The organism is Pseudomonas sp. 44 R 15 (genome assembly GCF_900004965.1).
Taxonomy (GTDB): domain Bacteria; phylum Pseudomonadota; class Gammaproteobacteria; order Pseudomonadales; family Pseudomonadaceae; genus Aquipseudomonas; species Aquipseudomonas orientalis_A.
In genome coordinates this window covers 1-49,771 of sequence record NZ_CVTU01000048.1, presented here as the reverse complement: position 1 = coordinate 49,771, position 49,771 = coordinate 1, and the positions used below count along the sequence as shown (strand labels likewise).

The 49,771-nt window shown below is 58.3% G+C and carries 52 protein-coding genes and 1 tRNA gene; 33 read left to right on the top strand and 20 right to left on the bottom strand.

Annotated elements, in window-relative coordinates:
• Positions 1–352 precede the first annotated feature (352 nt).
• Both BFP93_RS05820 and BFP93_RS05815 read right to left on the bottom strand, forming a co-directional pair.
• Positions 353–1,231 (bottom strand): queuosine precursor transporter, encoded by an 879-nt coding sequence (locus BFP93_RS05820; protein ID WP_065892402.1) that lies wholly within the window; start codon positions 1,229–1,231, stop codon positions 353–355.
• Positions 1,218–1,820, bottom strand: a complete 603-nt coding sequence (locus tag BFP93_RS05815) for a helix-turn-helix transcriptional regulator (RefSeq protein WP_065892401.1) — start codon at positions 1,818–1,820, stop codon at positions 1,218–1,220. The genes BFP93_RS05820 and BFP93_RS05815 overlap by 14 nt, the downstream gene beginning before the upstream one ends.
• Positions 1,821–2,034: 214 nt before the next feature.
• On the opposite strand from BFP93_RS05815, the gene BFP93_RS05810 reads away from it, so the two are divergent.
• A complete protein-coding gene (locus BFP93_RS05810; protein WP_065892400.1) occupies positions 2,035–3,129 on the top strand; it encodes a pyoverdine biosynthesis transaminase PtaA in 1,095 nt (364 codons plus the stop codon).
• A gap of 119 nt (positions 3,130–3,248) precedes the next feature.
• Here the strand turns inward: BFP93_RS05810 and BFP93_RS05805 are convergent, their stop codons facing one another.
• From BFP93_RS05805 to BFP93_RS05775, 7 genes are all read right to left on the bottom strand, one after another.
• The gene (locus tag BFP93_RS05805) at positions 3,249–3,965 is read right to left on the bottom strand and encodes a hypothetical protein (RefSeq protein ID WP_065892399.1); all 717 of its coding nucleotides are present in this window, start codon (positions 3,963–3,965) and stop codon (positions 3,249–3,251) included.
• A gap of 116 nt (positions 3,966–4,081) precedes the next feature.
• Positions 4,082–5,095: a sensor domain-containing diguanylate cyclase gene (locus BFP93_RS05800; protein ID WP_065892398.1), complete on the bottom strand. Its 1,014-nt coding sequence runs from the start codon at positions 5,093–5,095 to the stop codon at positions 4,082–4,084.
• 118 nt (positions 5,096–5,213) lie between these two features.
• Complete coding sequence (locus BFP93_RS05795) at positions 5,214–7,103, bottom strand: alkaline phosphatase D family protein (protein WP_065892397.1); 1,890 nt, start codon at positions 7,101–7,103, stop codon at positions 5,214–5,216.
• A gap of 111 nt (positions 7,104–7,214) precedes the next feature.
• On the bottom strand, positions 7,215–7,421 hold the full coding sequence (locus BFP93_RS05790) for a hypothetical protein (RefSeq protein WP_065892396.1): 207 nt from the start codon (positions 7,419–7,421) through the stop codon (positions 7,215–7,217).
• A gap of 161 nt (positions 7,422–7,582) precedes the next feature.
• Positions 7,583–9,826, bottom strand: coding sequence for an ATP-binding protein (locus tag BFP93_RS05785; RefSeq protein WP_065892395.1), 2,244 nt, complete (start codon positions 9,824–9,826; stop codon positions 7,583–7,585).
• Positions 9,823–10,437, bottom strand: coding sequence for a biliverdin-producing heme oxygenase (locus BFP93_RS05780; RefSeq protein WP_065892394.1), 615 nt, complete (start codon positions 10,435–10,437; stop codon positions 9,823–9,825). The genes BFP93_RS05785 and BFP93_RS05780 overlap by 4 nt, the downstream gene beginning before the upstream one ends.
• 196 nt (positions 10,438–10,633) lie before the next feature.
• The gene (locus BFP93_RS05775) at positions 10,634–11,014 is read right to left on the bottom strand and encodes a response regulator (protein WP_065885090.1); all 381 of its coding nucleotides are present in this window, start codon (positions 11,012–11,014) and stop codon (positions 10,634–10,636) included.
• A 174-nt stretch (positions 11,015–11,188) separates the two neighbouring features.
• On the opposite strand from BFP93_RS05775, the gene BFP93_RS05770 reads away from it, so the two are divergent.
• The gene (locus BFP93_RS05770) at positions 11,189–11,563 is read left to right on the top strand and encodes a c-type cytochrome (RefSeq protein ID WP_065885091.1); all 375 of its coding nucleotides are present in this window, start codon (positions 11,189–11,191) and stop codon (positions 11,561–11,563) included.
• A 26-nt stretch (positions 11,564–11,589) separates the two neighbouring features.
• Here the strand turns inward: BFP93_RS05770 and BFP93_RS05765 are convergent, their stop codons facing one another.
• The 3 genes from BFP93_RS05765 to BFP93_RS05755 all read right to left on the bottom strand — a co-directional run bounded on the left by BFP93_RS05765 (position 11,590) and on the right by BFP93_RS05755 (position 13,560).
• Positions 11,590–11,949 carry a hypothetical protein gene (locus BFP93_RS05765; protein WP_347400893.1) on the bottom strand — a complete coding sequence of 120 codons (360 nt, stop codon included), beginning with the start codon at positions 11,947–11,949 and terminating at the stop codon, positions 11,590–11,592.
• Between the two features lie 145 nt (positions 11,950–12,094).
• Positions 12,095–12,382, bottom strand: coding sequence for a colicin E3-like toxin immunity protein (locus BFP93_RS05760; RefSeq protein WP_065885092.1), 288 nt, complete (start codon positions 12,380–12,382; stop codon positions 12,095–12,097).
• Between the two features lie 14 nt (positions 12,383–12,396).
• Positions 12,397–13,560, bottom strand: coding sequence for an S-type pyocin domain-containing protein (locus tag BFP93_RS05755; protein ID WP_065892393.1), 1,164 nt, complete (start codon positions 13,558–13,560; stop codon positions 12,397–12,399).
• Between the two features lie 186 nt (positions 13,561–13,746).
• Between BFP93_RS05755 and BFP93_RS05750 the strand changes: the two genes are divergently transcribed.
• Both BFP93_RS05750 and BFP93_RS05745 read left to right on the top strand, forming a co-directional pair.
• Complete coding sequence (locus tag BFP93_RS05750) at positions 13,747–14,217, top strand: helix-turn-helix domain-containing protein (RefSeq protein WP_065892392.1); 471 nt, start codon at positions 13,747–13,749, stop codon at positions 14,215–14,217.
• Positions 14,214–14,789, top strand: coding sequence for a PIN domain-containing protein (locus BFP93_RS05745; protein WP_065892391.1), 576 nt, complete (start codon positions 14,214–14,216; stop codon positions 14,787–14,789). Before BFP93_RS05750 ends, BFP93_RS05745 begins: the two co-directional genes overlap by 4 nt.
• Before the next feature lie 124 nt (positions 14,790–14,913).
• Here the strand turns inward: BFP93_RS05745 and BFP93_RS05740 are convergent, their stop codons facing one another.
• A complete protein-coding gene (locus tag BFP93_RS05740) occupies positions 14,914–15,285 on the bottom strand; it encodes a PH domain-containing protein (RefSeq protein WP_065892390.1) in 372 nt (123 codons plus the stop codon).
• A gap of 125 nt (positions 15,286–15,410) precedes the next feature.
• Between BFP93_RS05740 and BFP93_RS05735 the strand changes: the two genes are divergently transcribed.
• The gene (locus BFP93_RS05735; protein ID WP_065892389.1) at positions 15,411–16,046 is read left to right on the top strand and encodes a LysE family translocator; all 636 of its coding nucleotides are present in this window, start codon (positions 15,411–15,413) and stop codon (positions 16,044–16,046) included.
• 1 nt (position 16,047) lies between these two features.
• Here the strand turns inward: BFP93_RS05735 and BFP93_RS05730 are convergent, their stop codons facing one another.
• On the bottom strand, positions 16,048–16,740 hold the full coding sequence (locus tag BFP93_RS05730; RefSeq protein WP_065892388.1) for an NBR1-Ig-like domain-containing protein: 693 nt from the start codon (positions 16,738–16,740) through the stop codon (positions 16,048–16,050).
• Positions 16,741–16,970: 230 nt separating this feature from the next.
• Between BFP93_RS05730 and BFP93_RS05725 the strand changes: the two genes are divergently transcribed.
• Together BFP93_RS05725 and BFP93_RS05720 are read left to right on the top strand one after the other, a co-directional pair.
• The gene (locus BFP93_RS05725) at positions 16,971–17,777 is read left to right on the top strand and encodes a 2OG-Fe(II) oxygenase family protein (RefSeq protein WP_065892387.1); all 807 of its coding nucleotides are present in this window, start codon (positions 16,971–16,973) and stop codon (positions 17,775–17,777) included.
• A 25-nt stretch (positions 17,778–17,802) separates the two neighbouring features.
• Positions 17,803–18,444, top strand: coding sequence for a LysE/ArgO family amino acid transporter (locus tag BFP93_RS05720; RefSeq protein ID WP_065892386.1), 642 nt, complete (start codon positions 17,803–17,805; stop codon positions 18,442–18,444).
• Here BFP93_RS05720 and BFP93_RS05715 read toward each other — a convergent pair.
• Positions 18,412–18,741 (bottom strand): hypothetical protein, encoded by a 330-nt coding sequence (locus tag BFP93_RS05715; protein WP_065892385.1) that lies wholly within the window; start codon positions 18,739–18,741, stop codon positions 18,412–18,414. The two genes, BFP93_RS05720 and BFP93_RS05715, sit on opposite strands and share 33 nt — an antisense overlap.
• Positions 18,742–19,051: 310 nt before the next feature.
• On the opposite strand from BFP93_RS05715, the gene BFP93_RS05710 reads away from it, so the two are divergent.
• The 4 genes from BFP93_RS05710 to BFP93_RS05695 are packed head-to-tail and all read left to right on the top strand — an operon-like array spanning position 19,052 to position 25,723.
• Entirely contained in the window at positions 19,052–20,506 is a 1,455-nt protein-coding gene (locus tag BFP93_RS05710; protein WP_065892384.1) for a DUF3375 domain-containing protein, read from the top strand.
• Entirely contained in the window at positions 20,503–21,168 is a 666-nt protein-coding gene (locus tag BFP93_RS05705) for a DUF4194 domain-containing protein (protein WP_065892383.1), read from the top strand. Before BFP93_RS05710 ends, BFP93_RS05705 begins: the two co-directional genes overlap by 4 nt.
• On the top strand, positions 21,165–24,524 hold the full coding sequence (locus BFP93_RS05700) for an ATP-binding protein (RefSeq protein ID WP_065892382.1): 3,360 nt from the start codon (positions 21,165–21,167) through the stop codon (positions 24,522–24,524). The genes BFP93_RS05705 and BFP93_RS05700 overlap by 4 nt, the downstream gene beginning before the upstream one ends.
• The gene (locus tag BFP93_RS05695) at positions 24,521–25,723 is read left to right on the top strand and encodes a Wadjet anti-phage system protein JetD domain-containing protein (RefSeq protein WP_240996956.1); all 1,203 of its coding nucleotides are present in this window, start codon (positions 24,521–24,523) and stop codon (positions 25,721–25,723) included. The genes BFP93_RS05700 and BFP93_RS05695 overlap by 4 nt, the downstream gene beginning before the upstream one ends.
• Positions 25,724–25,838: 115 nt before the next feature.
• On the opposite strand, the gene BFP93_RS05690 is transcribed toward BFP93_RS05695, so the two are convergent.
• The 3 genes from BFP93_RS05690 to BFP93_RS05680 all read right to left on the bottom strand — a co-directional run bounded on the left by BFP93_RS05690 (position 25,839) and on the right by BFP93_RS05680 (position 29,208).
• The gene (locus tag BFP93_RS05690) at positions 25,839–26,207 is read right to left on the bottom strand and encodes a cupin domain-containing protein (protein ID WP_065892381.1); all 369 of its coding nucleotides are present in this window, start codon (positions 26,205–26,207) and stop codon (positions 25,839–25,841) included.
• Between the two features lie 235 nt (positions 26,208–26,442).
• On the bottom strand, positions 26,443–26,775 hold the full coding sequence (locus tag BFP93_RS05685; protein WP_065892380.1) for a hypothetical protein: 333 nt from the start codon (positions 26,773–26,775) through the stop codon (positions 26,443–26,445).
• 51 nt (positions 26,776–26,826) lie between these two features.
• Positions 26,827–29,208, bottom strand: coding sequence for a PAS domain-containing protein (locus tag BFP93_RS05680; RefSeq protein ID WP_065892404.1), 2,382 nt, complete (start codon positions 29,206–29,208; stop codon positions 26,827–26,829).
• A gap of 419 nt (positions 29,209–29,627) precedes the next feature.
• Between BFP93_RS05680 and BFP93_RS05675 the strand changes: the two genes are divergently transcribed.
• Together BFP93_RS05675 and BFP93_RS05670 are read left to right on the top strand one after the other, a co-directional pair.
• The gene (locus BFP93_RS05675) at positions 29,628–30,587 is read left to right on the top strand and encodes a hypothetical protein (protein ID WP_065892379.1); all 960 of its coding nucleotides are present in this window, start codon (positions 29,628–29,630) and stop codon (positions 30,585–30,587) included.
• A gap of 660 nt (positions 30,588–31,247) precedes the next feature.
• A complete protein-coding gene (locus BFP93_RS05670) occupies positions 31,248–31,556 on the top strand; it encodes a DUF3077 domain-containing protein (RefSeq protein WP_065892378.1) in 309 nt (102 codons plus the stop codon).
• Positions 31,557–31,720: 164 nt separating this feature from the next.
• Here BFP93_RS05670 and BFP93_RS05665 read toward each other — a convergent pair.
• Positions 31,721–31,805: transfer RNA gene (locus tag BFP93_RS05665), tRNA-Leu, on the bottom strand.
• A 108-nt stretch (positions 31,806–31,913) separates the two neighbouring features.
• On the opposite strand from BFP93_RS05665, the gene queA reads away from it, so the two are divergent.
• The 6 genes from queA to BFP93_RS05635 all read left to right on the top strand — a co-directional run bounded on the left by queA (position 31,914) and on the right by BFP93_RS05635 (position 37,987).
• On the top strand, positions 31,914–32,963 hold the full coding sequence (queA, locus tag BFP93_RS05660) for a tRNA preQ1(34) S-adenosylmethionine ribosyltransferase-isomerase QueA (RefSeq protein ID WP_065892377.1): 1,050 nt from the start codon (positions 31,914–31,916) through the stop codon (positions 32,961–32,963).
• A 5-nt stretch (positions 32,964–32,968) separates the two neighbouring features.
• Positions 32,969–34,084 (top strand): tRNA guanosine(34) transglycosylase Tgt, encoded by a 1,116-nt coding sequence (gene tgt, locus BFP93_RS05655; protein WP_162303237.1) that lies wholly within the window; start codon positions 32,969–32,971, stop codon positions 34,082–34,084.
• A 43-nt stretch (positions 34,085–34,127) separates the two neighbouring features.
• On the top strand, positions 34,128–34,466 hold the full coding sequence (gene yajC / locus BFP93_RS05650) for a preprotein translocase subunit YajC (protein WP_003175975.1): 339 nt from the start codon (positions 34,128–34,130) through the stop codon (positions 34,464–34,466).
• A gap of 62 nt (positions 34,467–34,528) precedes the next feature.
• Positions 34,529–36,397, top strand: a complete 1,869-nt coding sequence (gene secD / locus BFP93_RS05645) for a protein translocase subunit SecD (RefSeq protein WP_065892376.1) — start codon at positions 34,529–34,531, stop codon at positions 36,395–36,397.
• 9 nt (positions 36,398–36,406) lie between these two features.
• The gene (gene secF / locus BFP93_RS05640; protein ID WP_065892375.1) at positions 36,407–37,321 is read left to right on the top strand and encodes a protein translocase subunit SecF; all 915 of its coding nucleotides are present in this window, start codon (positions 36,407–36,409) and stop codon (positions 37,319–37,321) included.
• Positions 37,322–37,444: 123 nt separating this feature from the next.
• On the top strand, positions 37,445–37,987 hold the full coding sequence (locus BFP93_RS05635; RefSeq protein ID WP_005791197.1) for a glycine zipper 2TM domain-containing protein: 543 nt from the start codon (positions 37,445–37,447) through the stop codon (positions 37,985–37,987).
• Between the two features lie 223 nt (positions 37,988–38,210).
• On the opposite strand, the gene suhB is transcribed toward BFP93_RS05635, so the two are convergent.
• Positions 38,211–39,026 carry a type III secretion system regulator SuhB gene (suhB, locus tag BFP93_RS05630; RefSeq protein WP_003175971.1) on the bottom strand — a complete coding sequence of 272 codons (816 nt, stop codon included), beginning with the start codon at positions 39,024–39,026 and terminating at the stop codon, positions 38,211–38,213.
• Between the two features lie 145 nt (positions 39,027–39,171).
• On the opposite strand from suhB, the gene trmJ reads away from it, so the two are divergent.
• The 14 genes from trmJ to BFP93_RS05560 all read left to right on the top strand — a co-directional run.
• On the top strand, positions 39,172–39,942 hold the full coding sequence (gene trmJ, locus BFP93_RS05625; protein WP_065892374.1) for a tRNA (cytosine(32)/uridine(32)-2'-O)-methyltransferase TrmJ: 771 nt from the start codon (positions 39,172–39,174) through the stop codon (positions 39,940–39,942).
• 2 nt (positions 39,943–39,944) lie between these two features.
• The gene (cysE, locus tag BFP93_RS05620) at positions 39,945–40,727 is read left to right on the top strand and encodes a serine O-acetyltransferase (RefSeq protein WP_065892373.1); all 783 of its coding nucleotides are present in this window, start codon (positions 39,945–39,947) and stop codon (positions 40,725–40,727) included.
• 300 nt (positions 40,728–41,027) lie between these two features.
• The gene (iscR, locus tag BFP93_RS05615) at positions 41,028–41,519 is read left to right on the top strand and encodes a Fe-S cluster assembly transcriptional regulator IscR (protein WP_003194020.1); all 492 of its coding nucleotides are present in this window, start codon (positions 41,028–41,030) and stop codon (positions 41,517–41,519) included.
• Positions 41,520–41,569: 50 nt separating this feature from the next.
• Positions 41,570–42,784 (top strand): IscS subfamily cysteine desulfurase, encoded by a 1,215-nt coding sequence (locus tag BFP93_RS05610; RefSeq protein WP_065887478.1) that lies wholly within the window; start codon positions 41,570–41,572, stop codon positions 42,782–42,784.
• 99 nt (positions 42,785–42,883) lie between these two features.
• Positions 42,884–43,270, top strand: coding sequence for a Fe-S cluster assembly scaffold IscU (gene iscU, locus BFP93_RS05605; protein WP_003175965.1), 387 nt, complete (start codon positions 42,884–42,886; stop codon positions 43,268–43,270).
• Between the two features lie 28 nt (positions 43,271–43,298).
• The gene (iscA, locus tag BFP93_RS05600; RefSeq protein ID WP_003175963.1) at positions 43,299–43,622 is read left to right on the top strand and encodes an iron-sulfur cluster assembly protein IscA; all 324 of its coding nucleotides are present in this window, start codon (positions 43,299–43,301) and stop codon (positions 43,620–43,622) included.
• 8 nt (positions 43,623–43,630) lie between these two features.
• Positions 43,631–44,152, top strand: a complete 522-nt coding sequence (gene hscB / locus BFP93_RS05595; protein ID WP_065892372.1) for a co-chaperone HscB — start codon at positions 43,631–43,633, stop codon at positions 44,150–44,152.
• A 53-nt stretch (positions 44,153–44,205) separates the two neighbouring features.
• Complete coding sequence (gene hscA / locus BFP93_RS05590) at positions 44,206–46,068, top strand: Fe-S protein assembly chaperone HscA (RefSeq protein WP_065892371.1); 1,863 nt, start codon at positions 44,206–44,208, stop codon at positions 46,066–46,068.
• A 3-nt stretch (positions 46,069–46,071) separates the two neighbouring features.
• On the top strand, positions 46,072–46,413 hold the full coding sequence (gene fdx, locus BFP93_RS05585; RefSeq protein WP_015885743.1) for an ISC system 2Fe-2S type ferredoxin: 342 nt from the start codon (positions 46,072–46,074) through the stop codon (positions 46,411–46,413).
• Positions 46,414–46,427: 14 nt separating this feature from the next.
• On the top strand, positions 46,428–46,628 hold the full coding sequence (iscX, locus tag BFP93_RS05580) for a Fe-S cluster assembly protein IscX (protein WP_003238461.1): 201 nt from the start codon (positions 46,428–46,430) through the stop codon (positions 46,626–46,628).
• A gap of 92 nt (positions 46,629–46,720) precedes the next feature.
• Positions 46,721–47,146 (top strand): nucleoside-diphosphate kinase, encoded by a 426-nt coding sequence (ndk, locus tag BFP93_RS05575; RefSeq protein WP_003175956.1) that lies wholly within the window; start codon positions 46,721–46,723, stop codon positions 47,144–47,146.
• Between the two features lie 29 nt (positions 47,147–47,175).
• Positions 47,176–48,324 carry a 23S rRNA (adenine(2503)-C(2))-methyltransferase RlmN gene (gene rlmN / locus BFP93_RS05570; protein ID WP_065887481.1) on the top strand — a complete coding sequence of 383 codons (1,149 nt, stop codon included), beginning with the start codon at positions 47,176–47,178 and terminating at the stop codon, positions 48,322–48,324.
• A gap of 12 nt (positions 48,325–48,336) precedes the next feature.
• Positions 48,337–49,095, top strand: a complete 759-nt coding sequence (pilW, locus tag BFP93_RS05565; protein ID WP_065892370.1) for a type IV pilus biogenesis/stability protein PilW — start codon at positions 48,337–48,339, stop codon at positions 49,093–49,095.
• A partial coding sequence (locus BFP93_RS05560) for a helix-turn-helix domain-containing protein (RefSeq protein WP_065892403.1) occupies positions 49,095–49,771 on the top strand: 677 nt, incomplete at its 3' end. The genes pilW and BFP93_RS05560, both read left to right, overlap by 1 nt.

Here is a 49,771-nt window from a genome sequence, read left to right as displayed (position 1 = left end):
TTGATCCTAGGCGCCCCGTTAAACCACGCTGGCCGAACGCAGGCTTGAATCCGTGGGCAACCCGGCAGGACGCCGGGTTAGCCGCACTGGGCCACGGATGGCCCATTGCGGCGGCCCACGGATTCAAGCCTTCGTTCGGGCACACCGAGCATTAGCGAGGTGCCGAGTGGTGGGGCAAGAGCGTTTTGCTTACTTTTGCGCTTTTCAAAAGTGAGCCGCCGTCAGGGCGGAACCCTAAGCAGCCGTTACCGCAGAAACGGATATGTACTCGATCTGATCCAACATCCTGGTCGGCCCAGAGGCCGCCATCGGGGGCAAGCCCCCTCCCACAAAGTTATCCATCAGCCAATGGTCAGGCGTTGGCACTGGTCAGATAGCGCTTGAACAACGACCGCGCCCCATACGCCGGCAGGATATTGAAGAACGCAAAGCCGACTTTGATCGCGATCTGCACATAGATCATGCTCAGGATGTCACCGGTCTGCATCACGCCATAGAAGGCGATAAAGCAGAACAGGAAGCTGTCGATAATGACCGCAAAGAACGTACTGAGGAAAATCCGCAGGTACAGGTACCTGGAGTTGGTCAGTTCCTTGATTTTGCACAGCAGATAAGAGTTGATGTTCTCCGACACCAGGAAGGACACCGACGAGGCGATCAGCACCGACGAGACTTGCAGGATCACGTCGGTGTACGGTCCATCCAGTTTCCAGCCCGGCAGCCCCGGCAGGAAGGTCGAGCCGTAGAGCAGGATGATGATCATCGCGTTACTGGCAAACGCAAACAGGATCGCTCGGCGTGCCAGGCGCAGCCCGAAGTTTTCGTTCAGCAGGTCCACGATCAGAAAGGTCAGGGGATACAGGAACGTGCCCGGCGTCACGATGATGCCCATCGACTCCAGGTAGATCGGTTTGGTCGCGGCGATACTGGTAAAGATATAAAACGTGAACAGCAGCAGATTCAGGATGATGTAGATCATCCATGAGTTTTCATTGCGGTCGTTCATGTCGTAGGCCGTGAGCGCACCGCCTTGTGAATAGAACTTCTTGTAGAGGTTCTTGATTTCCATCCTGTTGAAGTTGTCCATCATTTCGCTGTTGAGCACTTCACTGAGCTTGATCCTGATGACCTTGCCCGTGTCGATCACCATGATCACCGCCAGGCGCTTGTCATTTTCAAACCCCAGCAGCTTGTATTTGCTGTTTTCAACCGGTGCCTCAAGCCTGTTCATTGAAGCGCTCCTCGAAGATATCGCCGATGACACACAGGCGATCCGAGTTCGCACAGGGTTCAAGGGTAATGAAGAGCTTTTGGGTGGCGCGGTCGTACACCAGCTTTTCCTTGTCGTCGCTGCACGCGCCTTTTTGAACGATCAGCAGGTCCCCTGGCTCATTGAGACCGGTAATGGCGTGCTCCAGCAGTACGCCGATCAAGTTGCAGGACAGGCCGAAGTAGTAAGTCAGCGGGAACAGCGTGGACAGCTCACCGATGCGCTTGCCCAGGTGCTGCATGACCTGGCTTTCCTTGAGCACAGGCACCGCCGCCGGGTTCATGTTGCCCAGGGGTGAAGCATGGCTCTCGATGATTTCCTTGGCTTCAAAATTGATGGTTTCGATTTCTTCGTAGGAGACGCCGAAGAAGTCGGAGATTTTGCGCAGGGTCGACTGTTGTACGTTGGCGACCTTGCCTTCGAGGATGTTGTAGATGGTGGTCCTGGTCAGGCCGGCGGCGCTGCTTAACGAAAGCTGGGTTTCGCCGCGACTTTTGATCAAGTACCTGATGTTGCTCTTCAGGTGCTCGGTTTTTTCCCGTCTGTGCATCACGTGCTCACCAGTTCCCTTTAGTCATGATCGTCCATTTTTTCTTCGCGAAACCGTGGATCTAGAGCCTGCCACGGGGCTTTTCAACGTCGCGATCGCGAGTGTTACATGTGTGTTGCTCAACAATAAAGCGCTAAATCAGGCTGCGTTTTCCTCGTCATACTTCTCTGTACGACCCGTAGGAATCATCGTTCGTCTACAAGGAGTAGTTGCCATGGTCAGCGTCAGCCGTCGATCTCTTCTCGCCCTGGGCGCGGCCTTGCCGGTGCTGGGGCGCCTGGATTGGGCTGTCGCCAACCCCACGCCGGTGACCTCTGACACCGTATTGCTCAACTACAACGAAAGCCCCTACGGGCCGTCAACGGCGGCGCTTGAGGCGATGGGGCGGGGCAGTGCGGCAGCAGGACGTTATCCTTACCCGCACATGTACGCGTTGGCTGCGCTGTTCGCCCGGCAGCAAGGTATTACCGAAGAGCGCGTGGCCGTGTTTACCGGCTCCATGGCCGCCCTGCGCTATGCCGTGTTGGCGTTCACCCGTCCAACCCGTGGCCTGGTGATGGCCACGCCGTCCTACGAAGTGCCGCGCCAGGCGGCCGCGTCGAACCAGGCACCGGTGCGCGAAGTGAACCTCGATGCCGCGCATGCCCATGATGTACTGGCCATGCTCGCGGCTGATCCCCAGGCCGGCATGCTGTACCTGTGTAACCCCAACAACCCGACCGGTACCTTGACGCCAACCGAGGCCATCCGTCAGGCGCTGGCCAACAAACCCAAAGGCAGCGTGCTGGTGGTGGACGAAGCCTATATCGATTTCTGCGATGCCCCCAGTTGCGTGAGCTGGACCAGCGACCACGACGACCTGCTGGTACTGCGCACGTTCTCGAAAATCTACGGCATGGCCGGTGCGCGCCTGGGCCTGGCAATCGGCCACCCGGCATTGCTGGAGCAACTGGCGGTGTTCGGCGGTGACAATGTGCCGGCGGGTGCCAGTCTGCTGGGTGCCCATGCCAGCCTGGAGGACGTCAAGCTGCTGGGCCAGCGCAAGGCGCTCAATGCCACCGTGCGTGATGAGACTATCGCGTGGCTCAAGGACCGAGGGTTCAGGTGCACGGCCTCGCAGAGCAACTGCTTCATGATCGACGTCAAGCAACCCGCAGAGCAGGTAATCGAGCGGCTGGCTGCACAGAACGTGCTGGTGGGGCGGGTATGGAGCAACTGGCCGCAGTGGGTGCGGGTGACAGTGGGTAACCGGCAGGAGATGGAGCGGTTTCGTCAGGTGTTCGCCACGCAGATCGTGGGTGTCGGCTGAACCGCAGACAAAAGGTGGGAACGGAGCACCGCCCCTCCCACAGGGGATCTGCGCTAACTGACCTGCATCAGGACTTGCCCCGTCCCCAACTTCAGTCCTGCTGTGTGACCGGCAATGGATTACTGCTGGACGATGCTGTAGCCATCAAAGGCTGTCTGCTGTTGCAGGGCCGCAATCACGTTCTTGCGGCTCAGCGGCTGTTCAGTGCCGGCGTTATCGACAAAGCTTTCCACTTCCGGCTCGGCTTCATCGCCCTCACCGACAAAGTTGAACCCCAGGAATTCGAATGCTTCACGGTCGACGTTGAGTTTGGAGCGCGGCGTGCGCAGTGGCAGGGTGACACTGGTACCCTCCTTGCTGATCACAAACACCTCGGCTTCTTTCTTGGCACGCGCGGCCTTGCCCTTGCCGGCGCTCGGGTTGCTGATGGCCTGGTGCGACTGGTTCAGCACCTTGAGGGCCAGGCCATAGACCAGTTCCTGGAACTCGGGGTCGTCCTTGAAGCTGGACAGGATGCGGCTGATCGAGAACTTGCTGCTCAAGTCTTCCAGGGCGGCGTTATCGGCCGCTTCGGCGTCCTTCAATTGCTTGAGCCGGCCCATCAGCTCGTACGCCTTGTCATCGTCAAAGGCGTCATGGGCCTGACGGATGGCCAGGCGCAATTCGCGGATCTGGTCGCTTTCCTTGGAGGTATGAAACGCGTCCAGCACCATTTCGCTGATGATCTTGGCCGCTGGCACATGCTGTGAAAGATTGATGGCGTTCTCGTACTCGGCTTTGGCGTGCAAGGCGGTTACGGAGGCTTCGGCGGATTCAGCGGTGTACGAATCGGACATTGAAATTTCACTACTTCAGTAAACGGGGAGAGACAAAAAAGCGTCGCGCATTTTCAGGGGGCAGGGGAGTCAGGTCAAGGCAACTCATCGAAGGTGAGCCCGCTCAGGTCGCTGGTTTATTCCGACACACCATTCTTCCCCGCCGCCTTGGACCGATACAGCGCCTGATCGGCGCGGGTCATCAGGGCTGCCGGTGACTCACCGAGCTGACGCTCCACCACGCCCAGGCTCAGGGTTATCCTGGCGCCACCCACGGCGGGCATTTCCTGGATTTTATGACGCACCCGTTCGGCCAGTTCCCTGGCCGTCTCCAGGGTACTGTTGGGCAAGACCAGCATGAATTCATCACCGCCCCAGCGCGCCAGCACGTCATCCGCACGCACGCACGCTTCCAGGCCTTCAACCACCCGTATCAGCGTCTGATCGCCTACGGCATGGCCATGTCGGTCATTGATCGGCTTGAAGTCATCGATATCCATGGCCACCAGCGCCAGTGGCAGGCGAAAGCGTTCGGCGCGGCTGCACTGTTCGAGCAATACCTTTTCCAGGCGATAACGGTTGGCGATGCGGGTCAAGGCGTCCCGTTCGGCCAGGGAGCGGTTTTCGTCCAATTGCAGTTGCAGCTGCTGATTGACGCGCGACAATTCAAGGGTGCGCTCCACCACCAGTGCTTCAAGAGACTCGTTACGCTGTTGAAGGCGCTCCATGGAGCATTTGCGCGTATGAATATCGCGGTGCGCACCCACCATGCGCGCGACCGAGTTATCGGGATTACGCGCGATGACGTAGCCCCGGTCTTCGATCCAGAGGTAGCTGCCGTCGCGCTTGCGGCAGCGGTATTCGGCCCGGTATTGGGGCGCGCGTTGGCAGATATAGTCATCAAATCCGCTCATCACCCGGGGGTAATCCTCAGGATGGATCAGGTTCTCCCAGGTGAATACGCTGTTTTCCAGGGAGTGGCGCGAGTAACCCAGCATTTCGTACCAACCGGGATTGCGGTAGACGAAGCCGGTATTGGCATTCCAGTCCCAGATACCGTCGCTGACCAATTCCATGATGGCATGCAACAGGTCGGCGCTGAGGTCGGAAAAGTCATTGCGCGGTATTTCACTGCCGGTTGTATCGTCCATTTACGCGCTTCCTGCGTGAACTGGCTCCCGAGGCCAGCTGTGGTTGACGCCGATACTCCGTGGCTGGCGCTACTGTACAACGCGGCCGGTGTGCTTTGAATAGGGCAGATGTATTGTTTCAGGGGCGTGGCGCGGTCATTTTCGTACGCGGCTTGCCATTCGCGTTGTGCTGAAAAATCGCTTCAGGTTGGCCCTTTTCGTTGAAAAACACCTGACCGATTCCCGCGCAATTCCATAAGCGCTCGCCCGCCTCGGCATGTTCCGGGATATGCGGCACCACCTGCATGGTACGGCGCCGGGTAAACCAGTTGAGCGGTGAGCGCGGGGAGTAGAGCCAGCGGTTGAGACGGTCGAACCATTCCAGCAGACGCGGCGGGAACTCGTTCTTGATGCCGCTGCTGGTGATCTGCCAGATCCTGGGACCCGCATTGCGGTGGCGAATCAGCACTTCGTAGACAAACGAATAATGCACGTCCCCCGACAGAATCACGTAATTACCGGGTGTGCGGGAGTGGCGGAAGATATTGAGAATCACCTGGGCGCTGCCGCGATGGGCCATCCAGTTTTCGGCGTCGACCAATAAGGGGTGGCCGCACCAACTGAAGATTTTCTGCACGGTCTCTATCAGCTTCACGCCAAAGATTGGCGCGGGCGAGACGATGATCGCCGAAGGGTGATCGAGCAGTTCCTGCTGCAGCTCGCTCAAGGCTTCCCAATCCAGCAGGCCGGAGGGTTGCTTGAGCGTGAACTCGCTGCGCCAGCGCCGGGTGCGGGTGTCGAGCACCACCAGCGCGGGGTTGGTGGGTAGTACGTAGTGCCAGTGCTGGAATTTGCGCAGCGCTTCGAGTAATTCGTCCTGCGCGGCTGCGTCCAGATGGTTGGCCCGGGTCTGACGGGTCAACGCTTGGGTTCGGCTCACCAGTTCGCCAAATGCATCGGGCTGATTGCCCCAGCCCTGGCATAGCAGGTAGGCCAGGAGGGCGTTTCCGATGATGCGTCTGGAGAAGGGGTGGCCGTAAGCGGTTTCCTCCCATTGGGCGCTGAGGTTCCAGTCGTCGGTGATGTCATGGTCGTCAAAGATCATCAAGGTCGACAGGTGGGCGAAGACTCGCGCGACCCCCGGCAGCCCATCGCGGAATCCCTCGACCCGGAGCTCTTCGCTGGCATAACGCTGCTGTCGTTCCAGGCTCAGGGGCGGGCTTTGAAGCGTGATCAGCGTCCAGGGCGTGGGTGACCACACCAGCAGGTACATCGCGATGACTTCGGCAAAGGTCACCAGATGATTATCGGCGGTGCTGCTGGTGAAAATCGGCTTTTTCACGCCACCAAAGAAGCGTTCGCGCAACGTCTCATTGCTGTCCAGTGCCGGCAGCAAGTCGGCACGGTGATAATAACTGGCGGGATGCCGGTAGAGGCTTGCGCTGTCATCGACCACGGCGCCTTCGAGGTATTCATCGACCAGGCCCAGCCGTGCAATCAGCCCATGAATCGCACGCAGCATCGGCCCGGCGACATCGTCGGCGTAAACCTGATCGCCGCTCATCATCAGCAAGGCCGGACGTTCGACCGGGGTTTGGGCGTCGGCCAGCAGACGGTCGACGCACAGCAAACCGTCATTGGCACTGTGATGGGGTTTGCGGCATGAGCCGTGCACCAACTGATGGATACGGCTATGCAGGACGAAACTGGGGTATTGGTGGTCGGCGTACAGGAGGTGCGGTGCCCACTCGGCGATGCCAGTATCGGCGAAAACCAGGTCGTAGCCGATCGCCACGTCCAGCGGCAGCGCTTCGTCCAGTGACACATCGATCAAGTGAATAAATGCGTGACGCCCGACGGGTACGACGTTGCAGTCAAGGATAATCTCCAGTGTCTGCTCGGGCAGATGCAGCTTCAGCGTCAGTTCCAGTGCTCGACTTCCTACCAGCCACAACACCAGGCGCCGAGCTTCGAGGCGTCGCAGCAGAGGGCCCGCCAGAACGGCGGGCAGTGTGTCGGAATGCGGCATGCAGGCAGTGGTCCGGGGCTGGATTGAACCGGTGAGTTTAAGCGAGTGAATGTCATGGTTTTGTTATCGGGGGGTACGAAGGGCCGTACACGGCCCCTCGTACGCGCCCGGTTAGAGAACGTTGCCTCGACCCAGGCTGTCCAGCCCACCGCCCTTGGTTTTGCGTCGGTCATTGGCCGCCATGCCTTCAGGCTCGAAGGCATTTTGTTGCGTGGCGGTGGAGTCGATGCTGCGCTTCGTGCGTTGGGGCCCTGCATCATCCTGCTGCAGAGGTGGGTATTGAAAGCTGCTCAGTGAATGATTGATTCCGCTGACCATGGATGTTTCCTTCTATGAGTAGAGGATGACTTCGCCTATCGGAGCGAAGCAAGGCCTACCTTAATAGCGGCCCGCAAGGGCCGCTATAAACGCGTTGCTGCAAGATATGACTGCAACTGACGAGCGTTTTTTAGAAAGGGTCCCGCCCATGCTCTACCGCATCAGGTGTACGAATCTTCAATCATCTTGGGTACCGTAAACCGGAACTCACTCCCTCGGCCCACCTCACTTTCGGCAACGATCTTGCCGCCATGGGCCTGGACGATGCCCTGGGTGATGTACAGTCCCAGGCCGCTGCCGGTGGGGTTGTTTTCGGTCTGCGTCCAGTAGCGGTCAAACACATGGGGCAATTGTTCCGGCGCTATGCCTTCGCCCGAGTCACGCACCGAGAACACGATTTCTTCGCCATTGCTCATGGCACTGATGCCGATATTGCCCTGGCGTGGGGTGAACTTGATGGCATTGCCGATCAGGTTCGACAGGACTTGGAACAGGCGCTCCGGGTCGGCGTTGATCAGCAGGCCGGGCTCGGCGTTGAACGACAGGTCAATGCCTTTCTCCGACGCCAGCGGTGCGAGCAAGGAGTAAGCCTCTTCGAACATCTGGCTGACATCCAGCGCCACCGGCTTGACCACATACCGCCCCGCATCGATTTTCGACGTGTCGAGCAAGTCTTCCAATAGCACATTCATGCGCCCGGCCGCCTGCTGCATGGTATCGATGGCCGAGGAAATCCGCCGTGACGTATGAGGGCCGTCGGAGCTGAAAGCCTTTTGCAGCATGCCGCAGAGCATGGAAATCACGGTCATGGGGTTGCGCAGGTCATGGGACACCACCGCCACCAGCTCTTCACGCGCCCGCACGGCTTGTTGTTCACGCAGCACCTGGCGGGCCAGGTCGTTTTCCAGGGCCGAGCGGCGCAGGTCATTGGCGGCGAACAGGTCGCCATGGCTCCACTTGGTGGAGATGCCGGCCATTTCGACCTTCCAGATTTCAAATGACGTGCGGGGACGAAGGCGCAGGCCGGCGTCGGAGTTTTCCAGGTCCAGCGGCTTTTGCGGATCGCCGCTCCAGTTGATGTTCTCTTTGACTTCCGGGCGGAACCACAGCACACCGTTGTCCACAGGCTTGGGCAGTTGCATGGCCAGGACGCCGCTGGCCAGTGCCTGGAACTCGGCGGCCGGTGGGTATGACGAAACCAGATTGTGGCTGGCGAACACCGGTTCGTCGCGTTCCTGCAGCCATTTGTGCAGCGCACGGATCTGCGCCGGTTCCGGGCAGTTACCGTAGCGGTGCAATTGTTTGTTATCAATGATCGCCACGCCGCCTGCCCGCGTCAGGTCCATCAGCAACTGGCCCTGTTGGGCCAGGCCATCGAACACGTTGTCCTCCGAGGCCTTCATCGCTTGATCAAGCAGCGCCAGCGCCTGAAGTTTTTCCTCGCGCTGACGGCTCAGTTCCAAGGCTTCCATGGCGCTGATCTGCAACGACAGCACCTGGCCGATGGTCTGGCAGGCGGTGCGCAACTCGTTCGGCACCAGCAGGGGCTCCCGATTGCCGCAGCTGATCAGGCCCCAGAGCTTGTCGCCGTCCATCAGCGAGATGCTCATGGATGACAGCACGCCCATGTTCTGCATGTACTGGCAGTGGATCGGCGACACACTGCGCAGGGTGGCAAAGCTCAAATCCAGCGGTTCGCCGGTATCTGGCCGCAGCCTGGGCACCAACGGGACTGGCTCGTAGGCCGCATTGGGAATAATCCGTAGCCAGTTGGTGCGATACAGCTCGCGAGCCTGCTCCGGGATGTCGGACGCAGGGAAGAACAGCCCGTTGAAAAGCTCCATGGACGGCGCCGACGCTTCGGCGATCACCTGGCCATGGCCTTCGTCTTCGAAACGGTAGATCAGCACACGGTCGTAACCGGTCATGGCCTGGATTTCATTTACGCTGATTTCGTACAGCGCCTGCAGGGTTTTCGCCGCCTGCAAACGTTGCAGCATCTTGCCCAGGTTACTGGTGCGGCCGTTTAACGCGCGCGGGCGAAAGTCCTTGAGCCGCGGCTCGAACTCCAGCACCAGCACGTCCTGGTGGCGGTGCAGCAAGCCTTCGAAATCCGCACCGTTGAGGGTGACGTGCAACGGTGGCATGTCGAAGAAGGTATTGGTCCGGGCCATGACCTGCACGGCCTGGGCGTGTTCGGTGCCGATCACGCTGTGCAGCGGCTGACCGAGCAGCGTTTCGGGCGCATGGCCGAACAAGGTGCCGACGTTGGCGCTGACCTGGATGATATTCAGGCCGGGCTCCGACAGGGTCAGCAGCGCACCGTGGGGCTGGATCGCCCCGGGAAAGCGGATGGGCTCGTTGGCACAGTTGGCAAGCAGCTCTTCAAAATCTTCGGTTTTCATAGCAGTACCTCCTGGCTGTCGAGCCATTGCTCAAAGCAGCTGAATGTCGAGCGGGCGGCGTTCACGGCGCATTGTTTTGCGGGCGCGTCCAGCGGCTGGTCGCCCAGATAAACAAGAAAGTCTTTCCAGCGCCGTCCGGTCTCTACCCCGTAGATGTCGAGAAAGGCGCCGCCGTTGTCGGCATTGACGCCCAGGCGCTGCGCCATTTCACGACGAAGCACCTGGCCACCCAGCGTCGCACCCTCCAGTACATACAGAGCACCGAGGCAGGCGGCGGGGGTGTCGAGCGTTGGCAGTTGCGTGCAATGGGGCAGGGTGTCGATGGCCTGATCATCCAGGCCCAGCGCGTGGAGGTCACTGACCAGTATCGGTGTTTTCACACGCATTGCCGTATCAAACCCGTCGGGAATCAAGCCACTGTCGTACAGTGCAGTTTCCATAGGCTGATAAAAACCGAAGTACGCCTGGAGCAGGCGCCGATACCACTGCGCATCGAGGCGCTCGGAGAAAAATGGCAGGCGTTTTTCCAGCGCGGTATGCAGCAAGGCCGTGCCTGTGCGCAACGCTTCCAACAGTGGGGGCGCATCGACGTCATGGGCCTGAGAATGCATTCAGTAAGCTCGAACTGTGGGCCTCTCGGCCATGAGTGACGCGCGGGAAAGGGCGACGATTCTACACAACTCGTAGTCAGTAACTAAACGCGCAAGGCGAAAAGGCTGACTAACGGATCAGAAATGTCGCTCCTTGCGTCATTAATGGACCGATGGTTTCACCGGGAAGTTCGCTCAAGGTGATATCGCGACGCTATCAATGCATAGCCAAACCCTGCTGATTCAGCGCTGTTTGCACGCAGTCAATCAGATGCTGGGTGCTCCAGGGCTTGGGCAGGAATCGCACCGAGCCGCCCAATTGTGCCGCCAGATGGGCGTTGCCTGACGTCAGCACCACCTGCACCGTCGGCCAGCGGTGCGCCACCACCTTGCTCAGGTCAAAGCCATTGAGCAAACCCGGCATTTGAATATCGCTGACAATCAGGTCCACGGGGTCATCGCCCCGTTCCAGATAAATCATCCCGTCGTCCGCCGAAGGGAACGACGTCACCGACGCGCCGAAGTCCTCCAGCACATCCACCATTAACGCCCGAATGATTTCGTCGTCTTCCAATACTAAAATCGATGGCCGAGCCATGATCCTTACTCCACCATCAGGGTTCAGTAGGGTTGAGTGGGGGCTGCAGGCATAGGTTCGATTGGATGTTTTTTAAACGATGGGTGGTCGTTTGGCGGTGTGCAGGAATGTGGCTGAGGGCGTTGCTGTGTAAACAGGCATAATTGGCATCAACACTCGACGCGGAGCTGTCCGATGAAGTATGCCTTGTTGACCCTCGCCCTCATGCTGACCACCGGCCAGGCTGCCGCCGCCGGCGATGCGGAAGCGGGCGGCAAGCTCTTCGCCAAGACCTGCGGCGGTTGCCACAGCATTGGCGAAGGCGCCCGTGGCGGTTTTGGGCCGCAACTGAACGGCATCATTGATCGACCTGCCGGTACCACGGCGGACTATCAGTATTCGGAGGCGATGAAGACCTCGGGAGTGGTCTGGACCCGGGACAAACTGGCGGCCTACATTGAAGATCCGAAATCGGTTGTGAAAGGGACGCGGATGATTTTCTGGGGCATCAGTGATCCGGAGAAGATTGAAAATATATTGGCGTATCTTGAGACGTTTCAGCACGAGTGATGGCGTAGAGGGTTGTCGGCGTATGTCTAGCCTTCAGGCGTTAAGTTCTCAACCCTGTGTAAAGCCTGTGCGAATACCACACCATTGAAGGTATGGGTGCAGCAGTCGTAAAAGGGGTCCATAAGCTCGGGCGTCAGTTGCGGGTTGACCTTCTGTAACAGGCCGGCCTCGTCTACCCACAAGCCGCTGTAATAGCTGTTCTCATCCGTTCTCACATACTCCTGCTTGTCGCTTTCATGCAGCGCAACCATCCAGAACACCGGCTCCGGACGATCCAGGCGGGCGTTGGCTTCGCTGAAAACCTTGCTCCATGGGTGGCCGACTTTGGACAGGAGAAACCGAAATAGCGGTGTGTAATCAAAGCCGTGTCGTAGGTGACTGTGCATGGAACCTCGATTTGCCAAGGTGTTTCTTTCACTTTTTGTGTTCCGTTCATACCGATAAGCGCGACAGCTGCCGTGACGCACACCGTGGGTTCTAGAGTTGAAGGAGCGGTAGAGGAGAGGCTTTTGCAGGGTAGGTCTCATTGCATCACGATTCCTTGTTCGACTGCTTCGGGGGCGGTGGCCAGGCGCCTTGATAGTGAAAAGAAATCTGGAAGTCGAAAATATCTGGCTCTATCACCCGCCGGAAATGTGGCTGAAGAATCGCTATCCAGCTTGGGAGAACATCAAACCCTCCAGAATAAATTTGCGGTTCCTCGTGTAAATCGAGTTTGTTAAGAATGCTGTCGTCTTCCTCAAAGTCTGCTGAGTATTCAGCTGCCTCCAAATTTTCTGTTTGTTTGTTGAACCATTGCAGCCGTAGTTTCATTGCCATAGAGAACGCTCCACTTACTTTTCTATACGTCTTTCATCTTTCGCCGGCCCCCGCCGCTCGCCGGTATAGGGATCAAATGACCCTAGATGTTTCACATCACTGTATCGGTAGACTTCCAGCTCACCTTGTTCTGAGTCCCACTCAAAAAGTCTTTTTCCTTTCGCATCCTTCCAGCGCTCCCGAAGCCCGCCACCGTTGCGTTTTCGCGTCTTTCTCTTCTGTTCTATCAAACCAGGGAAGCCAGTAATGTCCTCGGTCTTGGGGGCCGGGAAGTAACCATAATCTGGATTTTTCGAGCCCTTGCGAGTCTCATTTACCACCAGATACAGCGGCTGAACGCCCGACCCCACCGGGAACACCAGAATAAAATCCCGGTACTCCGGCGGATAAACCGGATTCACCAGAATCTGCGCGGCCTTCTCCGTCGGCGGGTAAATCCAGATCACCGGCGCTTGCGGCGCAGCCTCCAAGGCTGGAATTCCCAGCGTGTCACTGGGATCAACCGCAGGCGTCCAGATCAACTCGACTCCCTCACCCAAATCCGCCACAAACTGCTGGCCGCGGGTTTGGAACTGCACCACATCGATCGTCTGCCAGCTCGGATGGTTGCCGGTGTAAAAGCCATACCCCTTGAGCGTACCGTCCTCGCGTTGTTCGACATGCAAACGCATCTGCGACCGCGCCCGCGCCATCGAGCGCAACTGCTCCTCACTGTAGAGCGCGCTATCACCCATCTCAGACGGCCAGGCCAGCGCCACCAAACCGGCCAACAGGCCACCGGCGACAGACCCGACGGCAGTCGTCGCCGATTCCCACACTGCAGAGCGCAACGCCAACTGCCCCAAGCCGGCGGGCAACGCGCTGCCGCCGATCCTGCGCAAGGCCACCGCGCCTCGGCCGTCCAGTTCGCGCCCACCCAGCAGGCTGAAATGGGCGTACTCCTTGACCAACTCCAGCGGGACATAACCGGTGGGCTCTGCGTAGCGGGTGAAGCCGTCCGGCAATTGGCAGGGCTTGATAAAGACGCAGCCGACAGGTTTTGCCGGCGTGGGGGCTGGGGCAGGGGAGGGTTCGTATAGATCAATCGCCGGCGAATAGGGGGCCCGCGACGGTTGCGGTGTCAGGATTCGCTGTCTGCGTAGCGCTTCTTCAGTCGGTGGATAAGAACGTTCTGACATGACCGGCTCACTTCCTTGTGCGAGGGAGTGAGCCTACGGGGGGATATCACGGGGCTGGAATTGGCAGTGTTCGATGGGGAGTGTGGGAAAAGTAGACAGTAACTTCAGCGGGTTTCGAATATTGCGATTTTCGTTTGTTTCGTTTAGCTTGAGCTCAATTGAACTATGTGACGACGGAGCAGCATCATGATCACCCCGCACCTCCCTAAAACAATTCCTCCGCTGGAAAAGGAAGTCGAAGCCGCCGTTCAGGGCCAGCGCGAATTGGCCTCATTGCTGTCGACCAAATTCGACACTCAACGCATCGATATCTTCGACAAAGAAGACAAACCCCACTCCCTTGTCCTCCCCACATCCGCGCTACGTCTGCTGGTTGATATTTTGGGTGAGCTGGCGCTGGGCAATGCCGTCAAGGTTGTACCCGTCCATGCTGAGTTGACCTCCCAGGAGGCTGCCGACCTGCTTAACGTTTCACGCCCGCACCTGGTGAAGATGCTGGAAGAAGGCGCCATTCCTTTTACGAAGACGGGTCGCCATCGGCGTATCCGGTTTTCAGATTTGATGGCGTTTAAACAGCAGCGCGATGCAGAAAGCCAAGAGGCGATGGAGGCGTTGGTACGGCAGGCTCAGGAGTTAGGCATGGGGTATGACCTATGAGGTGTTCGCCGTTCACTGCGGTATACGATGCTTGTGTTCTTTACCCGGCAGCACTCCGGGATCTGTTGATGTGGCTGGGATTGTCTGGTCTGTATCGAGCGCGATGGACCAGCCAGATCCATGAAGAGTGGAAGCGCAATGTGCTAAAAAATCGCCCCGACCTTACTTCGGAGCAAGTGGATAACACTTCAACGATGATGGACAAGGCTATACCCGACGGGCTGGTGACAGGGTATGAGGAGTTATGTTCGAGCCTGGATTTGCCCGATCCTGATGATCGTCACGTACTGGCGGCGGCGATTCGTAGTAAGGCGGAGGTCATCGTTACGTTCAACTTGAAAGACTTCCCATCGCATATCTTGGCTGCTTATGACATTGAGCCAATGCACCCGGATGACTTTATCTCGGATCTTTGGGACTTGGATCAGGCAGCTGTACTGGCCGCGGCACAGAAGCAGAGGCGAGCGTTGAAGCGGCCGCTAATGGATACGCAGAGTTATCTGGAGATGTTGATGCGCCAAGGGCTGGTGCAGACAAGTAAGGTGCTTGGGCCTTATGAGGTGATGCTGTAGTTTTAGACTTCATGGGGCGCCGTTCACGAGCAAACCCCCCATTTTTTTGATCGGGATGCAGTAGCCGAACCGTGTTGGTAGTAAAAAAGACCTTGGCACACCGAGGTCTCTTTTTGTCCGCTGATCAAGTCAGCAGATGCTTTGAAATCAACCGTGAAATCTCGACAATCGAAGTCTTCCCGGTAAATTCAAACTTCACCTTGCCCAACGACGAAAAGTAAATCTCCAGCTCCGAATCCAGATCAAACGTACCCGACGTCTCCACCGAATACGCCACGATGTTTTTGTACGGCAGCGACGTAAAATCCTTCTTGCTGCCGGTAATTCCCTGCACATTCACCGCGATGATGCGCTGGGTGGTGAACACCACGCCGTCGCGCATGGCCTTGTACGCATCCACCACTTCCTCGCCATCGAGCAGCAATGCCGCCACGCGTTCGGCGTATTCGTTGTTCTGTTTGAGCTTGAAGAAGCCTTTGTTGTTGAAATCAATCATGTGCCTGCCCTCGGGTGAATGGTGCGCTCGGTGTATGACGTTTTGCGCGCGGATCTGTATCTGACGCGCGCGGTTTGAACGCCCTACCATGGCGTCCAACCCTACAGCGTTGCAGGAGCCAAATCATGCCCGAACTGTCCAGCTGGCTTGCCTATGCGCTGATATCTCTGAGCATGGTGCTGACGCCCGGCCCGAACATGATTTACCTCATCTCACGGTCGATCTGCCAGGGGCGCGTCGCCGGGTTTATTTCCCTGGGCGGCGTGGCGTTGGGGTTTCTGGTTTACATGCTGTGCGCGGCCTTGGGGATTACCGCGTTGGTGATGGCGGTGCCCTTTGCCTACGATGCGCTGCGGTTTGGCGGGGCGCTGTACCTGGCCTATCTGGCCTGGCAGGCGCTCAAGCCGGGTGGCCGTTCGCCGTTCCAGGTGCACAGCCTGCCCCAGGACAGCCCGCGCAAACTGTTCACCATGGGCCTGGTGACCAACCTGCTGAACCCCAAGGTTGCGGTGATGTATCTATCGCTGTTGCCCCAGTTCATCGACCCGAACGGCCATGGCAGTGTGCTGATGCAATCTCTGGTGCTGGGCTTCACGCAGATTCTTATCAGCGTGAGCGTGAATGCGGTGATAGCCACCCTGGCGGGCTCCATCGCCGTATTTTTCGTCACCCGGCCGGGCTGGCAGGTGGTACAGCGTTGGCTGATGGGGTCGGTGTTGACGGGGTTGGCGGTGCGGATGGTGGTGGAAGGGCGCAAGTAGCTCAGCGCGTCATCACGTTTACGATCACATGCAAAATGAACTCAGGGCCGTAGCACGGTTGCCCATGTTCATCCTCGATCCGCCAGATGGAAGTGACTGCGCAGGTTTCCTTGGGCGCGGCGAATTCCATCGTGATATGCACGGGTTGGCCAGGCAGTGTTTCTGCGATGAGGATTTCGTTGTTAAGGCTGCGCAGATGCGTGTCCATGACGACTTCCAATGGCGCGCCCATGGCGGTGCGCCGTGCGATGACGTACTCACCGTCAACGCGCACCAATCTTCGTCCACGCCATGGACGTGTGCCGAGGTTCTGGATTTCCCAGGTCTTATGAAAAGTCTCACTGGGCATTACCACGGTTTGATCGGGGGTGGTGACGTCTGCATTGAATACGGCGATGTCACTGGGGTCGCGTAGGCCGATGGCGCGGTTCGTGGCTGCAGTTGAATAAGCATCGACGGGTGCGCCAGTCAGGTCGGCAAAATAGCGAAACAGTAGCAGCGGTGAAACCTGAAGCGCCTTGGCGAGTTTGATCAGGGTGCGAACCGAGGGATCTTGAGATACGCCGCTGGCCAAGCCGTACAGATAGGTTCTGGAAATTGCGGCTTCCCTGGCCAGGGTGGTCATGGATTTACCCAACTCTCGACTGCGTCGTACAACGAGGGAGCGGAGGGTGTCGCGAGTTCGTATGCTCATATTCGATTGCTATCCCTAGTGCTTGGAAAGGCCCACACGTTGTTCGCCAAAAAAGACAACCTGACCACCGTTGCGGGTAATACGCAATGCACACTTGCGACCTGCTGGTGATGTTGTGAAGGACATGGATTGGTCGCTTTCTGGTTGGCTATATCCAGTGTCGTAGTTTCTCGCATGCTTGCGAACCTAGTGTTTGTTGTATTCCTTTACGTCTACCTTTGGATATAGCGATGACTCAATTAAAGACGTGCTGCGCTTCCATTGCTCGATCAGGTTTCGGCACTTTGCAATTACCGGAAGCCATGCTGCAGGACTACAAACAAATTGTTGATGGATACTCAGCAATATCCCATGCCACCAAAGCGTCATTTTCTTTCAGCCAGGACACTGACGGTTTTTTCCCTTTCGGTGCCGAATACTCAAGTGTTGAGGAACATCCTGACCTCTGTGAGCGATTCTGTTATTGGCAGGCGCATGCGTCGAAAAGAAATGGTTTTGAATTTACTCGGAGCGATTTTTTTGCGGCTGTAGAAATTTTTGAGCGCCAGGTCAGCGAGTTGGCTCAAGAGTTGATGGACGGTATATGCAGCGAGTTTGGAGTATCTCCACTTGCCCCTTTTCGCTCGGCGTCCTACGTGCAGTTGTGTGTTTATCGTGCTCAGGCTGCAAGCATTGAGCGGCGGTTCGTCCAGGACCCCCATGAAGATGGCCACATGCTGTCGCTTATCAAGCCTAGCCGCGAAGGGCTGGTGTTGGTGAAGGGGCTCTCGCTTGAGCCGGTGCGTCTTTTGGAGAATGAGATTGCGGTGCTGGCAGGGTCTTTACTCACTGAGCTGTCCGATCACGCAATTCCTGCGGCTTATCACGCGGTCCTCGCACCTCAGAAGCCGGTGGACAGAAGCTCGTTGATTTATTTTGTTAACCCGAATCCTGAGCAAGTGCTGACCAGCTTTTTCCGCAGGCAGAGAATCGATTTGAGTCGTTCCGTAAACGCCCGTCACATCGGCTTCGGTAATCAACCTATTCAACTCCTGTAACTATCTCCTCGGGCACGGACACTCCATGGCTCCCTACTTCAGTGCGCTCTACCTCGAAGGCTTGCTTTTAGGTATGGGTTTGTTCGCCGCCCCCGGCCCCAAAGACACCTTGGTAATCCGCCAAGGTGTCAGCCGTGGTCCCGTCTGGGGCGTGGTCGCAATTTGCATAGTGGCCGACGTCCTGCTGATCGCTCTCGGCATCACTGGGTTAGGTTCGATTTTAGAGCGTCGTCCAACATTGGTAGCGCTGTTGCTACTCTCCGGCGCGGCGTACTTGCTCTGGTTCGGTGCTCAGCGCCTATTGGCTTGCCTGCGTGATCAATCGATGCCGGACACCCACGGCGGGAACTCGCAACGGGGGTTGTTGCGCACGGCGGTAGTGCTGGGGTTCGCCAACCCCTACGCATGGCTTGATACGGTGGTGCTGATCGGTTCCATTGGTGCTGCGAAACCGGCAAGCCAGCAAGCACTGTTTGCCGCGGGCGCCATGACGGCATCGCTTATATGGTTCGTGGTGCTGGCGCTGGGCTGTCAGCGGTTGACGGGGTTGTTTCGAACGCCGGCAGTCTGGCGTTGGTTGGACGCGGGTGTTGCGATCTTGATGGTGTATTTGGCCAGTATGCTGATCGCCGATTCACTGGATGTCTTTGAGGTAGTCCTTAAGTAGGCTGAGTGGCAAGGACAGTTCATCAAGGTGAGAGACGCCTTGAACATCAGCGGATAGTTTTTGCAGTTCTCGCCCCAGTACCGTGTCGGTACCGCCTAAGGCAATCAATGCTTGTGCAATGCACTCATCAAGCTTCACCTGAATCCCCGCCAAATCCCCCTGGCGCACCAACAACCCAAACACCTCCCGGTCGTACGCTTCCATCACCGGATCATCGCGCAAAACCGGGCTGCCGCCGTCCGTCTCGTGCACCAGCTTCAGTGCATAAAGCGCAACCGCTTCCAGCGTCAATTCCATGGTTTTGGTTCCTGCGGTTTTTTGGGGGGGCGATGATCACTGTTCTGCGCGGGAAAAAAAAGACCCTGATGTTTTGAACCGTTTGGTTTGCGTACTCTTTGCCTTACAACTTTAAACGCGAAACCACAGTACACAACTCTCCCGCCAGCAGTGAACTGTCTTCTGCCGTCACCGCGATGTCTTCTATGGCCTCAACCTCGCACGACTTAGCGATACCTATCCGTTCGGCTAGTTGCGCTAGTAAAGGGTGGAAAAAGTCCATGATTCGCGCCACTGTTACCCGCTGATCAACCCTGCAAATTGGTGAGTGATGGATTACGCCACCCTTGAAAGCTTGCGCACGCACCATCCGGCCTGGCGCCTCTTGCGTTCGGACCATGGGCCGCTGGTTGCGAGTTTTTTACATCGTGCGTTTGTCGCGACCAACGTTCGGACTGTTCCTGCTGCCGATCTGGCCGAGTCGCTGGAAGACGAGCTCTATGTCTTGCGCCGGCAGCTGGATGACGATGTTTTCCCCAAGTCTGCTTTGCAGTACCTCAATGAATGGGCCAGTCCGGAAAAAGGTTGGCTGCGCAAGTTCTATCGTCAAGACGATGATGAACCGCAATTCGACCTGACCCCGTCCACCGAGAAAGCCATCGCCTGGTTGGCCACCCTCGCCGAGCGAGGATTCGTCGGTACCGAGTCGCGCTTACTGACGCTGTTCGAGCTGCTCAAGCAAATGAGTGAAGGCAGTGAAACCGACCCGGCCAAGCGCGTTGCCGATTTACGTAAGCGCCGTGATGAGCTGGATGCGGAAATCGCACAAATTCTGCGCGGTGACGTGCCGCTGCTTGACGATACGGCGCTCAAAGATCGCTTTCAGCAATTCACGCAGTTATCACGGGAGTTGCTGGCTGACTTTCGCGAGGTCGAGCATAACTTTCGTCTGCTCGACCGCCGTGTGCGGGAGCGGATTGCCTTGTGGGAAGGTGCCAAAGGCGCGTTGCTCGAACAGATCATGGGCGAGCGCGACGCTATTTCCGATTCGGACCAGGGCCGTAGTTTCAGGGCGTTTTGGGGCTTTTTGATGTCGAGCAGTCGTCAAGAGGAATTGACGCGGATGCTTGACCGTGTGCTGGCCCTGGCACCGGTGATGGAACTCAAGCCGGATATTCGTACCCGGCGGGTGCATTACGACTGGCTTGAGGCCGGCGAGCACACTCAGCGCATGGTCGCGCAACTGTCCCAGCAATTACGGCGCTTTCTGGACGATCAGGTCTGGCTGGAAAACCGCCGCATCATGGATATTTTGCACGGGGTTGAAGCCAAGGCGCTGGGCCTGCGTGAGCAAGCGCCGGCAGGGGCGTTCATGGACATGGCCGACGTGGCCGCCAGTATTGAATTGCCCATGGAACGCCCGCTGCACACCTTGAGCGTAAAGCCCGACTTTGCCGGTATCGCGGTGCAAGTCGGCGACGAACATATCGATATCAGCGCATTGTATAACGACCAGACGGTCGATCTGGTTCGGTTGGCCGCTCATATTCAGCAAACCTTGCAGCTACGCTCGCAAGTTACCTTGCATGAGCTGACTCGGTTGCGGCCCTTGCAGCAGGGGTTGGCCGAATTGGTGGCGTATCTTCATTTGGGCAGTGAAACCTTTACCACCGTTGTCGACGACACTCAGGACGAGCCGATTGCGTGGGTCGCGACGGATCGTGATGGCCATTCGGTTCAGAAGCACGCACGGTTGGCGCGCGTTATTTTTGTGAGGCAAGGATGAGCGAAGAGCAACCCGCATCGGGTGAGGTCATGGACAGTGGCGCGGCGGATTTGTCGACGCTGCTGGTTGTGCTGCTTAAAGGGGTGATGTATCACGAAGCCGACGAGCGCTTGTGGAGCGTATTGCTCAACTTGCAGACGCGGGTGCGCGACTACGTGACCGTGTTGGGTTTGGAGCTGATGCTGGATGAGGCCGAAGGCTACGCCTTTTTGAGGAGCCGAACCGAACCTGCAGACGATGAATCGACGGTTCGCGTACCGCGCCTGATTGCGCGCCGGCCGTTGTCATTTCCGGTCAGCCTGCTGCTGGCCTTGCTGCGTAAAAAACTCGCGGAATTCGATGCCAGTGGCGGTGAAACACGGCTGGTGCTGACCCGCGATGACATCGTCGAACTGATTCGCGTGTTTCTGCCCGACAGCAGCAACGAAGCGCGGCTGGTCGATCAGATTGACACGCATATCGGCAAGGTCGTCGACCTGGGTTTTTTGCGGCGTCTCAAGAGCAGCAGCGGCCCCCTCAGTTATGAAGTACGGCGCATTCTGAAGGCGTTCGTGGATGCTCAGTGGCTGTCTGAATTCGACACCCGCCTGAGTGAGTACCGTGCCCATCTGTGCGGCGAGAGCCCTGCCGCGCCACACAGCGAACCGGAGGTGGTTCCATGAGTGACTTATTGCTACCCGAGCTGGACTTTATCGGCGATGACAGCCTTTCAGGCTTTCGCCTCAAACGCCTGGAAGTCTTCAACTGGGGCACCTTCGATCAACGCGTGTGGACGCTGTTGCCCGAGGGCAGAAACAGCCTGCTGACAGGCGATATCGGCTCAGGCAAGTCGACGCTTGTGGATGCGTTGACCACCCTGCTGGTACCCACTCAACGGATTGCCTATAACAAGGCCGCCGGCGCAGAAAACAAAGAGCGCAGCCTGCGCTCCTATGTCCTGGGTCATTACAAATCCGAGCGCAGTGACGTCACCGGTGCCGCCAAACCCGTCGCCCTGCGTGACCACAACAGCTACTCGGTGATTCTGGGGGTGTTTCATAACGCCGGTTACGATCAGACGGTCACCCTGGCCCAGGTGTTCTGGATGAGAGACGGGCAAAGCCAGCCCGAGCGCTTTTACGTCGGCGCTGAGCGCGACCTGTGCATCACCGCGGACTTTGCCGACTTTGGCTCGGACATCCCGCAACTGCGCAAGCGCCTGCGTAACAGCGGGGCGGATATTCAGGACAGTTTCCCCAAATACGGTGCGTGGTTCCGGCGCCGCCTTGGCATTGATAACGAGCAGGCCCTGGAGCTTTTTCATCAAACCGTCTCGATGAAGTCGGTGGGTAACCTCACCGATTTTGTGCGCAGCCACATGCTTGAACCCTTTGATGTTGCCGCGCGCATCGCTGCGCTGATCGCCCACTTCGATGATCTGAGCCGTGCCCATGAGGCCGTGCTCAAGGCTAAGCAGCAGCGCGTGTTGCTGGAGCCGCTGGTGGCCGATTGCGACAAGTACCAGGGCCTGTGCGCAGAGCAGGACGGCTTGCGTGATTGTCGGGAGGCGCTCAAGCCCTGGTTTTCCGAACTCAAGCTGACGCTGTTGGATCGACGCCTGCAACTGCTGGCTCAGGATCAACAGCGGCTCGGCGCGCAAAAGGAGCGTCAGATCGAGCAGCGTGATCGTCAGCGCCAGGACGTGGAATCCATCAAGCGGGCGGTGGCCGAGCAGGGCGGTGATCGTCTCGAGCAGTTGGCGATAGACATACGCAAGTACGATACCGAGCGCGAACGCCGCCAACAGCGAGCGCAGCGCCACGGGCAATTACTTGCCGCTGTGGGCGAGTCACCGATTGACGATGAAGCGGCGTTCACCCGTCTTGGACAACAGTTGCAAACCCGTCGAGAACAGTCGGGCACCCAGGAAGCCGACCTGCAAAACCAGATCACCGAATGGGGCGTCTCGTTGCGCCAGGGCCGGCTTGAGCACGCGGCACTGGAGAGTGAAATCACCAGTCTCAAGGCGCGGCGCAGCAATATCCCCGATGCGCAGATCAAGTTGCGCACGGCCATGTGCCTGGCGTTGGGGTTGGCGGAAGACGTCATGCCCTTCGTCGGCGAACTGTTGCAGGTGCGCGAAGACCATCGCCCGTGGGAGGGCGCCATTGAGCGCGTGCTGCACAATTTCGGCCTGGCGCTGTTGGTGCCGGATGAACAGTACAACCAGGTCGCCGCCTGGGTGGATAAAACCCACTTGGCGGGTCGCCTGGTGTATTTCCGCGTACGGTCCGGTCGGCAGTCCGATGCGCCGGATCTGCATCCACAGTCGCTGGTGACAAAACTCAGTGTTAAACCCGACTCGGCGTTTTACGCCTGGCTGCTGCGCGAACTGAGCCATCGTTTCAATTACGCCTGCTGCGACACACCGGAACAATTTCGTCGAGAGGTGCGTGCCCTGTCGTTGTCGGGGCAGATCAAGGGCGCTGGTGAGCGGCATGAAAAGGATGATCGACATCGGCTGGATGACCGCAGTCGGTATGTGCTGGGCTGGAGCAACGCGGAAAAAATCGTTGCGCTTGAGGCGATAAAAGAACGGCTGCAAGGGCAATTGGCCGATATCGGCGCACAGATCGCCAATGCCGAAAAACGGCGCAGCCAGTTGCGTCAGCAGCTTGAATCGTTGGCGGCGCTCAATGAATTCACTGACTATCGGGACATTGACTGGGCGGAGTGTGCAACCCTCGTGGCGCGCTTGCAGGATGAAAAAGCCACGCTGGAAGCGGCCAGTGACACCTTGCTGCAACTGACCGCCCAACTGAAAACCATGCAAGACACGCTGGGGCAGACGGAAGAAGAAATCTCCAGGCTCGACAAGGAATTGGGGAGCGTGCAGGCCAAGCACGAAGTCGCCACCGCGCTTCGCGTCGAAACCTTCAACTTGATCATCACGATCGCAGACGCCACGCGGCTCCATCTGGAGGCCCTGCGTGCCCAGGTGCTGGGCGAGCGGCTGTTGACCGTTGAATCCTGCGATAACGCCGAACGCGAAGTGCGTGAAGCCCTGCAAGGCAAAATGGACGCCGAAGCCAAAGCACTGGAGCGTCTGCGCGACAAAATCATCCGTGCGATGGCGGCGTTCAAGGAAGCCTACAAGCTGGAAACCAACGAGTTCGATGCCGACCTTAACGCCGTCGACGAGTACAGCAACCTGTTGGATCAGCTCATCCGTGACGATCTGCCGCGTTTTGAGCAACGCTTCAAGGAACTGCTCAACGTCAACACCATCAATGAGATCGCCAACTTCAACGGGCAACTGGCGCGGGAGCGGGAGACCATCAAGGAGCGTATTGACCTGATCAATCAATCCCTGGGGCAGATCGACTACAACCCCGGCCGCTATATCGTGCTGGAGTCGCAACTGAGCCCGGATGCCGACATTCGCGACTTCCAGATGCAATTGCGCGCCTGCACCGAAGGCGCCTTGACCGGCTCCGAAGACGGCCAGTATTCGGAGAGCAAGTTCCTGCAAGTCAAAACTATCATTGATCGCTTTCGCGGGCGCGAAGGGCTGACTGAACAGGATCGACGCTGGACCGCCAAAGTGACCGACGTGCGTAATTGGTTTCTGTTCGCCGCCAGCGAGCGCTGGCGCGAGGATGATCGCGAGCACGAGCATTATTCCGACTCGGGCGGCAAGTCGGGTGGGCAGAAAGAAAAACTGGCCTACACCATTCTGGCGGCCAGCCTGGCTTATCAGTTCGGTCTGGAATGGGGCGCCGTGCGTTCGCGCTCGTTCCGTTTTGTGGTGATCGATGAAGCCTTCGGCCGCGGCTCCGACGAATCGGCCGAGTACGGCCTGAGGTTATTTGAACAGCTCAACCTGCAATTGCTGATCGTCACCCCCTTGCAGAAAATCCACATCATCGAGCCTTTTGTTTCCAGCGTGGGCTTTGTGCAAAACGAGGGCGGCAAGGCCTCCCGGTTGCGTAATTTGTCGATTGAGGAGTACCGGGAGCACCGAGGCGATTTGTCATGATGAACTGGACTACGGTGCAGGACCTCAAGCAACAGATGCTGCGTCTTTGGTTGCGCGGGGACTTACTGCGCGCGCTGGTTGCAGGGCCGCCCTGGGAGCCACGCCGACTTGCGCTGAAAACGCCGGATACGACTCAGTTAAGTGAACACTTCGAAGATGTCCGCAAGTGGGTCGCACAGCTCAGTGCTGTCGACGGTATTCGCATTCAATGGCGGGACATCAACCATCGGGTTATCGGTTTGCAGCGGTTACCGGCGGCGGTGTGGCTGGACTCGGCCGAAGATGCCATTAAGCTGATCGGCAAACAGATTGAGCTGCAAGCCTTGCGCGGCATGCTTGAGCTGACCCTTCAGCGGCAACCCTCGCTTGTCGGCTGGCTGGGCGTTCGGCCTTTGCAGGCCGTAGAACTCGCGCCGCATTGGCCGGCGCTTTTGGAGGTCGTGGCGTGGATGAAGCAACACCCATATCCCGGAATCTACCTGCGACAGGTCGACATTCCGGGCATCCATACCAAATTCATCGAAGGCCACCGAGCCGTCTTGAGCGAATTGTTTGATCGAGTGCTGCCGGAGCAGGCTATCGCGACACAGTACAAAGGCGCCTCGCAGTTTTGCGCTCGCTACGGCTTCCTTGAAAAAACCGCCGTACTTCGCTTTCGTGTGCTCGACTCTGGCTTGGCCCTGCTGCCCGGGGCTGACTTGCCGGACATCACCCTCGACGCCGCGAGCTTTTCCCGGCTGCACATCGCCGTAACGCGAGTATTCGTGACCGAAAACGAAACCAATTTCCTCGCCTTTCCGCCTGTGCCAGAGGCCATCGTGATCTTTGGTAAAGGCTATGGCTGGGAAACCCTGGGACGTGCCGAGTGGTTGTCGCGCTGCACGATGTATTACTGGGGCGATATTGATACCCACGGCTTTGCCATTCTTGATCAACTGCGGCGCAAGTTTGGGCATGTCGAATCGTTATTGATGGACCGCCAAACCCTGGAGGCCCACAAGGAGCTGTGGGGGCAGGAGAGCCGGCAGGTGGCTCACGATTTGCCCTTTCTTACGCCAGAAGAGCGTGGGTTGTTCGATGAGTTGCGCGACAACAGGCTGGGGAGTGGGGTCAGGTTGGAACAGGAACATGTGGGGTTTGGTTGGTTGGAGAGGGCGCTGAAATCGATAAGCCAGTCACCGAGTTCGCGCCTTTGTTGATGTCGCTAATTTGCTTGACGGAACTTGCCCCACTGTAGGAGCGAGCGTGCTCGCGAAAAACCTCAACGATAACGCGTCCGTCAGCTTTATTGATTCGTATGATCCAAAGGCAGCCCTAGATCCACTGATCATTCAAGGCGGTCCGGTCCCCACCTTCATGACCGGTGTTCAAGATGCCACGTGGCTCGATCATCATCAGCTTGGCTTCGCCTTCGGCGGCCGTGCGGTGCTCTACGCCGCGAGGGACCACATACAGTTCGCCTGGCGCCACATAGACCGGGCCGTCGGCAAGGTCGATACGCAGCGTGCCTTCCAGTACCAGGAATGCCTCGTCGGTTTCGGGATGGGCGTGCCAGATGAATTCGCCTTCGATGCGCACTACCTTGAACTGGTAGTCGTTCATTTCGGCGACGACCCGTGGGCTCCATTGTTGCTCGATCAGTGAGGCTTTTTGGGCGAGGTTTATAGGACGTGTCTGGACCATGACGGGTACTCGTGGTGGGGGAGAGTCGTCAGGTTAGCGAGGGGGAGGGTGGGAGAGCTTGTACGATCTTGCAGCACTACGCTGGGCGATTTGTGATCGTTCCCTCGCTCCGCGTGGGAATGCATCCCATGACGCTCCGCGTCACCCTTGCGCAAGTGACGGCTTTTGCGCTGAAAGCAGGACGCGGAGCGTCCGGGGCGGCATTCCCACGCAGAGCGTGGGAACGATCAGGGCTTTATGGCGTGTAAGCCTGTCGCACCCTGCCGGAGAGCCACGATAGCGCTATCGCCGGAATCGCAAGAAAAGCCGCATACAGAATGCCGACGCCCAGCAACGGGGAAACACCAGACGTAACCAAAACCACCGGGATCTGAGCAAGCATTACGACGGCGCCTGCGGACCACTGGGCGCTTTTCAGCAGGGCTCCAAGAATCACCGACAGAGCAAGCGCGGCGGGATAGATGAGGGTCCAATAATTAGCCAGGTCCCATGGCTCTTGAGTCCCCGTAACTGCTGAAACAACAGCCCAAAAAAATAGGGAAACAATACAGGTAGCGGTGAGTGCCATGATTTTCCTGTTTCACTTTGTCGAAAGATCGTTGGACGCAATCGAAATCTATTATGAACGCAGTGAAGCTCTGCGCTTCACCACGTTGGCAAGCAAACTGGAAAGCGATTCGATTGAGTAAGGTTTCTGCAATAGCTCGAACCGCTGACCACCCGCTTCAATTTTGGCGAACTCGGAGCTATAGCCTGTTGTGAGGACCACGGGCAACCATGGATAAAGTACTTCGATACGTTCGAACAACTCGATCCCGCTCATGCCGGGCATCGTGATATCTGAGAAGACGACATGAAAATTTTCCGGATTAGGTGAGAGCGCGATAAGCGCTTCCTGCCCGCCAGATACCCAGTGGACGGTATAACCCAGCTGCTGCAGGGTGTCAGAAGTGAAAGTCCCGATATCTTCATTGTCCTCTACAACCAGCACTGCATATCCCTCGCCGCACTCCGTAACTGCAGGTGCGGCATCAATGGTCTTTTGCACGAATGCCTCGACCCGTGGCAGATATAGAGTAAACGTGCTGCCAACACCCTCACAGCTACTGACCAGGACCTCTCCGCCTGATTGCTTTGCAAACCCGAAAACTTGAGATAGGCCGAGCCCGGTGCCCTGCCCCACACCTTTGGTTGTATAGAACGGCTCAAAGATGCGCTCTAATTTGTCTGCAGAAATTCCTGTGCCGGTATCAGATATAGAAACAGTTACGAAATTTCCAGGACGCTCGGGGTGTGAGCGTACTGCGGGGAGCGATGTATTCGTATTAACGTTGATTGAAAGCTCCCCGACACCGCCCATTGCGTCCCGAGCGTTAACGAGCATGTTTACCAGCGCAGTCTCGAACTGGCTTACATCGGCATTGATAAAACACGGCTCATCACAAATATCGATGGTCACACTGATCCGTGACCCAGTGAGTGTGTCCATCATCTCGCCTATTCGCACAACACTCTCGCCAGCGTTAAAGATTTCCGGTTGCAGCTTTTGTCGTCGTGCAAATGCCAACAACTGGCTCGTCAACCGCGCCGCGCGCTCTACCGTACTTGAAATCGCTTTGATGTATTTATCGCGGCGATCCTCTGATAGGACTGGGCTGCTGAGAAGATCTGTACAGGACTTGATAACCGTCAGTAGATTATTGAAATCGTGGGCGACACCACCCGTGAGCTGCCCAATAGCTTCCAGCTTTTGCGATTGCCGCAGCGCCTCCTCTGAAAGCTTCAATGCCTCGTTGGCATCTTCCTCCGCTTGAGTATCCCGGCCAACAGCGTGGATAAAGTCTTTATCCGGCACCGCCGTCCAGGAGATGGTGCGATATGAGTTATCCGAATGCCGGTAGCGATTCTTGAAAGTAGGGAAATGCTCCCCTCGCTTCAGATCGGTCATCGCACCAATCGTCCGCTCCAAGTCATCAGGGTGAACGAAGTCAAGAAACTGGCTATTTATAAGATGGTCTTCAGGCCATCCCAACGTTTTACTCCACGCAGGGTTGACCGCCGAGATTTTCCCATCGAAATGAGCGACCAGCATGAGGTCTGCGGAAAGCCGCCAAATGCGATCTCGGTCCCGGGTTTTCTCGACAACTTGCTGCTCCAACGACTCGTTGAGTTTGGCCAATGCATTTTGGGCATCACGCAGGGCTGTCATGTCGCGAGAGACACTAAGGATTTTTTCAGGTTTCCCATCCGAGCCAAAAATAGGACTGACTTGAACGTGCCACCATTTCAGCGTCCCACCCATGGTGAAAGCAGATCCCATAAAGCTGGCACTCTTACCTTCGCGAGCAGATTGCACGGCAGCCTTGGCATCCACGTTTCCCTGATCCTGCCAGAAGTCAGGCCATGGACAGCCGCGTATTTCGTTGAAATCGCTGACCTCCATGATCTCTTTACCCAACTCGCTCATGAACGTCAGGCGCGCGTCCAGATCCAGTACCTTGATGCAGTCGTTTATGCTCGCGAGAACACGGTCGGTGAACGCCTCGTTCTCCTCCAGTTTCAGCGCTCCGTGCACCTGCGTCGTGGTTTCGTGGACAAGGCAGAACATTCCCTCAGGCTTTCCAGTATCCCCATGCAGTGGCGAAAACGAGAATGACCAGAAAGTCAGCTCGGTCACCCCCTCTCGAACAAGTGTAATCGGATGGTTTTCAAAGCGGCTTGCCTGCCCCTGAAGCGCGCTTTGCGCAATGGTGCGTACTTGCTCCCATGCTTGGCCCCAAACCAAATGAATCGGCGCGCCCAAGGCAACTTCTGGCGCGCATGGGAGATTGATGAGGTAAGCGTCATTGAAGAACAGTTGTAACGCGTCTCCCCACACGAGGTACATGCTCTCGGGTGAGTTCAGCATCAGACTGAGTGAGCTTTTGAGCGCCATAGGCCAAGATTCTCTGGACCCCAGAGGGGTTGCAGACCAATCCGTTTCGCGTATGAGGCGCCCCATATCTCCGCCGCCGGCAGGGAGGTCAAACGAAACCATGTACTTGAAAGCTCCCTCGGCCAAAAGGTGGCCAATACGCTGCGAGAATAGAGCGGGCATGATGTCATTTATGCCCGCAGCACAGCCATCTATAAAAAAACCTGGAGGTGCCTTCGGTCGGGTTTGGAGTCAGGTTCTGGTGCTGTGTTCAACGTAATGCGTGATCCGAATATGAGCCCAATGAACCTCCAGGAGCACCGTGACGATTCACTTCTGGACTTGGCCTCAAAAATACTTACCCAGAATGACTGGAAAGACGGTAGCGCTTGGCTAGCCTGTGTGATGGTACTAGTGCCAAACACGTCCAGCCTCGGTAGAGCGGGCCAAGTAGTACGCAGTCATTAAGAGATGAGGCTCAACACGAATCAAGAAGGATCATCTCGATGCAGATACTCAAGCTATCCATAAACGTCATGTTAATGGGCGCTCTAGCGGGTTGTAGCGCAATTACTTACCACAAGTCATTTAATGAAGACAGGGAGGGGTATACGAAGTTCGAACTCCAGTCCTCTGCGATCCGTCTCGACCGTACGGAGCCAGCAAAGGGAGAAAGCGTAAATGTTGTAGCAGGGACTGGTGCGGTTAACAGTGACAAAGGCGACAAAACCGCTACCGCCGCGCCAGCGGGAAAGCTGGTTTTGACCTCAGTACCCACAGCCTCATCAGCTCATCGATACGCGATCGAGTCCACAGACTACTGGTTTTGGAGAACCACTCATCTGGGTGTCACCAAAAGGCCGGATACGGATCAAATTCAAGCAGTTACGATTAACACAGAAGACAACTTAGTCAAACTGATCGAGAACGTGGGGGCTGCGGGTGTTGGTCTTGTTGGACTGCTTGCTTTCACCGGGGAGGTTGTAGATACCACAACTGCGTTGCCTGACGCGATTGATCTTGAGCCAGAGCTGACGGCGAGAGCAGAGAAGCGTAACGAAGTAATAAAAATACCGCTGATCTTTGCTGGCGGTATAGCCGGTGATGTCTTTATTGAGCCAGTGGCCCGCGACGCTATCGAAACCACGAAGTTTCTTGCGAACGATAAGACGAAGAGCGATGTGCTGATCTACTCGGCCTGTCGCAAAGCGACGGTTGTGCTCAAAGAGGGCGATGAAACTCTGAGGTGGGCAGTTGTTGTTGCTGACCCGAACTATGTGCAGACACTGAAACTCCCCGAAAAAGGTAAGATGACGGCCCATCCTGGCTGCGGCTTTGATTCATCGAGCGACCCGTCCTCGGTTGCGTCGGCTTCGGCGGTATTCAATGAAATTGTGGGGCAGACTAAGGCGATCATTGACGCTAAAAAAGCTGCCAAGAAAGCTGCGGCCGGGGGTGGAGGCTAGAACCTGCTACTGTGGCTGAAAGGTCTAGTGGAATGAGGGGCAGATCACGTTTGAAATAACGGTGGTTTGACCCCGGTTTTATACTAGGGTTTGCATCCGGGCGTAAGTCATAGCAAACCGACGTCGCCCCTTCTGCCGCAAGCGCTAACGATATCGCTCTGCCAATACCAGAGCTTGCTTCTGTCACTGTAGATGCATCAGCGGTCTGTCGGAGCATCACTTGCCGGTTAAGGCTTAGTAGAGGGCTGATCACAATTCTGCTTGAATTGATAACCTCAGCCTGACTATCGGAAACTTTTCGCCACAGATCCCAGCTTTTAGATCCGCGCGTTTCTGAGCTACCTTCCCACCGTCACTGCAAATTCAGTGACCGGGTCTGATAACCCGTGGAACAATAGGCGCTCAAGCGTCTCCAGCACCATGCCGGCGCTTTTTTTTGCGTCCGCACATCCGTGTTATGGCGGCTGTGCGCGGGAGGCCTTCGGGCCTGCCGGGTTCCTATTGTCCCGGTTTATCAGCCTGCGCACAGCTGCCACCCTTTCGCCTGATAACGAATGTGGCAGCTTCTCGACATTAGGAGCTAAAACTCATGAGCGTTTCTGATAGGTCATATCCTCGCAATTCCTTATCCTGCATCTCCACCCACCTGGGAGGTGCCCAATGATCAACCCACCGCTCAACAAAACCCTAGGCGTCATCACCTTCTCCACCTGCGGCAAACAGCCCAACCTCCACCGTCTATTCCGCGTCAATGCCGGCGTACCCATCCGCGATGCCCTCGAGCATGCCTCCGAGCTCCTCCATTGTTCAAAAATGCTGGCATTGGATGCGGCCATGGATAACAGCGCAGATCGCTATGCCTGGGCAGCACATTATTTGGGCGAGATGGCGAAGGCGGTGGTGGATGATTTGGCGAATGGGATGTTGCCGAATGGGGTGATGGAGGAGGGGGATTCGGTTGGGGTGTAGGCGGGTGGTTTGAGGGTGTTGGGGCTGGCGCAATCGCAGGCAAGCCAGCTCCCACATTTGGATCGTGTTTCAGGTCGGTAATGGGCGGCAAGCAATGAATCAGCTGTCGCCACTTTTCTACAGACGAAAAAAAAGACCTTGAATTTCAAGGTCTTTTTTTAAGATGGTGCCCCGAGGGAGAATCGAACTCCCACTTCTTTCGAAAACGGATTTTGAATCCGCCGCGTCTACCAATTCCGCCATCAGGGCTCAATGGCGGCGAAGTATAGAGAGGTGATTACCGTTGGTCAATCACGTTTCATGGTCAATTTTGACTATTTCCGCTAGACTTCCCGGCCCTGCTAGACGAACCCCATCATGCGCGTTGCTGACTTTACTTTTGAGCTCCCTGATTCGCTGATCGCTCGCCACCCGTTGGCCGAGCGTCGCGCCAGTCGACTGCTGACCCTGGACGGGCCGAGCGGTGCCCTCGCACACCGTCAATTCACTGATTTGCTTGAGCATTTGCGCCCAGGCGATTTGATGGTGTTCAACAATACCCGGGTGATTCCGGCGCGGCTGTTTGGCCAGAAAGCGTCCGGCGGCAAGCTGGAAATTCTGGTGGAAAGGGTGCTGGACAGCCATCGCGTGCTGGCCCATGTGCGCTCCAGCAAGTCGCCGAAACCGGGGTCGAGCATCTTGATTGATGGCGGCGGCGAGGCCGAGATGGTGGCGCGGCATGATGCGTTGTTTGAGCTTAAGTTCGCCGAGGAAGTGTTGCCGCTGCTGGAGCGTGTCGGCCATATGCCATTGCCTCCTTATATAGACCGCCCCGACGAAGACGCGGACCGCGAGCGCTATCAGACGGTGTACTCGCAGCGCCTCGGTGCGGTGGCGGCGCCGACGGCCGGGCTGCATTTCGACCAGCCGCTGCTGGATGCGATTGCCGCCAAGGGCGTCGAAAGCGCCTATGTGACCCTGCACGTGGGGGCCGGGACGTTTCAGCCGGTGCGTGTGGAGAACATCGAAGACCATCATATGCACAGCGAATGGCTGGAAGTCGGCCAGGACGTGGTGGACGCGGTTAACGCGTGCAAGGCGCGCGGCGGGCGGGTGGTGGCGGTGGGCACCACCAGCGTGCGCTCGCTGGAGAGCGCGGCGCGCGATGGTGTGCTCAAGCCGTTCAGTGGTGACACCGATATCTTTATTTTCCCGGGCCGGCCGTTCCATGTGGTCGATTGCCTGGTCACCAACTTTCATTTGCCGGAATCCACGCTGTTGATGCTGGTGTCGGCGTTTGCCGGTTACCCGGAAACCATGGCCGCTTATCAAGCCGCCATCGCCAACGAGTACCGTTTTTTCAGCTACGGTGATGCGATGTTCATCACCCGTAACCCGGCGCCGCGCGGCCCTGAGGACAACTTATGAGTCGTATGTCGTTTGAACTGCTGGCCACCGACGGCAAAGCCCGTCGTGGTCGCCTGACTTTTCCGCGCGGCACCGTGGAGACCCCGGCGTTCATGCCGGTCGGCACCTACGGCACCGTCAAGGGCATGCTGCCCCGTGACATCGTCGCCACCGGCGCCGAGATCATCCTCGGCAACACTTTCCACCTGTGGCTGCGCCCGGGCACGGAAGTGATCAAGAAGCACGGCGACCTGCATGACTTCATGAAGTGGCAGGGTCCGATCCTCACCGACTCCGGTGGTTTTCAGGTGTTCAGCCTGGGCGCCATGCGCAAGATCAAGGAGGAGGGCGTGACCTTCGCCTCGCCGGTGGATGGCTCCAAAGTGTTCATGGGCCCGGAAGAGTCGATGCAGGTGCAGCGCGACCTGGGCTCGGACATCGTGATGATTTTTGACGAGTGCACGCCGTACCCGGCTGACGAAGACGTGGCGCGCATCTCCATGGAGCTGTCCCTGCGTTGGGCCCAGCGTTCGAAGAATGCCCACGGTGACAACACCGCGGCGCTGTTCGGCATTGTGCAGGGCGGCATGCATGAAAGCCTGCGCAAGCGCTCGCTGGAAGGCCTCGACAAGATCGGCTTCGACGGCCTGGCTATCGGCGGTCTGTCGGTGGGCGAGCCCAAGCACGAGATGATCAAGGTGCTCGATTACCTGCCGGGCCTGATGCCCGCAGAAAAACCTCGTTACCTTATGGGCGTTGGCAAACCGGAAGATCTCGTAGAGGGTGTGCGCCGCGGTGTGGACATGTTCGATTGCGTGATGCCAACCCGTAATGCCCGCAATGGGCATCTGTTCATTGATACAGGCGTGCTGAAGATCCGTAACGCGTTCCATCGCCATGATGATTCGCCGCTCGATCCGACCTGCGATTGCTACACCTGCCAGAACTTCTCCCGTGCTTATCTGCACCATCTGGACAAGTGCGGGGAAATGCTGGGTAGCATGTTGAATACCATCCACAATTTGCGTCACTACCAAGTCCTGATGGCTGGTTTGCGCGAGGCTATTCAACAGGGTACATTGGCCGCCTTCGTCGATGCCTTCTATGCCAAGCGCGGGCTCCCTGTGCCGCCCTTGGACTGAGTTTCCCGACCCTAAGATTCACTATTTGCAACTGGAGTGCTAAATGAGCTTTTTTATCTCTAACGCCATGGCTGACGCCGCCGCGCCTGCTGCTGCCGGCCCGATGGGCGGTGGTTTCGAGTGGATTTTCCTGGTCGGCTTCCTGGTCATCTTCTACCTGATGATCTGGCGTCCACAGGCCAAGCGCGCCAAAGAGCAGAAAAACCTGCTCGGCAGCCTGCAGAAAGGCGACGAAGTCGTGACCACTGGCGGTATCGCCGGCAAGATCACCAAGGTTTCCGATGCTTTCGTGGTACTGGAAGTCTCCGACACCGTAGAAATGAAGTTCCAGAAGGGCGCCATCGCCGCCACGCTGCCAAAAGGCACGCTCAAAGCGATCTGAGTAACAACCTTTACCAATCGACGGGGCGCGCAAGGCGCCCCGCGTTATAAGCGGGCGGCGTGATGCTGAACAAATACCCTCTGTGGAAATACGTACTGATCCTGGCGGTGCTGGCGATCGGTTTTATTTATTCCGCTCCCAATCTCTATCCTGATGACCCGGCGATCCAGATCTCTGGCGCCAGCACTTCGCTGCAGGTCAATCAGGCTGATCTGGAACGCGCGAGCAAAGCGCTGACTGACGCGGGCATCCAGGTTAAAGCGGCAACCTTGGCAGCTGGTTCCAAAGGCGGCTTGTTGCGCCTGACCAAGCAAGAAGACCAATTGCCGGCCAAGGATGTCGTACGCAAGGTCATGGGTGACGACTATGTTGTCGCGCTCAACCTGGCACAGACCACGCCACAATGGCTGCGCAGCATTGGCGCGCACCCGATGAAGCTGGGTCTGGACTTGTCCGGTGGTGTGCACTTCCTGCTGGAAGTCGACATGGACAAAGCCCTCGACGCACGCCTGAAAGTGTATGAAGGCGATGTGAAGAGCCTGCTGCGCAAAGAAAAACTGCGTTATCGCAGCCTGCCGCAGCTCAACGGTGCGATCCAGCTGGGCTTCGCTGACGAAGCTTCCCGCGAACAGGCCCGTGCGCTGATCCGCAAGAACTTCAACGACTTTGACATCGTACCGGCCGACCTCAATGGTCAGGCGGTGCTGCGTCTGGCGATGAGCCCGGCCAAGATCGCGGAAATCCGCGAATACTCCATCAAGCAGAACTTGACCACGGTACGTAACCGCGTCAACGAGCTGGGTGTGGCCGAGCCGATCGTGCAGCGTCAGGGCGCCAACCGTATCGTGGTTGAACTGCCGGGCGTGCAGGACACCGCTGAAGCCAAGCGTATCCTGGGTAAAACCGCCAACCTGGAGTTCCGCCTCGCGGCTGAGCCGGGTGCTACCCGCGCGACTTCCGAAGAGTTCGAGTTCCGTGAAGGCAACCGTCCTCCAGCGTTGATCGAGCGTGGCTTGATCATCACCGGTGACCAGGTGACCGATGCCAAGGCCGGTTTCGGCGAGCATGGCACGCCTGAAGTGAACATCCGCCTGGATGGTCACGGCGGCGAGCTGATGAGCCGCGCCACGCGCAGCAACGTCGGTCGCAGCATGGCGGTAATCTTCATCGAGCAGCGTCCTGTTACCACCTACACCAAGCAGATGGTCAACGGCGTCGAGAAAGACGTGCCGGTACAGACCTTCAAGGAAGAGAAGAAGATCATCAGTCTGGCGACCATCCAGTCGCCGCTGGGTGCGCAATTCCGCATCACTGGCCTGAACGGCCAGGGCGAATCTTCCGAGCTGGCCCTGCTGCTGCGTGCCGGTGGCCTGGCGGCGCCGATGTACTTCGCTGAAGAACGCACCATCGGCCCGAGCCTGGGTGCCGACAACATCACCAAGGGTGTCGATGCGGCGCTGTGGGGCATGTTGTTCGTGTCGCTGTTCATCATCGCCATCTACCGCTTCTTCGGCATCATCGCCACCGTGGCCCTGGCGGGCAACATGGTGATGCTGCTGGCGCTGATGTCGCTGCTGGGCGCCACGCTGACCCTGCCGGGTATCGCCGGTATCGTCCTCACCATGGGTATGGCGGTGGACGCCAACGTGCTGATCTTCTCGCGAATCCGTGAAGAGATCGCGGCGGGCATGACCGTACAACGTGCAATCAACGAAGGCTTCGGCCGGGCATTTACCGCGATTCTCGACTCCAACCTGACCACTCTGCTGGTCGGCGGGATTCTCTTTGCCATGGGCACCGGCCCCGTCAAAGGTTTTGCGGTGACCATGTCCCTGGGTATCTTTACCTCGATGTTCACGGCCATCATGGTGACCCGCGCAATGGTCAACCTGATCTTTGGCGGGCGTGACTTCAAGAAGTTGTGGATTTAAGGGGCTGCCATGTTACGTACAATCAACTTCATGGGCGTTCGCAACGTTGCGTTCGGCGTCACCGTGCTCCTTACCGTTCTGGCGTTGTTCAGCTGGTTCCATAAGGGCCTGAACTACGGTCTGGACTTTACCGGCGGTACGCTCATCGAGCTGACCTACGAGAAGCCGGCCGACGTCACCCTGGTGCGCGATGAGCTGGTCAAGGCCGGCTATCACGAGGCGGTGGTGCAGAGCTTCGGCGCCACTACCGACCTGCTGGTGCGCATGCCTGGCGAAGACCCGCAACTGGGTCACCAGGTTGCCGAGGCCTTGCAGAAGGTCGGCGGCGACAACCCGGCCTCGGTCAAGCGCGTAGAGTTCGTCGGCCCGCAAGTGGGTGAAGAACTGCGCGACCAGGGTGGCCTTGGCATGCTGATGGCGCTGGTCGGCATCATGATCTACCTGGCCTTCCGCTTTCAGTGGAAGTTCGGGGTCGGCGCCATCGTGTCGCTGATCCACGACGTGATCGTGACCGTGGGTATCCTGGCGTACTTCCAGATCACCTTCGACCTGACCGTATTGGCCGCCGTGCTGGCGATCATTGGTTACTCGCTCAACGACACCATCGTGGTATTCGACCGGGTTCGCGAGAACTTCCGTGTACTGCGCAAGGCCACGTTGATCGAGAACATCAACATCTCCACCACCCAGACCCTGCTGCGGACCATGGCGACGTCGATCTCCACCTTGCTGGCGATCGCGGCACTGATGATCTTCGGTGGCGACAACCTGTGGGGCTTCTCCCTGGCACTGTTCATCGGTGTTCTGGCCGGTACCTATTCGTCGATCTACATCGCCAACGTGGTACTGATCTGGCTGAACCTCAACAGCGAAGACCTGATCCCTCCGGCCAGCACTGGCAAGGAGGTCGACGACCGTCCTTGATGGGCGTTTGTTGATCGGCGGTACAAAGAAAGGCACGAGATTGAACTCGTGCCTTTTTTTTTGCTCCAAGGCTGGGTATAGCGCGGATCTTTCGGTCCGCTTGTGATGGTCAGGAGGTTCAACGTGAACAAGTCGTTGCTGGTTGGTGCGGTATTGGGTGCTGTCGGTGTGACTGCCGGGGGCGCTGTTGCCACCTACAGCCTGGTAAAAAGCGGCCCTGAGTATGCGCAAGTGCTGGCGGTACAGCCGGTAAAAACCCAGATTAAAACCCCGCGTGAGGTCTGCAAGGATGTCACCGTGACCCGGCAGCGTCCGGTGCAGGATCAGCATCAAATCGCCGGTACCGTCGTAGGCGCCCTGGCAGGCGGCCTGCTCGGCAACCAGATTGGTGGTGGTAACGGCAAGAAGCTGGCAACGGTCGCCGGTGCGGTCGGTGGCGGTTATGCGGGTAACAAGGTTCAGGAAGGTATGCAGAACCGCGATACCTACACCACTACCCAGACTCGCTGTAACACCGTGAATGACATCAGCGACAAGGTTGTGGGCTACGACGTGCGTTACAACCTGGATGGCAAGGAAGGTACCGTGCGTATGGAGCGTGATCCAGGCGGCCAGATTCCGGTGGACAAGGAAGGGCGTCTGATCCTGGGTCAGAACCAGCAGTAATCCAGGGCCAGGCACAGATTCAAAAAACTGTGCAATTCAAAATGTGGGAGGGGGCTTGCCCCCGATAGCGGTGGATCAGTTGATGCTTGGTTGACTGACACTCTGCAATCGGGGGCAAGCCCCCTCCCACATTTGATCTGTATTGCTGCTGATGGATGGGTCTGGCTCAAATCCCAGGCATAAAAAAAGCACCCCTCGGGGTGCTTTTTTTGTGCGCGCTCGCTTAGCGCTTCAGCGAAGCCGGCAGGTGCGGCTGGATCGCCGTCAGCACTGCCTTGAAGCATTTGGTGTTGCCGGCAACCACGTGGCCTTTCTCCAGGAAGTCGTGACCGCCGGTGAAGTCGCTCACCAGGCCGCCCGCTTCTTGAATCAGCAGGGCGCCCGCAGCCATGTCCCACTCGGACAGGCCCGACTCCCAGAACGCATCGAAACGACCGGCGGCCACGTAGGCCAGGTCCAGGCTCGCTGCGCCGGCGCGGCGGATGCCGGCAGTCTGGCCAACCAGGGCGCGGAACATGCCCAGGTAGTTTTCCAGGTTGTCCATCTGGTCGTCACGGAACGGGAAGCCGGTGCCCAGCAGGGCGCCGTCCAGACTGGTGCGGCCGCTGACACGCAGGCGGCGACCATTGAGCTGGGCGCCACGGCCACGGCTGGCGGTGAATTCTTCCTGGCGGACCGGGTCCAGCACCACGGCGTGTTCCAGGCGGCCACGGTATTTGCACGCAATGCTTACGGCAAAATGCGGGATGCCGCGCAGGAAGTTGGTGGTGCCATCCAGTGGGTCGATGATCCACAGGTAGTCTTCGCCTTCGCCGCTGCCTTTGTGCAGGCCGGTTTCTTCACCGAGGATGCCGTGGGTAGGGTAGGCCTTGCGCAGGGCATCGATGATTTTCTGTTCGGCGGCGCGGTCCACCTCGGACACATAATCCTTGGCGTCTTTTTCGTCGACCTTGATGGTATCCAGGCGCTCGATGGAGCGGAAGATCAATTCACTGGCGCTGCGGGCGGCGCGCAGCGCGATATTCAGCATGGGCTGCATGGATAGGTCACCTAAGGTTGTTAAAGAAAGCCGGGCAGTTTAGCAGAAACTTTCTTCAGGTGAAGGGCGACGTTAGCTTTCGTGGCATAACCCTAAGCGCTTCTGTAAGATTTGCTCCCCTTTCCCGTGTCCGAGAGCGCCTCCCTTGCTGCAAAACATCCGTGTCGTTTTGGTCAATACCAGTCATCCCGGCAATATCGGTGGGGTGGCGCGAGCCATGAAAAACATGGGGCTGACGCGGCTGGTGCTGGTCGAGCCACGTGTGTTTCCGCACCATGAGGCCGATGCCCGCGCATCCGGCGCCAATGACATCCTGGAAAACGCCCAGGTTGTCGCCACCCTGGAAGACGCTTTGGTCGGCTGCAACCTGGTGCTCGGCACCAGCGCCCGCGACCGCCGCATTCCCTGGCCATTGCTGGACCCGCGTGAGTGCGGTACCAAAGTGGTGGAAGAGGCGACCGGTGGCGCAGAAATCGCCCTGGTGTTTGGCCGTGAGGACTCCGGCCTGACCAATGAAGAGCTGCAGCGATGTCATTATCACGTGCACATTCCATCAGACCCTGAGTTCAGTTCGCTGAACCTGGGTGCGGCGGTGCAGGTGCTGACGTACGAAGTGCGCATGGCCTGGTTGGCGGCTGAGGGCCAGCCGAGCAAGATGGAGAAGGACGAAGTGGCGTCGACCAAAAGTGGCGAGCTGGCCACGATGGACGAGCTGGAGCGATTCTATGAGCACCTGGAGCAAACCCTGGTGGCCATCGAGTTCCTTGATCCTGAAAAACCACGGCACTTGATGGCGCGCCTGCGCCGCCTTTACGGGCGCAGCTCGGTCAGTCGGGCGGAAATGAATATATTGCGTGGCATCCTCACGGAAACCCAGAAAGCGGCCCGTGGCGAGCTCCTTAAGCGGAAGGATTAAAGATGTTCGAGCGTTTGCGAGAAGATATCCAGAGTGTTTTCCACCGTGATCCGGCGGCGCGCAACGCCTTTGAAGTGCTGACCTGCTACCCCGGCATGCACGCGATCTGGCTTCACCGCCTGTCCGGCGCCCTGTGGGGCATGGGTTGGAAATGGCTGGCGCGGCTGGTGTCGAACTTCGGGCGCTGGCTGACCGGGATCGAAATTCACCCCGGCGCCAAGGTCGGCCGTCGCTTCTTCATCGATCATGGCATGGGCATCGTGATTGGCGAGACCGCCGAGATTGGCGATGACGTGACGCTCTATCAGGGTGTCACCCTGGGCGGGACCACCTGGAATAAAGGCAAGCGCCACCCGACGCTGGGCGACGGTGTGGTGGTGGGCGCGGGTGCCAAGGTGCTTGGCCCGTTCACGGTCGGCGCCGGTGCCAAGGTTGGCTCCAATGCCGTGGTCACCAAGGCCGTGCCGCCCGGTGCGACGGTGGTGGGTATTCCGGGCCGGATCATCGTCAAGCCGGAAGTTGGTGACGAGCAGGAGGCCAAGCGCAAGGCCATGGCCGAGAAGATCGGCTTTGATGCCTATGGCGTCAGCGAAGACATGCCAGACCCGGTGGCGCGTGCCATTGGCCAGTTGCTCGACCACCTGCAAGCGGTGGATGGCAAGCTGGAGGGCATGTGTGGCGCCCTGAAGGACCTGGGCAGCCCTTACTGTGCGAAGGATCTGCCTGAGCTGCGCGAAGAAGATTTCGCCGAGATCAAGGACGAAACCGCCACCAAGGCAAGCTAAGATCCCGGCATCGCCAGAGATCTCCTGTGGGAGGGGGCTTGCCCCCGATAGCGGTAGGTCAGTTGCCCTATGTGCTGGCTGATCCACCGCCATCGGGGGCAAGCCCCCTCCCACATTTGACCTTCATTGTGTCTGGCATCGCAGGTTATCCGGTGACGCTGTTCGTCCCCACCCCAGCCTGCTATGATTCGCGCGCCCTTTTTACGGGTAATCCTGACTAAAGTACTAGGTCTTATAGTTGACTTAAATACTCGGGAATCGCATACTTGCTCCCATTCTGAAACACCTTGGTACTTGTCCATGAGACTGACTACAAAAGGCCGATACGCGGTGACTGCCATGCTCGACCTGGCTTTGCACGCGCAAACTGGGCCGGTGTCCCTGGCCGATATCTCCGAGCGCCAAGGCATTTCCCTGTCCTACCTCGAGCAGCTGTTCGCCAAATTGCGCCGCAGCAATCTGGTTTCCAGCGTGCGAGGCCCAGGTGGCGGCTATCAATTGTCCCGCGATATGCAGGGCATCCAGGTAGCCCAGGTGATCGACGCGGTCAACGAATCCGTCGATGCCACCAAATGCCAGGGGCTGGGTGATTGCCATGCCGGTGACACCTGCCTGACGCACCACTTGTGGTGTGACTTGAGCCTGCAGATCCATGAGTTTTTGAGTGGTATCAGCTTGGCTGATCTTGTGACTCGCCGTGAGGTGCAAGAAGTAGCCCAGCGTCAGGACCAGCGCCGTTGCAACACCAAGGCGCCGCGTCTGGACAAGATTGAAGCGTCCGCCGTCGAGTGACAGCCGCAGAGCTAACGGCGCGCCAGCCAGCCTGATTTAGGAGAAAGTCCATGAAATTGCCGATTTACCTTGATTACTCAGCGACCACCCCGGTTGATCCGCGTGTCGCGCAAAAGATGAGCGAATGCCTGCTGGTTGACGGAAACTTCGGCAACCCGGCCTCCCGTTCCCACGTATTCGGCTGGAAAGCCGAGGAAGCGGTCGAGAACGCTCGTCGCCAGGTCGCCGACCTGGTTGGCGCCGACCCGCGCGAAATCGTCTGGACCTCCGGTGCCACCGAGTCCGACAACCTGGCGATCAAGGGCGCGGCGCATTTCTACGCGACCAAGGGCAAGCACCTGATCACCACCAAGATTGAGCACAAGGCTGTCCTGGACACCATGCGCCAACTGGAGCGTGAAGGTTTTGAGGTCACCTACCTCGAGCCCACCACCGACGGCATCGTCACCCCGGCCATGATCGAGGCCGCGCTGCGTGACGACACCATCCTGGTTTCCGTGATCCACGTGAACAACGAAATCGGCACCATCAACGACATCGAAGCGATTGGCGAGCTGACCCGTTCCAAGGGCATCCTGCTGCACGTCGACGCCGCTCAGTCCACCGGCAAGGTCGAGATCGACCTGTCCAAGCTGAAAGTCGACCTGATGTCGTTCTCCGCCCACAAGACCTACGGCCCCAAAGGCATCGGTGCCCTGTACGTAAGCCGCAAGCCGCGCGTACGTATCGAAGCCACCATGCACGGCGGCGGTCACGAGCGCGGCATGCGTTCGGGCACCCTGGCGACCCACCAGATCGTCGGCATGGGCGAAGCCTTCCGCGTAGCCAAGGAAGACATGGCTGCCGAAAACGTGCGCATCAAGGCCTTGAGTGACCGCTTCTACAAGCAGGTCGAGAACCTTGAAGAGCTGTACATCAATGGCAGCATGACCGCCCGTGTACCGCACAACCTGAATTTGAGCTTCAACTACGTCGAAGGCGAGTCGCTGATCATGGCGCTCAAGGACCTGGCGGTTTCGTCCGGTTCGGCCTGCACCTCGGCGTCCCTTGAGCCTTCGTACGTACTGCGCGCCCTGGGCCGCAACGACGAACTGGCACACAGCTCGATCCGCTTTACCTTCGGCCGCTTCACCACTGAAGAGCAAGTCGACTACGCCGCGCAGAAAGTCTGCGAAGCCGTCAACAAGCTGCGCGTTCTGTCGCCGCTGTGGGACATGTACAAAGACGGTGTCGACATTTCCAAGATCGAGTGGGCGGCACACTAACTATAGAAGCCGCCACCCCAGCTCTGTAGCAACGTGGCGGAAAACGCAGGCGTTTCTACAGGGTTCCAGAGCGGCCCTGATGAGTGAGGATTCAGTACCATGGCTTACAGCGAAAAGGTCATCGACCACTACGAAAACCCGCGCAACGTCGGCAAGATGAACGCGGAAGATCCTGATGTCGGCACTGGCATGGTCGGCGCTCCGGCGTGCGGCGATGTGATGCGCCTGCAGATCAAGGTCAACGACGCCGGCGTTATCGAAGACGCCAAGTTCAAGACCTACGGTTGCGGTTCGGCCATCGCCTCCAGCTCCCTGGCGACCGAATGGATGAAAGGCAAGACCCTGGATGAGGCTGTCACCATCAGCAACACCCAGCTGGCCGAAGAACTGGCCCTGCCGCCGGTGAAAATTCACTGCTCGGTACTCGCCGAGGACGCCATCAAGGCGGCCGTTCGCGACTACAAGCAGAAGAAAGGCTTGATCTAAGTATTTGGCGACGAGTAAGGAGTCAACGATGGCTATCAGCATGACAGAAGCGGCTGCGCAGCACATTCGCCGCTCCCTGAATGGGCGCGGTAAAGGTGAGGGGATTCGTCTGGGTGTTCGCACCACGGGCTGTTCCGGCCTTGCCTACGTGCTGGAGTTTGTCGACGAGGTGGTTGCGGAAGACCAGGTGTTCGAAAGTCACGGCGAGAAAGTGATCATCGACCCCAAAAGCCTGACCTACCTGGACGGCACCGAGCTCGATTTCGTCAAGGAAGGGTTGAACGAAGGCTTCAAGTTCAACAACCCCAACGTACGCGGTGAATGTGGCTGCGGCGAAAGCTTCAACATCTGAGGCTTCTTGTGGGTACTCCTTGTCATTTCGCTTTATTCGAGCTGCAGCCGAGCTTTCGGCTGGACCTTGAGCAGCTTGCCACGCGCTATCGAGAATTGGCGCGTGGCGTGCATCCGGACCGCTTCGCTGACGCTTCCGAGCGTGAGCAACGCCTGGCGCTGGAGCAATCGGCCAGCCTCAACGAAGCCTATCAGACGCTCAAAAGCCCCCCGAAACGCGCCCGTTATCTACTGGCGATGAAGGGCGGCGAGTTGCCGATGGAAGTCACCGTGCATGACCCGGACTTCCTGATGCAGCAGATGCAATGGCGCGAAGAGCTCGAAGACTTGCAGGACGAAGCCGATGTGGCTGGCGTCGCGGTCTTCAAGCGTCGTCTGAAGGCGGCCCAGGATGAGCTCAACGAAAGCTTCGCAGCCTGTTGGGATGATGCTGCGCAACGCGAACAGGCCGAACGCCTGATGCGGCGCATGCAGTTTCTCGACAAGCTCACCTACGAAGTGCGCCAGCTAGAAGAGCGCCTCGACGATTAACCCAGTGTGCTGCCCGTGATGCACGCCTGATAGACAGATAAGACCTGATTACCATGGCTCTACTGCAAATCGCCGAACCCGGTCAAAGCCCTCAACCGCACCAGCGTCGCCTGGCGGTCGGGATTGACCTGGGCACCACCAATTCCCTGGTTGCTGCGGTGCGCAGCGGCCTGTCCGAGCCGTTGCCCGATGCCGATGGCCAGGTCATCCTGCCGTCCGCCGTGCGCTATCACGCCGACCGTATCGAAGTCGGCGAGTCGGCCAAGCTGGCAGCGTCCTCCGACCCCCTTAATACCGTGCTGTCGGTCAAGCGCTTGATGGGTCGTGGTCTGTCCGACGTCAAGCAATTGGGCGACCAGCTGCCGTACCGCTTTGTCGGCGGTGAATCCCATATGCCGTTCATCGACACCGTCCAGGGCCCGAAAAGCCCGGTGGAAGTGTCGGCCGATATCCTCAAGGTGCTGCGCCAGCGTGCGGAAACCACCCTGGGCGGCGAACTGGTCGGTGCGGTGATCACGGTTCCGGCTTATTTCGACGACGCGCAGCGCCAAGCCACCAAGGATGCGGCGAAGCTCGCCGGCCTGAACGTGCTGCGTTTGCTTAATGAGCCGACCGCTGCCGCCGTGGCTTACGGCCTGGACCAGCACGCCGAAGGCCTGGTCGCCATTTATGATCTGGGCGGCGGCACCTTTGATATTTCGATCCTGCGCCTGACCGGCGGCGTGTTTGAAGTGCTGGCCACCGGTGGCGACAGCGCCCTGGGTGGCGATGACTTCGACCATGCCATCGCGGGCTGGATCATCAGCAGTGCCGGCTTGTCTGCCGACCTGGATCCGGGCGCTCAGCGCAACCTGCTGCAAGCCGCCTGCGCTGCCAAGGAAGCGCTGACGGACGCTGCTTCCGTTGAAGTTTCCTACGGTAGCTGGTCGGCCCAGCTGACCCGCGAAGCCTTCGATGCGTTGATCGAACCGATGGTTGCCCGCAGCCTCAAGGCCTGCCGCCGCGCGGTGCGTGATTCCGGTATCGAGTTCGAAGAGGTCGGCGCGGTGGTCATGGTAGGCGGCTCCACCCGTGTTCCACGGGTTCGCGAGGCCGTTGCCGAAGCCTTTGGCCGCCAGCCGCTGACCGAAATCGACCCGGATCAAGTGGTGGCCATCGGGGCTGCGATCCAGGCCGATACCCTGGCCGGCAACAAGCGCGATGGTGGCGAACTGCTGCTGCTCGATGTGATTCCGTTGTCCCTGGGCCTGGAAACCATGGGCGGCCTGATGGAGAAAGTGATTCCGCGCAACACCACTATTCCCGTCGCCCGCGCCCAGGATTTCACCACCTACAAAGATGGCCAGACGGCCATGATGATTCATGTGCTGCAAGGCGAGCGCGAGCTGATCAGCGACTGCCGCTCCCTGGCACGCTTTGAATTGCGCGGTATCCCGGCGATGGTCGCGGGTGCGGCGAAGATTCGCGTGACCTTCCAGGTCGACGCCGACGGCCTGCTCAGCGTGGCGGCCCGTGAACTGGGCTCGGGCGTCGAGGCCAGTATCCAGGTCAAGCCGTCCTACGGCCTGACTGACGGTGAAATCGCCAAGATGCTCAAGGACTCGTTCCAATATGCCGGCGACGACAAGGTCGCTCGCGTGCTGCGTGAGCAGCAAGTCGATGCCCAGCGCCTGCTCGAAGCGGTGCAGGGCGCTCTGGATGTCGATGGCGAGCGCTTGCTGGATGCCGAGGAGCGCATGGTCATCGACCTGCAGATGCAGGAGCTGGCCGAACTGATGAAAGGCAACGATGGTTACGCCATCGAGCAGCAGACCAAGCGCCTGTCACAAGTAACCGATGCCTTTGCCGCCCGCCGTATGGACCAGACGGTAAAAGCCGCCCTGGCGGGTCGCAACCTGAATGAAATTGAGGAATAACTGATGCCGCAGGTCATTTTTCTGCCACACGCCGAGCATTGCCCGGATGGTATGGTCGTGGAGGCTGAGACCGGCAAGTCCATCCTTGAGGTCGCCCACGACAACCACATCGAGATCGAAAGTGCCTGTGGCGGTGTGTGCGCCTGCACCACGTGCCACTGCGTCATTCGCGAAGGTTTCAACAGCCTTGAAGAGGCTGATGAGCTGGAAGAGGATTTCCTCGATCGCGCCTGGGGCCTGGAAGCGACTTCGCGTCTAAGCTGTCAGGCAAAGGTCGGCACTGAAGACATCACGGTCGAAATCCCGAAATATTCGCTCAACCATGCGGCCGAAGCGCCGCATTGATTCAAGGAACTGTCATGAGCCTGAAATGGGTTGATGTACAAGAAATCGCTATACAACTTGCTGAAGCTCATCCTGAGGTCAATCCTCTTACGGTGAACTTCGTCAAGCTGCGTAACCTCGTAATGGAACTGCCGGATTTTGACGACATCCCTGATCGGGGTGGCGAAAAGGTCCTGGAGGCGATTCAAGGCCTGTGGATCGAAGAAGCAGACTGAGCCGCCTTATTACGCAGTTAGGCAATACCTGATAACCCGCGTATAATTCGCGGGTTTAATTTTTCGTAAATTACCGTTTCTGGAGTTACACCATGGCTGTTCAACGTACTTTCTCCATCATCAAGCCTGACGCTGTTGCAAAAAACGTCATCGGCGAGATCACCACTCGTTTCGAAAAAGCCGGCCTGAAGGTTGTAGCTTCGAAACTCAAGCAACTGTCCAAGGCTGAAGCTGAAGGCTTCTACGCTGAGCACAGCGCTCGTGGCTTCTTCGGCGACTTGGTTGCCTTCATGATTTCCGGTCCTGTTGTTGTTCAGGTGCTGGAAGGCGAGAACGCTATCGCTCTGAACCGTGAGCTGATGGGCGCTACCAACCCTAAAGAAGCGGCTGCCGGCACCATCCGTGCTGACTTCGCCGAGTCCATCGACGCCAACGCTGTTCACGGTTCGGACTCCGAAGCCGCTGCTGCTCGCGAAATCTCGTACTTTTTCGCTGCTACTGAAGTAACCGCTCGCTAAGCATCGGCTTAAAGAGTGAGGGTGAATCCATGACTACATCGACTGTTAAAACCAACCTGCTGGGTCTGACTCAGCCGGAAATGGAGAAATTCTTCGACTCAATCGGGGAGAAGCGTTTCCGTGCCGGTCAGGTAATGAAGTGGATTCACCACTTTGGCGTCGACGATTTCGACGCCATGACGAACGTCAGCAAGGCCCTGCGCGACAAGCTCAAGGCCATTGCCGAAGTTCGTGGTCCCGAAGTGGTCAGCGAGGACATCTCCAGCGACGGCACCCGTAAGTGGGTGGTGCGCGTGGCGTCCGGCAGCTGCGTCGAGACCGTCTACATTCCCCAGGGCAAGCGCGGCACCTTGTGCGTTTCGTCCCAGGCAGGCTGTGCCCTGGACTGCAGTTTCTGCTCCACCGGCAAGCAAGGCTTCAACAGCAACCTCACCGCCGCCGAAGTCATCGGCCAGGTGTGGATTGCCAACAAATCCTTTGGCAGCGTCCCGGCGACCGTCGACCGTGCCATCACCAACGTGGTGATGATGGGCATGGGTGAGCCGCTGCTGAACTTCGACAACGTGGTTGCGGCCATGCACCTGATGATGGACGACCTGGGCTACGGCATCTCCAAGCGCCGTGTGACCCTGTCGACCTCCGGCGTGGTACCGATGATCGATGAGCTGGCCAAGCACATCGACGTTTCCCTGGCGTTGTCGCTGCACGCACCCAATGACGCATTGCGTAACCAATTGGTGCCGATCAACAAGAAGTATCCGCTTAAGATGCTGCTCGAATCCTGCCAGCGTTATATGGCGACCTTGGGCGAAAAGCGTGTCTTGACCATTGAGTACACCATGCTCAAGGACGTCAACGACAAGGTCGAGCACGCGGTCGAGATGATCGAGCTGCTCAAGAACACCCCGTGCAAGATCAACCTGATTCCGTTCAACCCGTTTCCCCATTCTGGCTACGAGCGGCCGAGCAACAACGCCATCCGCCGTTTCCAGGATCAACTGCACCAGGCCGGCTACAACGTCACCGTGCGCACCACCCGTGGTGAAGACATCGATGCCGCCTGTGGCCAATTGGTAGGGCAGGTGATGGACCGCACCCGCCGCAGCGAGCGTTATATCGCCGGACGCGAACTGAACGCCGCCGACGATTTGCCGCTGATTGCTGTAAATCGAATCTGAGAGAGGATCTCTATGCCCTTGCGCCTTGCGCTGCTTTTACTTGTTACCGGTCTCGTGGCCGGTTGTGTTTCATCGGGCTACGACAGCCCTTTGCAAACCGACAAGGGTCGTGAAGCGGCGCGAGTGGCGTATGTGCAACTGGGGCTGGGCTATCTGCAACAAGGCATGAGCGAGCAGGCCAAGGTGCCATTGAAGAAGGCCCTGGAGCTGGATGCCGACGATGCGGATGCCAATGCCGCGCTGGCGCTGGTCTTCCAGGCTCAGGCCGAGCCCGAGTTGGCTGATCGGTATTTCACCACGGCACTGGCTTCCCGTCCTGGCGACGCGCGGTTGCTGAACAACTACGGCAGTTTCCTGTTCGAGCAGAAACGGTATGAACAGGCGGCCGCTTATTTCCGCCAGGCCAGCACCGACACCCTTTATTCCCAGCGTTCGCGCATCTTCGAGAACCTTGGGGTGACGTCGATACACCTGGGACAGCGCGAACTGGCGCGCCAGCAACTGGAAAAAGCCCTGCACCTGAACGCTCGCCAACCACGCGCTTTGCTTGAAATGGCTGAGTTGTCCTACGAAGACAGGCATTATGTGCCGGCACGTGACTATTACGAGCGTTTTAGCCTGCTCAGCGGGCACAATGCACGTAGTCTATTGCTCGGTGTGCGCCTGGCGACGGTTCATGAAGAACGCGACACGGCCGCACGTTTTGGCCAGCAACTCGAACGACTCTATCCCGGTACGCCGGAATATCAGCAATACCTGTCGGAGCAATGATGAAAGCCGCGCACCCGGAAGTTGTAGCAGCTAATCGCGTAAACCCAGGCGACACCTTGCGTGAGGCCCGCGAAAGCAATGGTTGGTCGCTGGCGCAAGTGGCCCTCAAGCTCAATTTGACCAGCACCTCCCTGGCCAACCTGGAAGCTGGCGCATTCGACAAGCTGCCCGGGCACACGTTTGCCCGCGGCTATATCCGCGCTTATGCCAAGTTGCTGGGTATCGACCAGACCGCACTGGTCCAGCAATTCGACCAGTTCACCGGCACCGACTCCCAGGGCAGCAATGTGCATGGCCTCGGTCGTATTGAAGAGCCGACCCGGGTTTCCCACACGATCCTGCGCATTGTCAGCCTGTTGCTGCTGATTGCCGTGATCGGGGGTGGTTTCGTCTGGTGGCAGGACCAGACTTCCCAGCGCAATAAAGACCTGACCAGCAACGCGCTGGAGCACGTCGAAGTCGAAAGCGCCGACGGCACCACCCAGATTCATCCGCTGGATGAGCCGGAAGACCAGGCGGTCGTCGAAGGACAAGTCACGCCGGAAGCGCCTGCCACCGCTGAACAACCCGCTCCGCAAGCCGACAGCGCACCTGCAGCGACTGCATCCGTACCCGCGCCGGCTCCCGCAGCGCCCGTGGCCCAGGCTCCCGCAGCGACCGCTCCGGCCCAGGCTCC

Excerpts from the sequence above, each read along its gene's own strand:
- BFP93_RS05820 (WP_065892402.1), bottom strand. The coding sequence starts at position 1,231 with ATGAACAGGCTTGAGGCACCGGTTGAAAACAGCAAATACAAGCTGCTG.
- BFP93_RS05815 (WP_065892401.1), bottom strand. The coding sequence starts at position 1,820 with ATGCACAGACGGGAAAAAACCGAGCACCTGAAGAGCAACATCAGGTAC.
- BFP93_RS05810 (WP_065892400.1), top strand. The coding sequence starts at position 2,035 with ATGGTCAGCGTCAGCCGTCGATCTCTTCTCGCCCTGGGCGCGGCCTTG.
- BFP93_RS05805 (WP_065892399.1), bottom strand. The coding sequence starts at position 3,965 with ATGTCCGATTCGTACACCGCTGAATCCGCCGAAGCCTCCGTAACCGCC.
- BFP93_RS05800 (WP_065892398.1), bottom strand. The coding sequence starts at position 5,095 with ATGGACGATACAACCGGCAGTGAAATACCGCGCAATGACTTTTCCGAC.
- BFP93_RS05795 (WP_065892397.1), bottom strand. The coding sequence starts at position 7,103 with ATGCCGCATTCCGACACACTGCCCGCCGTTCTGGCGGGCCCTCTGCTG.
- BFP93_RS05790 (WP_065892396.1), bottom strand. The coding sequence starts at position 7,421 with ATGGTCAGCGGAATCAATCATTCACTGAGCAGCTTTCAATACCCACCT.
- BFP93_RS05785 (WP_065892395.1), bottom strand. The coding sequence starts at position 9,826 with ATGAAAACCGAAGATTTTGAAGAGCTGCTTGCCAACTGTGCCAACGAG.
- BFP93_RS05780 (WP_065892394.1), bottom strand. The coding sequence starts at position 10,437 with ATGCATTCTCAGGCCCATGACGTCGATGCGCCCCCACTGTTGGAAGCG.
- BFP93_RS05775 (WP_065885090.1), bottom strand. The coding sequence starts at position 11,014 with ATGGCTCGGCCATCGATTTTAGTATTGGAAGACGACGAAATCATTCGG.
- BFP93_RS05770 (WP_065885091.1), top strand. The coding sequence starts at position 11,189 with ATGAAGTATGCCTTGTTGACCCTCGCCCTCATGCTGACCACCGGCCAG.
- BFP93_RS05765 (WP_347400893.1), bottom strand. The coding sequence starts at position 11,949 with ATGCACAGTCACCTACGACACGGCTTTGATTACACACCGCTATTTCGG.
- BFP93_RS05760 (WP_065885092.1), bottom strand. The coding sequence starts at position 12,382 with ATGGCAATGAAACTACGGCTGCAATGGTTCAACAAACAAACAGAAAAT.
- BFP93_RS05755 (WP_065892393.1), bottom strand. The coding sequence starts at position 13,560 with ATGTCAGAACGTTCTTATCCACCGACTGAAGAAGCGCTACGCAGACAG.
- BFP93_RS05750 (WP_065892392.1), top strand. The coding sequence starts at position 13,747 with ATGATCACCCCGCACCTCCCTAAAACAATTCCTCCGCTGGAAAAGGAA.
- BFP93_RS05745 (WP_065892391.1), top strand. The coding sequence starts at position 14,214 with ATGAGGTGTTCGCCGTTCACTGCGGTATACGATGCTTGTGTTCTTTAC.
- BFP93_RS05740 (WP_065892390.1), bottom strand. The coding sequence starts at position 15,285 with ATGATTGATTTCAACAACAAAGGCTTCTTCAAGCTCAAACAGAACAAC.
- BFP93_RS05735 (WP_065892389.1), top strand. The coding sequence starts at position 15,411 with ATGCCCGAACTGTCCAGCTGGCTTGCCTATGCGCTGATATCTCTGAGC.
- BFP93_RS05730 (WP_065892388.1), bottom strand. The coding sequence starts at position 16,740 with ATGAGCATACGAACTCGCGACACCCTCCGCTCCCTCGTTGTACGACGC.
- BFP93_RS05725 (WP_065892387.1), top strand. The coding sequence starts at position 16,971 with ATGACTCAATTAAAGACGTGCTGCGCTTCCATTGCTCGATCAGGTTTC.
- BFP93_RS05720 (WP_065892386.1), top strand. The coding sequence starts at position 17,803 with ATGGCTCCCTACTTCAGTGCGCTCTACCTCGAAGGCTTGCTTTTAGGT.
- BFP93_RS05715 (WP_065892385.1), bottom strand. The coding sequence starts at position 18,741 with ATGGAATTGACGCTGGAAGCGGTTGCGCTTTATGCACTGAAGCTGGTG.
- BFP93_RS05710 (WP_065892384.1), top strand. The coding sequence starts at position 19,052 with ATGGATTACGCCACCCTTGAAAGCTTGCGCACGCACCATCCGGCCTGG.
- BFP93_RS05705 (WP_065892383.1), top strand. The coding sequence starts at position 20,503 with ATGAGCGAAGAGCAACCCGCATCGGGTGAGGTCATGGACAGTGGCGCG.
- BFP93_RS05700 (WP_065892382.1), top strand. The coding sequence starts at position 21,165 with ATGAGTGACTTATTGCTACCCGAGCTGGACTTTATCGGCGATGACAGC.
- BFP93_RS05695 (WP_240996956.1), top strand. The coding sequence starts at position 24,521 with ATGATGAACTGGACTACGGTGCAGGACCTCAAGCAACAGATGCTGCGT.
- BFP93_RS05690 (WP_065892381.1), bottom strand. The coding sequence starts at position 26,207 with ATGGTCCAGACACGTCCTATAAACCTCGCCCAAAAAGCCTCACTGATC.
- BFP93_RS05685 (WP_065892380.1), bottom strand. The coding sequence starts at position 26,775 with ATGGCACTCACCGCTACCTGTATTGTTTCCCTATTTTTTTGGGCTGTT.
- BFP93_RS05680 (WP_065892404.1), bottom strand. The coding sequence starts at position 29,208 with ATGGGGCGCCTCATACGCGAAACGGATTGGTCTGCAACCCCTCTGGGG.
- BFP93_RS05675 (WP_065892379.1), top strand. The coding sequence starts at position 29,628 with ATGCAGATACTCAAGCTATCCATAAACGTCATGTTAATGGGCGCTCTA.
- BFP93_RS05670 (WP_065892378.1), top strand. The coding sequence starts at position 31,248 with ATGATCAACCCACCGCTCAACAAAACCCTAGGCGTCATCACCTTCTCC.
- queA (WP_065892377.1), top strand. The coding sequence starts at position 31,914 with ATGCGCGTTGCTGACTTTACTTTTGAGCTCCCTGATTCGCTGATCGCT.
- tgt (WP_162303237.1), top strand. The coding sequence starts at position 32,969 with ATGTCGTTTGAACTGCTGGCCACCGACGGCAAAGCCCGTCGTGGTCGC.
- yajC (WP_003175975.1), top strand. The coding sequence starts at position 34,128 with ATGAGCTTTTTTATCTCTAACGCCATGGCTGACGCCGCCGCGCCTGCT.
- secD (WP_065892376.1), top strand. The coding sequence starts at position 34,529 with ATGCTGAACAAATACCCTCTGTGGAAATACGTACTGATCCTGGCGGTG.
- secF (WP_065892375.1), top strand. The coding sequence starts at position 36,407 with ATGTTACGTACAATCAACTTCATGGGCGTTCGCAACGTTGCGTTCGGC.
- suhB (WP_003175971.1), bottom strand. The coding sequence starts at position 39,026 with ATGCAGCCCATGCTGAATATCGCGCTGCGCGCCGCCCGCAGCGCCAGT.
- cysE (WP_065892373.1), top strand. The coding sequence starts at position 39,945 with ATGTTCGAGCGTTTGCGAGAAGATATCCAGAGTGTTTTCCACCGTGAT.
- iscR (WP_003194020.1), top strand. The coding sequence starts at position 41,028 with ATGAGACTGACTACAAAAGGCCGATACGCGGTGACTGCCATGCTCGAC.
- BFP93_RS05610 (WP_065887478.1), top strand. The coding sequence starts at position 41,570 with ATGAAATTGCCGATTTACCTTGATTACTCAGCGACCACCCCGGTTGAT.
- iscU (WP_003175965.1), top strand. The coding sequence starts at position 42,884 with ATGGCTTACAGCGAAAAGGTCATCGACCACTACGAAAACCCGCGCAAC.
- iscA (WP_003175963.1), top strand. The coding sequence starts at position 43,299 with ATGGCTATCAGCATGACAGAAGCGGCTGCGCAGCACATTCGCCGCTCC.
- hscA (WP_065892371.1), top strand. The coding sequence starts at position 44,206 with ATGGCTCTACTGCAAATCGCCGAACCCGGTCAAAGCCCTCAACCGCAC.
- fdx (WP_015885743.1), top strand. The coding sequence starts at position 46,072 with ATGCCGCAGGTCATTTTTCTGCCACACGCCGAGCATTGCCCGGATGGT.
- iscX (WP_003238461.1), top strand. The coding sequence starts at position 46,428 with ATGAGCCTGAAATGGGTTGATGTACAAGAAATCGCTATACAACTTGCT.
- ndk (WP_003175956.1), top strand. The coding sequence starts at position 46,721 with ATGGCTGTTCAACGTACTTTCTCCATCATCAAGCCTGACGCTGTTGCA.
- rlmN (WP_065887481.1), top strand. The coding sequence starts at position 47,176 with ATGACTACATCGACTGTTAAAACCAACCTGCTGGGTCTGACTCAGCCG.
- pilW (WP_065892370.1), top strand. The coding sequence starts at position 48,337 with ATGCCCTTGCGCCTTGCGCTGCTTTTACTTGTTACCGGTCTCGTGGCC.